36 protein-coding genes are annotated in these 40,979 nt (G+C 59.6%); 10 read left to right on the top strand and 26 right to left on the bottom strand.

Going from position 1 to position 40,979, the window contains the following annotated elements:
• Window positions 1–46: 46 nt before the first annotated feature.
• The 11 genes from ABF859_RS12340 to ABF859_RS12290 all read right to left on the bottom strand — a co-directional run bounded on the left by ABF859_RS12340 (window position 47) and on the right by ABF859_RS12290 (window position 8,422).
• Complete coding sequence (locus ABF859_RS12340) at window positions 47–898, bottom strand: ATP-dependent helicase (RefSeq protein WP_415528059.1); 852 nt, start codon at window positions 896–898, stop codon at window positions 47–49.
• A complete protein-coding gene (locus ABF859_RS12335; protein WP_099213708.1) occupies window positions 895–1,566 on the bottom strand; it encodes a hypothetical protein in 672 nt (223 codons plus the stop codon). The genes ABF859_RS12340 and ABF859_RS12335 overlap by 4 nt, the downstream gene beginning before the upstream one ends.
• Window positions 1,563–2,543, bottom strand: coding sequence for a DUF3991 domain-containing protein (locus ABF859_RS12330; protein WP_415528058.1), 981 nt, complete (start codon window positions 2,541–2,543; stop codon window positions 1,563–1,565). Before ABF859_RS12330 ends, ABF859_RS12335 begins: the two co-directional genes overlap by 4 nt.
• Window positions 2,544–3,283: 740 nt before the next feature.
• Window positions 3,284–3,505: a hypothetical protein gene (locus ABF859_RS12325; protein ID WP_077804160.1), complete on the bottom strand. Its 222-nt coding sequence runs from the start codon at window positions 3,503–3,505 to the stop codon at window positions 3,284–3,286.
• Window positions 3,506–3,597: 92 nt separating this feature from the next.
• Window positions 3,598–3,948 carry a single-stranded DNA-binding protein gene (gene ssb, locus ABF859_RS12320; RefSeq protein ID WP_346004507.1) on the bottom strand — a complete coding sequence of 117 codons (351 nt, stop codon included), beginning with the start codon at window positions 3,946–3,948 and terminating at the stop codon, window positions 3,598–3,600.
• Between the two features lie 26 nt (window positions 3,949–3,974).
• Window positions 3,975–4,496, bottom strand: a complete 522-nt coding sequence (locus ABF859_RS12315; RefSeq protein WP_415528057.1) for a hypothetical protein — start codon at window positions 4,494–4,496, stop codon at window positions 3,975–3,977.
• Complete coding sequence (locus ABF859_RS12310; RefSeq protein ID WP_415528056.1) at window positions 4,493–4,843, bottom strand: hypothetical protein; 351 nt, start codon at window positions 4,841–4,843, stop codon at window positions 4,493–4,495. Before ABF859_RS12310 ends, ABF859_RS12315 begins: the two co-directional genes overlap by 4 nt.
• Before the next feature lie 32 nt (window positions 4,844–4,875).
• On the bottom strand, window positions 4,876–5,004 hold the full coding sequence (locus ABF859_RS12305; protein WP_272929801.1) for a hypothetical protein: 129 nt from the start codon (window positions 5,002–5,004) through the stop codon (window positions 4,876–4,878).
• Between the two features lie 195 nt (window positions 5,005–5,199).
• A complete protein-coding gene (locus ABF859_RS12300; RefSeq protein ID WP_415528055.1) occupies window positions 5,200–5,607 on the bottom strand; it encodes a hypothetical protein in 408 nt (135 codons plus the stop codon).
• Between the two features lie 72 nt (window positions 5,608–5,679).
• Window positions 5,680–6,360: an LPD29 domain-containing protein gene (locus ABF859_RS12295; RefSeq protein WP_202259041.1), complete on the bottom strand. Its 681-nt coding sequence runs from the start codon at window positions 6,358–6,360 to the stop codon at window positions 5,680–5,682.
• A gap of 193 nt (window positions 6,361–6,553) precedes the next feature.
• Entirely contained in the window at window positions 6,554–8,422 is a 1,869-nt protein-coding gene (locus ABF859_RS12290; RefSeq protein WP_415528054.1) for a ParB/RepB/Spo0J family partition protein, read from the bottom strand.
• A 281-nt stretch (window positions 8,423–8,703) separates the two neighbouring features.
• Between ABF859_RS12290 and ABF859_RS12285 the strand changes: the two genes are divergently transcribed.
• Window positions 8,704–9,096: a hypothetical protein gene (locus ABF859_RS12285; RefSeq protein ID WP_415528053.1), complete on the top strand. Its 393-nt coding sequence runs from the start codon at window positions 8,704–8,706 to the stop codon at window positions 9,094–9,096.
• 107 nt (window positions 9,097–9,203) lie between these two features.
• Here the strand turns inward: ABF859_RS12285 and ABF859_RS12280 are convergent, their stop codons facing one another.
• The 7 genes from ABF859_RS12280 to ABF859_RS12250 all read right to left on the bottom strand — a co-directional run bounded on the left by ABF859_RS12280 (window position 9,204) and on the right by ABF859_RS12250 (window position 17,671).
• On the bottom strand, window positions 9,204–14,333 hold the full coding sequence (locus tag ABF859_RS12280) for a DEAD/DEAH box helicase family protein (RefSeq protein ID WP_415528052.1): 5,130 nt from the start codon (window positions 14,331–14,333) through the stop codon (window positions 9,204–9,206).
• A gap of 114 nt (window positions 14,334–14,447) precedes the next feature.
• Entirely contained in the window at window positions 14,448–14,708 is a 261-nt protein-coding gene (locus tag ABF859_RS12275) for a hypothetical protein (protein WP_194268069.1), read from the bottom strand.
• A gap of 199 nt (window positions 14,709–14,907) precedes the next feature.
• The gene (locus ABF859_RS12270; protein WP_346006380.1) at window positions 14,908–15,879 is read right to left on the bottom strand and encodes a phosphoadenosine phosphosulfate reductase family protein; all 972 of its coding nucleotides are present in this window, start codon (window positions 15,877–15,879) and stop codon (window positions 14,908–14,910) included.
• Complete coding sequence (locus ABF859_RS12265) at window positions 15,876–16,253, bottom strand: hypothetical protein (RefSeq protein WP_253490369.1); 378 nt, start codon at window positions 16,251–16,253, stop codon at window positions 15,876–15,878. Before ABF859_RS12265 ends, ABF859_RS12270 begins: the two co-directional genes overlap by 4 nt.
• 54 nt (window positions 16,254–16,307) lie before the next feature.
• Window positions 16,308–16,466, bottom strand: coding sequence for a hypothetical protein (locus tag ABF859_RS12260; protein WP_346006379.1), 159 nt, complete (start codon window positions 16,464–16,466; stop codon window positions 16,308–16,310).
• Between the two features lie 192 nt (window positions 16,467–16,658).
• Window positions 16,659–17,012, bottom strand: a complete 354-nt coding sequence (locus ABF859_RS12255; protein ID WP_211501609.1) for a hypothetical protein — start codon at window positions 17,010–17,012, stop codon at window positions 16,659–16,661.
• Window positions 17,009–17,671, bottom strand: coding sequence for a ParA family protein (locus ABF859_RS12250; protein ID WP_211501608.1), 663 nt, complete (start codon window positions 17,669–17,671; stop codon window positions 17,009–17,011). Before ABF859_RS12250 ends, ABF859_RS12255 begins: the two co-directional genes overlap by 4 nt.
• Before the next feature lie 260 nt (window positions 17,672–17,931).
• Between ABF859_RS12250 and ABF859_RS12245 the strand changes: the two genes are divergently transcribed.
• The 7 genes from ABF859_RS12245 (at window position 17,932) to ABF859_RS12215 (ending at window position 29,993) form a co-directional block, all read left to right on the top strand.
• Window positions 17,932–18,723: a hypothetical protein gene (locus tag ABF859_RS12245; protein WP_346006378.1), complete on the top strand. Its 792-nt coding sequence runs from the start codon at window positions 17,932–17,934 to the stop codon at window positions 18,721–18,723.
• A 218-nt stretch (window positions 18,724–18,941) separates the two neighbouring features.
• Window positions 18,942–20,297, top strand: a complete 1,356-nt coding sequence (locus tag ABF859_RS12240; protein WP_415528051.1) for a DNA polymerase Y family protein — start codon at window positions 18,942–18,944, stop codon at window positions 20,295–20,297.
• Entirely contained in the window at window positions 20,297–20,530 is a 234-nt protein-coding gene (locus ABF859_RS12235; protein WP_099213480.1) for a hypothetical protein, read from the top strand. The genes ABF859_RS12240 and ABF859_RS12235 overlap by 1 nt, the downstream gene beginning before the upstream one ends.
• Window positions 20,531–20,533: 3 nt before the next feature.
• Window positions 20,534–23,674 (top strand): error-prone DNA polymerase, encoded by a 3,141-nt coding sequence (locus tag ABF859_RS12230; RefSeq protein ID WP_346006375.1) that lies wholly within the window; start codon window positions 20,534–20,536, stop codon window positions 23,672–23,674.
• 314 nt (window positions 23,675–23,988) lie between these two features.
• Window positions 23,989–26,691, top strand: a complete 2,703-nt coding sequence (locus ABF859_RS12225) for a class I SAM-dependent DNA methyltransferase (protein ID WP_346006374.1) — start codon at window positions 23,989–23,991, stop codon at window positions 26,689–26,691.
• A gap of 3 nt (window positions 26,692–26,694) precedes the next feature.
• On the top strand, window positions 26,695–28,788 hold the full coding sequence (locus ABF859_RS12220; RefSeq protein WP_346006373.1) for a DEAD/DEAH box helicase: 2,094 nt from the start codon (window positions 26,695–26,697) through the stop codon (window positions 28,786–28,788).
• Window positions 28,788–29,993, top strand: coding sequence for a GIY-YIG nuclease family protein (locus ABF859_RS12215; protein ID WP_346006372.1), 1,206 nt, complete (start codon window positions 28,788–28,790; stop codon window positions 29,991–29,993). The genes ABF859_RS12220 and ABF859_RS12215 overlap by 1 nt, the downstream gene beginning before the upstream one ends.
• A gap of 207 nt (window positions 29,994–30,200) precedes the next feature.
• Here ABF859_RS12215 and ABF859_RS12210 read toward each other — a convergent pair whose 3' ends face one another.
• From ABF859_RS12210 to ABF859_RS12180, 7 genes are all read right to left on the bottom strand, one after another.
• The gene (locus ABF859_RS12210; RefSeq protein ID WP_415528050.1) at window positions 30,201–31,511 is read right to left on the bottom strand and encodes an MFS transporter; all 1,311 of its coding nucleotides are present in this window, start codon (window positions 31,509–31,511) and stop codon (window positions 30,201–30,203) included.
• Between the two features lie 40 nt (window positions 31,512–31,551).
• Window positions 31,552–34,626, bottom strand: coding sequence for an efflux RND transporter permease subunit (locus ABF859_RS12205; RefSeq protein ID WP_415528049.1), 3,075 nt, complete (start codon window positions 34,624–34,626; stop codon window positions 31,552–31,554).
• A gap of 5 nt (window positions 34,627–34,631) precedes the next feature.
• A complete protein-coding gene (locus tag ABF859_RS12200; protein ID WP_336763666.1) occupies window positions 34,632–35,801 on the bottom strand; it encodes an efflux RND transporter periplasmic adaptor subunit in 1,170 nt (389 codons plus the stop codon).
• The gene (locus ABF859_RS12195; protein ID WP_336763664.1) at window positions 35,798–37,012 is read right to left on the bottom strand and encodes a TolC family protein; all 1,215 of its coding nucleotides are present in this window, start codon (window positions 37,010–37,012) and stop codon (window positions 35,798–35,800) included. Before ABF859_RS12195 ends, ABF859_RS12200 begins: the two co-directional genes overlap by 4 nt.
• A gap of 70 nt (window positions 37,013–37,082) precedes the next feature.
• Entirely contained in the window at window positions 37,083–37,349 is a 267-nt protein-coding gene (locus ABF859_RS12190) for a metal-sensing transcriptional repressor (RefSeq protein ID WP_062106603.1), read from the bottom strand.
• Between the two features lie 201 nt (window positions 37,350–37,550).
• Window positions 37,551–37,940: a PIN domain-containing protein gene (locus tag ABF859_RS12185; protein WP_099213474.1), complete on the bottom strand. Its 390-nt coding sequence runs from the start codon at window positions 37,938–37,940 to the stop codon at window positions 37,551–37,553.
• Window positions 37,940–38,206, bottom strand: coding sequence for an AbrB/MazE/SpoVT family DNA-binding domain-containing protein (locus ABF859_RS12180; protein WP_099213473.1), 267 nt, complete (start codon window positions 38,204–38,206; stop codon window positions 37,940–37,942). The genes ABF859_RS12185 and ABF859_RS12180 overlap by 1 nt, the downstream gene beginning before the upstream one ends.
• Before the next feature lie 208 nt (window positions 38,207–38,414).
• On the opposite strand from ABF859_RS12180, the gene ABF859_RS12175 reads away from it, so the two are divergent.
• On the top strand, window positions 38,415–39,008 hold the full coding sequence (locus tag ABF859_RS12175) for a recombinase family protein (protein ID WP_415528048.1): 594 nt from the start codon (window positions 38,415–38,417) through the stop codon (window positions 39,006–39,008).
• A 115-nt stretch (window positions 39,009–39,123) separates the two neighbouring features.
• Window positions 39,124–40,392 carry a cation:proton antiporter gene (locus ABF859_RS12170; protein WP_415528047.1) on the top strand — a complete coding sequence of 423 codons (1,269 nt, stop codon included), beginning with the start codon at window positions 39,124–39,126 and terminating at the stop codon, window positions 40,390–40,392.
• On the opposite strand, the gene ABF859_RS12165 is transcribed toward ABF859_RS12170, so the two are convergent.
• The coding region (locus ABF859_RS12165; protein WP_415528046.1) for a chloride channel protein at window positions 40,381–40,979 on the bottom strand (599 nt) is incomplete at its 5' end. The two genes, ABF859_RS12170 and ABF859_RS12165, sit on opposite strands and share 12 nt — an antisense overlap.

Here is a 40,979-nt window from a genome sequence, read left to right as displayed (position 1 = left end):
TTCTTGCTGCTACGGCATCACTCTAAATCAATGCATTCCAATTAACTTATAAAATTGACTGCGAATCATCGCCTACGGCAAAGAGTTCTCGTGAGTATTCAGACATATAGGTGAGCCACAGCATCTGTGCACGGTTCACGTCCTGAAACTCATCGGCCATTACGGATGTGAAGCGCTGCGACCACCTATCACGATAGGATCGGTCGTTCATCAGCGCAAGCGTTGGCCACATCAGCAGATCGGAAAAATCGGCGGCATTCTGCTCGCGCAGGGTCGCCTGATAGATCTGGTACAGACGAACGGCGAACTCCCAACCTTCGACATCGACCATCTGTCGGGCGGCACGGCGGCGCTCGATCAGCCCGCGCACCCAGGCCGGTGCGGCCTCAGGCGTCACGAGGTTTTCTTTCATGTGCCCGATCCGCTCGCCCATCTTCTTGACCTGCCGGACGTCACACTTCTTGCCTGTGTCCGGTTCGGGCACAGTGTCGGGGTCCATGGCCTTCATGAGACGGCGGATCAGCGCTGTCGCATCGTCCGCGTCGCGGATATCGAAACCGGGGTGTAACTGTGCCACCTCGGGCTCGGCCCGAAGCTGTCGCGCGCCGAGGCCATGAAACGTACCAAGCCAGAACGGAGCCTGTCCCTCGCCCAGGACGCTCGTGATGCGCTCACGCATTTCCTGCGCGGCCTTGTTGGTGAAGGTCACGCACAGGATCTGGGACGGCCGCATCCCATACATCTGGATCCGGCACGCCACACCGGCCGTCAGGGTCTTGGTCTTTCCCGTTCCGGCTCCGGCCAGCACGAGAACCCGGCCAAGCGCCATGGCGGCCTCACGCTGCACAGGGGTCAGTGGCTCCAGAACCGGAGCGAGGGTCTGCGGATAAGAGGTCATGCGGGCACCTGCTCGACGGGATAGACTTCAGACGCCACGGGATCCTCGACGGGAACGATATTGTTGCTGTCGGTAAAGAGGGTCAGCGGATGATAGAGGTTAAAGCCCTCATGGGGACCATCCCATCGTCCGGCAATCACGAGAGCCAGCGCGCGGTTCAGGCCGCTACCCAGCCACACAAGCTGATGCGGAACCGGCATTTCAGGCGCTTCAGGATCCGTACAGCCGAGACGGCGCGCATGATCCATCCAGATCGCCGAGGCCTTTTCATGGCCCAGCATATTAAAGGTCAGGCCGGTCTTGATAACGATATGGTCGATATGCTGGCGGGCCGTGGATCGGGTGTCGTTATACATCATGACGTCCTCAAAAGCCTTGGGGCAGGCTGACAGGGTGAGCGTTGGGAGTTCAGGTCCGTTCAGACGGACGATCGTCGATTTTCGGGTGAAGACGATCAGCTCGCCGTCGCGGTCCCAGGCGTCGTTCAGGCGATCACCGCCGATGACGACCCCCTGCACCAGTCCTTCGGGCGTGTGCGCCTCACAGAAGACTTCGGGGGCCGAGGTTCTCAGACCAGTTCTCTTCCAAACCCTGATGGCCTCTGCGTCCTGCCGCCACAGGATCAGTGTGACGGCCTGCCAGCTCAGACGGGATTTGCTCTGCTTCATGCCGCCACGTCCTGACGGGCGCGGCGCTGCAGAACAGCGTTCCAGTCCTTGTCTTCGCCTTTGGGTGAGTACCGCAGGGGCTTGAGTCCGGCTTCGCGGATCATGGGCGCATAGATCTCTTCGTACCGGTCGCCCTGGGCATCGCCGTCCACGACGATCATGACGCGGCCACCAGCCTCAATCGTGCCAAGAAGAGCACGGAACTCCTCCATCGCTTCAGGGCTCATGCCGCCTCCGGTCGAGACGTACAGGCTGGGGTCTGCGAAGAACGGATCCATGGCCGCATAGGACAGCACGTCGATGGCGGACTCACCGATGACCAGACGGACGGGCTTCACTCCTTTTTCGCCAGCCCTCATCCGAAAGAGCATTTTGCCACCGCCGCCCGAGGAGAAGCCGCGATATTCCGGCCCGCGCATTTCCATGCCCGTCAGCTCGCCCGCATTGTTGTGATGGGCGAACCAGGCCGTGCCCTTCATACCTTCCCGCAGGAGACCCTGCTGGTTCGCGAGATGAAGAATGCGTTCCGGCAAAGCCCGGTCGCGGGTCAGATAGGTCCAGGCAGCCGACCCCGGCTGGGGAGCCTGACGGTTCTTCCACATATAGTTCGGATCGCGTGCGGGTTTGCGCTCTTTCGGCTCTGCGACGTACTCGGCCCCGCTCGGCGTAAGGCCCAGCATTCCACGGAGTTCCACGCGCGCGTTGCCAAGGGACATCCCGGGATTGAGAAAGCGGACCAGGTCGATGACCGAGCCTTTGACGATCGAAGACGAATTGTGCGGATCCCACCAGCCCTTGCCACCGTGGGTCACGATGATGCTCTCGCCTTTCACGCGACGAAAGCGCATGTGACGGGCGGAACTTTCGGAGCGGACGAACCTGTAACCGGCCTGCTCCAGAACAACGATGCAACTGATCTCGTCACGAAACTTCTGGAGTTCGTCGTTCATCTGCTGGGGCGTGTTCTGGTAAGCCATGGCGGAATATCCTCCCGAACGTCCGTTACTTTCGATCTGTGAAAAGTATAGTAAATTACCGCGATAATATCCAATGAATACAACAGAATAACGCGGAATATATTTACTTGATTGAGTGAAATAGTTCTTGCGTCCAGAACGACAAAAACCAGTTTTTCTTGTTCGTCCTGCGGGGGTTTCGGGGGCAGCGCAGCCCCCGGTGTTGCCGCTGAAAGGAGATGTGTGGAGACGTTTTTCTCGTCCCGTCCTGCCAGGAACACGACAGTTGCGGGCCGAGGGTGTCAGGACCGGAAGACTGCGGATCGGCAAAAGCGGGTTGCGGGCAGCGCGGGACAACGTCCTGCGATGAACGCGGCCCTCTTTTGACGAAAGACGCGGTCTGGAGCCCGAAGGGTTGTCTTGAGACCCTCGGACCGTGACTGTCACACTGATCGCATGACGGCGAGGTCGGAACACAGCTCCGTGCCACCCCGCAAGGGGTGGTTGAAGCGGCAACGTCTGATGGTTCGGCATGAACGGATCCTTCAAGAAGTGTCCCCAGTCTGCCCGTGCCATCTGCGACTAACGCCCTCTGCCTCAGTTTTTTTTCGAAGACCCTGTGTCGGCCATCCCGTCTTCCTCTTTCGTCTGCCCTTTCTGTCGCTCCAGCTCCGCCAGTGTGCGTCTCACGGCCTGTGAGAACCGCGTTTTTCCTTCCCAGAAACGGCGTGAATACGCGCGGCGGTCCACCGTCGCCGTCCTCATGCCACACCTTCCGGACGATCGAGGCTGTCCAGGAGCTTCTCCTGCGAGCGGCGGCGCAGCGTCGCGGCCTTGCGGCGGAAACCGGCCGTCAGCCGCGATGGCAGCATGACGGACTGATCCCTGTCTTCGAGAAAGACGGCCTCTGCCATCAGGCGGGCGCTCAGGGCGCGCGCCTGACTGCGGGGAACTGTGAGGGGTGCGGGTGTGGAATAGAACATAAAGCCTCCTGAGACCCGCCTCCGTCAGGAAGCAGGTATAAAAAGACCGGCTCCAGGGCCGGTTTGCATGTGGGTTTCAAAGAGAGAGGGGGTCAGCGTCCGGGATCGAAGAGGATCTTCACATCCCCGTCCTGCGCACTCACCACGATCTCGGGCTCGGGCGGCCCCTGATCCGTGCGGGCGCGGACTTCGTAAGAGCCGCGCACGAACACGAGCTGGCCCTTGCGGGCGCGTTGTTCGAGAAGATCGGTCAGAAAGTCATTGTGGCAGACGACCCTGTGCCACACGGTCTGCGGGACGCGGCGACCCGTCGTTGTGTCGGTGCGCTGGCTGTCGGTTGCCAGACGGAAGAGGGCCACACGGTGTCCGTCCTGCCCGGTGCGGATCTCCGGATCGGCACCAAGGTTGCCAATGACGATGGCAAGGCTGAAGGTCTGAGCCATTGTTCTGTCCTTTTCGCTTGCCCGTGTCAGAAAAGCTCGGCCTGCACGGGCGCGGCAGGGGGAGACTGATGTGTGGCTGGCAGGGCGATCCGGAAGCGGTCCGCCAGACGCGCCAGATCGGCCCGGTCGCGTGCCTCCTGCTCTGCGGCAAGGGCGCGCGTGTAGGCCTCGATCAGGCCGCTGCCGATGAGGCGGTTGCGAATGTCGCGTTCGACGTCCGACCAGGTCCAGGCGGGATCGCCATAACAGCCGTACAGGACGATGCCGCGCAGGAAGCCCAGACGTGCCTGTGTCGTGGAGAACTGCGCGCCCCAGAAGCCGTGGATGTCGTAATGGGCGATATGCCCGAACATCTGGCTCAGGCGATTGTAGAGCGTGCGGTTCCAGGCGCTCTGCGGAAACCCGCGTGCGATGAATGACAGCAGCGCGTTTCCGATCTTCGCCTTCTCGGCCGCGTCGCTGAACTGCGTTGCGGTGAGGCCCTGAGGCTGGATCGGCGGCCGTCGCAGCGCGGGACACGCGAGGGACGCTGGTTCCGGCCCGTTCATGAGCGCACCTCATGGGCGAGCATCGCCTCGACCTGAGTAAGGTAGGCTTTGAACGGTGTGTCTTCAGGGATGACCCTGATCCAGTGTTCGGTGCCGAGGGATCCTGTCCAGCGGGCCTCGCTGAACCCTTCGGGATGATCGCCCACGCGCTCGGGTGTAACAGACACAAGGAAGGAGGCCTCCGGGTAATCATCGTGCAGGCGCGTGCCGTACTCGGCAACGGCTGCCCGGATCCCTGCAAGGTCAGCCACCTCGATCCGCGTCTTTTTGTAACGGGCCGGAGATGAACAGGAGATTAAGCTCCCGTGAGAGGCCGCAGGAATTGCGGCGAGCGTGTATGTCGGCATGGTGATCTCCACAGCGCCTGATCTCGGGGGTCTCAAAGGAAGGAGGGGAGCACCACCACCAGAACGATGAAGATTGCGAAGAGCACGATGCCTGCCACGAACTCGGCCAGTTCGAGCCATTCTGTGCGGTTGCGGGGACGCAGATCGGAAATGTCGGCCATGTCATTCTCCTTTTTTCTTCCATGACCCTTTCCGGCGACCGCAGCGGGGACTGGCTGGCAAAGGCGCTGCAACGCAGCGGGATCGGACGACCCGCAGCGCAGCGAGGACACGGCCGACCCACCCTTTGCCAGACAGGCTCCGGTGTGGTGCCTGCCCTCCCTTTTTCCCCTTCCCCCTTTTTCTTTTCCCGTCTCCTACTGCGCGAGGTTGGCGACCTGTCGCGCCAGACGGGCACAGAGCGCGCGCGTCACAGGATCGTCCTCGTCCACGATGGCCCCGGTCAGAACAGGCAGAAGGCGGCGCGCTTCAGGGGCGGAGAGATCCAGATGCCAGCACGCACCGATCTGCGTGGCCACAGCGTCCGGCTGATCGACCGGGCGAACGGACACCGAGACTTCGTTTCCGTCCACGTCGTCAGGTTCGAGAACGGTCTTCTGACCGTCCGGCAGGTGAACAGGGCGCAGCCCGCTCTCATTCGCCTCGTCGGCCGTCGCGTCCAGCACGAGCTGACCGGCTGCCTCGGCGGTCTCGGCCTCGACCTGAAAATTGACGCGGTCGGAGAGAAGCTGGCGCTCGCTGAGCGTCACAATAAAAACAGGCATGTCGGGCTCCAGAAATGAAAAAGGCCGCCCCGGAACGGGCGGCCTTGAAGGGCGGACGAAAAAAGAAAAGGCTCAGTCGCTCACAAATTCGGAGCTGCCGAACACGTCCTGCCAGGGGCTGTTACTCGTCAGGTGGCAGTCGGACTGCCAGTCGTAATATCCGGACTTGAACCGCGAGGTGATGGCCTGGAGGGTTTCGGTCGCCGTCTCGTCCAGATCCTCCTCGGTCTGCACGGTCACACTGCCGTAGTCGCGTTTGCGGACGGAAAACTTGACCTTCGGGAAAGCCTTCTTCAGCATTCGGCGGATGTTTTTGGCGGCCAGCGTGCCGCTGCTGTCATCGCCCTGCTCCAGATGGGCATAGTCCGGATTGACGCGGAGCGCTGCGACCTCGGCGGCATGTTCCGCTTTGGCGCGCGCCTCAGCCGCGACCTTCTCGGCCTCAACCTCTTCGGCATGAGTGCGGAGAAAGGCAATCTCCTCGGGACTGGCCAGTCCCTTGTCGGCGTCGATCCGCCATTGGACACCGCGCAGAATGGCCTCGGGCAGACGACGGGAGATCGAGCCACAGGCAAAGACAATGTCATAGGACGCGCTCCCGCCCGACACGATGGCCCCGCCACGCGACAGGGACCGCACGGTGGTCGGGCTGGCCTCGCCGTAAACGGCCATGACGATCCCGGCTCCCCGGCTGTAGAGATGGGTGTAAACGCGGGTGCCGACCTGAACGGGAACGAGAGAGGGGACGAACATCGTCTGATCCTTTTCCTTTGGATTTTCGTGATGTCTTCTCCAGCGTCAGCGCGGGACGGCCGGGTCAAAAGCGGCGCGTGCGCCGGCACCGGAGGCGGCGAAGCCGGTGAGGAGCCACCTTTTGACCCGGACGGAGCGCGATGGCAGCGCCCCTCCCCCCCTTTCCTTTTCTTTTCTTTTCCCTCTCCCGGCTTCAGGCCGCGAGCACGATTTCGAGATGGTCACGCATGAACTGCATGGCCTCATTGTGCGCCGTCTGCTCGGGCGCGGTCTCGGGCGTTTCGGGAGGGAAAGGCTCTTCGGAGGCAGACTCCGTCACCGACACGACAGGGCCGCTTGAAAGGTCGGCCTCATCATCGGCTGCTTCCTCGAAATCATCTTCAGGCATCTCCTCCAGGTCCTCATCGTTCATCACGCTTTCCAGCTCCCGGATCTTCGCCTGTTTTTTCTTCTGCTTCTGCGTCCAGACGTCCTGCGCCTGCGCAAACGACGCGACCTCGGGCAACCAGTGGCCTTCCCCGACATGGTTCATCAGGGCCGCACGCATCTCCTTGCCCGTATTCTGCGGGGCAAGTCCTTCGGCCTGCACGGCTTTGGTGATGCCCGGCTTGCTGTAGCATTTGAGGAACGCCTCAAAGGCCATGCTCGGCATCTTCTGGTCGGCACCGAACAGAACGCCCACGAGCTGCGCGGGCAGACCGCTGCCGCTGTGCATCGACACATCGCAGTTCAGGATGCTTTGCAGGACGGTGACGGCATGGCGGCGGATCAGCTTTTCGTCACGGACAAGGCTGCCTTCGGGAAAGAGGTCAGCCATCGCGAGCGTGCGCGCGGTTGGTTCTGACCAGTTGTTTCCGCTGGCATCGCCATGCACCCGGACGTTCTCGGCTTCCAGCGCCAGCAGAAGAGCAGCGATCAGATCCCATGGGTCGGCTGTCTCGGACACCTCACCAAGCGCCTCACGCAAAGCGACGGTGCGGATCTCGCCGATCATCTTGTGGCCGGTCCCGGAGACGTCCGGTCGCTCTCTCGGGGCCTCTGGCGTGGCAGAGCCGCCCGAGTGGTTAACCTTCGCGGCGCTGTAAGGACGGCAGCGTTCTTCCACGATCTTCAGGGTTCGGGGATTGAGGCCATAACCGATGACCTCACCCTCCTGTGTCGCCATCCAGGTGCCCATGGTGATGAAGCCCTCCGGCGCGCGGGCATATCCGTATTCGTCCGAGGTCAGGACAATGGAGTTTTCGGGCCGCTCATTGTCCAGCCAGTCCTGCTGTGCGGCCGCGTAAGCCGTAGCATCGAGCGTATAGCGGCTGTCTGTATCGGCTTCGGCAAACAGATCCTCCATCCAGACGATGTTATGCTTGCGGGCAAGATCGTCGCCGAACCGGGCGTTGCGGGCGTACCATTCCTTCTGTTCGAGGTTCCGGGCAAGCGCGCCCCAGGCCACGGTGTCTTCCGGATCTTCGGCCTTTACCCGGTACTCGGCCGGATCCTCGTCGTCTTCGACGCTTTCGGAAAACATTTCCGCCCACGCGTTGCGCTGCTCGTCCAGTGAGGCCTGCGCGATAATTTTGCGCTGCCGCTCGTCAGGGCCTCGGCCGAGGGCGATGGCATCAAGAATAGGCGGGTGCAGCTTCGCCAGCAGACTGAGACGCTTGAGATAGCTCGGCGTGACCATCAGGGCGGCACAGACCTGCGGATCTGTATAGCCAAGCTGCTCACGCAGGCGGGTGACGCTGTGCCACTGTTCCGGCTCCGTCATGTCCAGACGAACGAAGTTCTCGCTGACGGCAGCCAGGGCATCGAGGTCTTCGCTCTGATCGCCAACATACACGTCGATCTCGGTTAGACCGGCATAGATGGCGCCTTCCGTCCGACGGTGGCCTGCCACGATCATCAGGCGTCCGTCCTCCAGTTCCCGGACGGCCGGGGGATGGAGGATGCCAATCGCCTTGATATTCAGGGCGAGTTTGCGCAGTTCCTCCAGACTTCCGATGGAAGAACGCGGATTGTTCGGATTGGGCACAAGGGTTTTCGGATCGACACGGCGAAGCTCGGCCATGGGACGCTCTTTCTATAATTTTTCAGATGTCCCTCCCGCGTCACGGGCCAGCCAGCCGCGCAAGGCCGCGCGAAGCGCGCCCGGCCTGAGCCTTGCGCGGCTGGCTGGTTCGTGACAGCCCCGCCTTTCCTCTTTTTCCTTTTACAATCCTCGGATTGCTCCTCATGTCATTCGCGCTTCCACACGAGCACCGTTACTAATCAGAATAGTTCTTCGGATTGTATTCATCTCGGAACACACCTACCTTGATAGATCACCGATATTTAAGGGGACCGAATACAATGAATTATGATGAAGCAATGGAAATTTTATCCACATCGTCTCGTTCTGATTGGGTTATTGACGAGACTCTCGGAACATTCACATTCAAGTGCGATCTACTTCTCAATATCAAGCGTGTTGAGGAAGACGAAAGACGCGAGTTTCCTGAAGTGTGGACAAAGCGATTTGCCGACAAAAGTGCATACAAGACGCACTATGACGTACTCTACGGAGCGTCCATTCTGGTAAGAAAAATGCTTGTAAGCGTTGATGGCGGAAGAGCAGTTCTTCCCTTACCGGAGTCTGCAACTAATTTAGTTGTCACCGAAGCAGATCTTAACTTCGCTCGAATTATCGACGAACCGTCGGCCGTCAATGAGTATTTCGATCGTTCAGAAATGAAGGTAGTCTAACTTTTACACTTGATTTAGAAAGCTGCGAATAATTCCCGCACTGGTACAAACTCAATACTCTACTCCTCGCCCTCGCTGTGTCCATTTCGGACACAGCGAGGGCAGGATCAGGCGGTCTCTACGATGACGGCCTGATCTTCCAGCGCGGCCTTTGCTTCAGCCTTTTCCGCCTCCTCGCGGCGCTCCGTATCGGCTGCGAGATCTGCTTCAAGGGCCGCCATGGCCTCGCGCTTCTCCTGCAACAGCGCCGCCTCCGGAAACGCCAGCCCCACACGGGCGCGGTATCCGGGGAGCTTGCGCTCTGCTTCCTCCACCTGACGGCGCGCGTCCGCCAGTTCCGCCTCGAACCGCAACAGCGCGTTCTCGATGCGGCTGACCAGCCCGACCGGGCTTGTCTCGCGGTCGAAGTCCATGCCGAGGATCCGCCCGTCCAGCACAAGGCCGAGGGTTGCGTCCCACGTCTCCTCCCCGTCAAAGCGGGTGCGCCAGGTCTCGCACAGGATCTCGAAGCCGCCGACCGTGCCAAGGGTCCACTTGCCTTTCTCCCCGGACTTCGCCGCAAGGCGGGCCTGCGAGAGAAGCCACTGACCGGCCTTCTCACGCTCGGTCATCTCCCGGTCCTTGCACACCAGCCGGAACGCTTCACCGCGCGTCGGCTCGCGCCGTGCGATGTCGTTCTGAAGACGCGGGATCACGGCCTGCGCCGTCTCACGGTCACGCTCGGCACGGTCGATGGCACGGCGGACGTTATACTGATCGTCGTGATGCGCGGCCTGCAATCGCTCCAGGCGGGCCAGCTCGGCCTCCAGTCCGGCCTTCTGCATCAGGCGTTCATCACCCGACGCAAGCGCCTTCGCCATGGCGAACTGGTTGGCCTCCGCCCCCACATCCTCCAGACGGCGGATCGTCCGGTCTCCGGACATGGCAAGGCAGATGAACTTCTGCTTGCGCTCCAGCATCTGCCAGTTCGTCGCATCCACCGATCCTTTCAGGGCGTAGGCGTAAAGCTGGATCACCGGGTTCTGATTGCCCTGCCGTTCGATCCGGCCCTCGCGCTGGATGATGTCCGAGACCAGCCAGGGCACATCGAGATGATGCAGGGCAATCAGGCGCTGCTGCGCGTTCACCCCCGTTCCCATGGTCGCGGACGATCCGATCAGGATGCGCTTGCGCCCGGAGTTCATGTCGCGGAAGAGCGCCTGCTTGGCCGTGCTCTTCTTGTAGTGCTGCATGAAGGCGATCTCGTCGCGCGGCACGCCCATGCGGATCAGTTCGTCGCGGATCCAGCGATAAGCCGAGAACCCGCGTGTCTCCAGGGCGGATTCCGTGCCCAGATCCGAGAAGATCATCTGCGTGGCACCCGGCAGCTCGTACTCCCGTCCCGTCTCAGGGTCGGTGTAGCGATTGGCGGACGTGTCCTGCCAGATCTGGAAGACCTTGCGGATCATGACGTTCAGCTTGTTGCTGTTGTCATTATCCGCCCAGTTCCTCACGAAACGCAGGTCGATGGCAGCGTGCCGGGCGTCAGTGATGACGGACAGCAGGATGTCGTCACCCTTCTGGGGCTTGCCCGTGCGCTCTTCAATCGTCTTGATCCGCTCGGCAAGCGTCTTCTGATACTCGCGGAAGGCGTCCCCGCTATCGGCCACGACAATCTCACGTCTGCCGCCCGCCACCTCTGGCAGTTTGACGTAGCGTCGCAGGTCGTCCTGCTGCACCACGTCGGCAAAGTCGCGATACATCGCCATCAGGTCGGCAACATTCACGAACTCGGAGAACCGCGTGACAGGCTTGTAAAGACCGCTCGGCTGAAGCTCCAGTTCCGTGCGGGTCTCGCCAAAACTTGCGGCCCAGGCGTCGAACTCGTGCAGGCCACGCTCGACAAGGGCTGGCAGGTCCATGAACCGCTGGATCGAGAACATCTCGCCCAAGGTGTTGGTAATCGGCGAGCCTGACGCCATCACCAGCACGCGCTCGGGATTACGCTTGGCGAGGTAGCGCGTTTTCACGAACAGATCCCAGGCGCGCTGGCTGCCGTTCGGGTCGATCCCCTTCAGATCGGACTGGTTCGTGCCGAAAGACAGTTTGCGGAACTGCTGCGCCTCGTCCACGAGGATCTGGTCCACCCCGATCTCGCCAAGATGCACCATGTCATCCTTGCGGCTGGACAGGGCCTTCAGCTTGGCTTCCATTCCCTCCTTCAGGCGCTCGATGCGCTTGCGCGACAGTCGGTCATCGCGGCTCACATTCTCCAGAAGGCTTTCATAGGACGCGATCTGGTCCTCGACCATCTCCTGCTCAAAGGCGCTCTCGACTGGCACGAACTTGAAGGCATCATGGGTGATGACAATGGCGTCCCAGTTGCCTGTGGCCGCCCGGGCCAGGAACCGCTGGCGCTTGTCCTTCACGAAGTTCGTCTCGTCCGCCACGAGGATCTGGGCGTTCGGGTAGAGCATCATGAACTCACGCGCCATCTGCGCAAGGCAGTGTCCGGGCACCACGATCATGCCCTTGGAAATCAGGCCGAGGCGCTTTTGTTCCATCACGGCCGCGCACATCGAGAACGTCTTTCCGGACCCCACCGCATGAGCCATGTAGGTGCTGCCCTTGGCGATGATCCGCCAGATCACCCGCTTCTGATGGTCGCGCAGGCTGATCGCCGTGCTGGCTCCCGGCAGCTTCAGGTGAGAGCCGTCGAACGTGCGCGGGACAAGGTTGTTGAACGCATCGTTATACAGCCGCACCAGACGCTCGGCGCGGTCGGTGTCCTGCCAGACCCATGTCTCGAACGCGGTCTTGATTGCGGCCAGCTTCTCCTTGGCCGCCTCGGTCTCCTTCGTGTTCAGCTCACGGTGTTCGCCATTTTCGTCGCGCCAGGTGTCCCAGATTTTCGGGCTGGCCTGATTGAGCGCATCGTCCAGCAGATCCCCGGCATGACGGCGCTGCGTCCCCCAGACCGAGGTGGCCTCGGCCTTGCCGGAAAACCCGCTCTTGTCCACGCTCCAGGTCGCCACCTCCAGCGTGTGGTGAATGGTCGTGCGAACCCCCATGACCTCTGCAACAAAGGCCTCAACATCCGGCACCGGGATCCATGGGGCTCCCAGACGGGCCGTAATGTCGGACGGGCACAGGTCTTCGGGCTGCACCTCTTCAAGGGCGGCGACGTTGCGCAGATAGCGTCGGTCGCGCTCGGCAGCCTCCCGGGCCTGCGCCAGCTTGGTGCGGACCGCGCCTGACAGGGCTTCGTCTGCCGTCACCCAGACCTCACGGCCGCCTGTGCTGCGGATCGGGTCGAGATAGACCGAGGATCCGAGTTCGGCGAGCACCTCATCACCGGGGCGGCCCAGAAGCTCCGCCATGCGCTCGACGTCCACGCCACCCGTTTCATGCAGGGAAACCGCAAGCGCGTCATGGGCGCCGTGAACCTCGGGCTCGGACGGGGCCTGGATGACGCGCTCACTGAAGATCGGTCCCGGACGGCCGGTCTGGCTCTTCTCGTCATACTCCTCGATCGAGCTGACCAGCCACACATCCGGATCGTCATAGAACGGCTGAAGGTTCGGGCGGCGCTGTGTGGATTTCTCCTCTCCCGTCTCTTCATCCACCCGTGTCGTGGTGTTCGTCAGGTTGATCGGCCCGAACTGACGGCTGAACGCCTGATACGCGCGCTTGAGATCCGCCTGATGGGCACTGTAGGGCAGGTTCTCCACCTGGGCGCGCAGCACCAGACGGGCCGCGTCCCTCACAGGAATCAGACCCTTGATGATGGCCGCGTGCTTCTGAAAGATTCCTTCCTTCTGCTCGCCTTTCTTCACCTTCACCAGCACGGTTTCGCCGTCGATGATCTGGTGCAGCACGCCTTTGTGCAGCAGATAACTGCCCTCTTTCAGCAGGGCACCGTCTGCGGCTGTTCCGACCTCGGCGGCATGATTGTGCTGCACCGTCGCAACATCGAGCGTCTGCGGGGCCGGGAAGCGGGCCAGCGAAGAAAGACGGCCGAGGGCGAGCGGCAGGGCCTCGTCCAGCATCTGGAGCGGGTTGGCCTTGCAGGTGTATTCCGGGCCGAACTGACCGCTCGTCCAGTCGTGCCGACCGAGAACCTGCTGGCCGTTCTCCGCGAAATAGCGGTTGATCCGCAGCGGGCCTTCGCCCTGATCGGTGTCCTCCAGCGCCGCCACGTCCAGCCATGTCGCATCGCCTGCATCCTCTCCCGGTGCGCGACGGCGGAACACGAGCACGTCCACCACGACATCCGTTCCGGCATCGTCGCGCATGGCCCCGGCTGGCAGACGTGCGCCACCCACGAAATCGGCCGTCTCGAAGATCGTGCGCCGCGCGCCGGCATCGGACTTGTCCATCGTCCACCGCGACGTCACGAACATCGCCACGGCTCCGGGACGCAGACGGGAGATGGACCGGGCGATGAAATAATCATGCAGGGACAGGCCAAGGCGTCCCAGCTCGTCCGTGCCCCGGACCGTACGGTTGCTGAACGGCGGGTTGCCGATCACCAGATCGTAGCGTTCCGCCAGCTTGGCTGTCGTAAAATCTTCAGCGCGGACCCACTGGTTCGGAAACAGCTTGCGCGTGATGCGGGCTGTCAGCGGGTCGTTCTCGATCGCGGTCCAGGCGGTTTTCGGAGCGAGCTTCGGGGGCACGCTCGCCATGAAAAGCCCGGTGCCACAGCCCGGTTCCAGCGCACGGCCGCCCCGGAACCCCATCTGGGCCACCAGATCCCACATCGCATGAACGATCAGTTCGGGCGTGTAGTGGGCGTACTGCGTGGCCCGTGCCAGACCCGCTCGCTCCTGCTGGCTGGTCAGGGCTTCAAGCTGGCTGCCGATCTCTTCCCACCCGGACCGGAAGGTCTCTCCGGCACGCGGAAACAGGCTGTTGGCCAGCTCTCCGGCCCCGAACCCCGTAAAGCGGGCGAGCACGGCCTGCTCGTCAGCGCTGGCGTTGCGGTCTTCTGCTTCCAGCGTGGCCAGAAGGCGGATCGCTGCCAGATTGTCGCGGGCACGCTCTTTCCAGCCCTGGGCGAGGCCACGCGTTCCGCTCAGGACGAAATCCACCTTCGGCAGGACGGCAGGGATCGGAGCAGGGGCCTGTGTCGCCTGTCGAACCGCAGCGGCGGCTTCCTCAAGGGCGCGGTCTCCGGGAAGATCACCCCAGTAAAGATTGGACTGGCTGCCGCCGAGTGCTGAGGTATCGAAAAAGCTCAGTTGGGACATGGACATGGAAAAACTCCGGACAAGCGGCAGCGCCCGGTGCTGCGCGGAGGCAGACCGGGGGGCCGGAAAACAGGATCAGTTCGGGGAGAGAGGCGTCAGGCCTCCCGGATCAGCGCGGGGTCAGAGGGGACCAAAGCGCAGGCGGATCTGCTCGCGCTCGTTCTCGGAGAGGCGGGCCAGCGCCTCACGGTGGTAGGTGGAACCCTCGCCTGCCTTCCGCGCCACGCGCCACCAGGCCTGAGGATCGCTGCAATGCAGACCCACCAGATGCGTCTCGTCATTGTCGGGTCCGCAGCCTTCGAGGATCGTCCAGCCCTCTTCGTGGGCCTGTTTCAGATCGAAGGCGTGCGCCTGTGCGGGGCGTTCGAGGGTGTCTGACATTGTCTTTATTTCCTTTCCTGACCCTCTCCGGCGAGCGCAGGACAGTGCGGCCTGCCAGAGCGACGCACAGCGTCGGGACCGCCCGGCCCGCAGCGCAGCGAGGACACGGACGGACCCACCTCTTGCAGGGCGGGCTGGCCTGTGCTGCCCCCCTCCCCTCTTCTTCTTTTTTCAACCTTCTGTTTTTTCTTCTTTTTTTTCAGGTTGGCCCCCCGCCCTGCCCGAACGCTCCGGCCGGGGTCTCCCAGGCTGGTGTGAAGACAGTCGGGATCGGACGCGCCGAGAGGCACGCGCGGGCCAGCTCGGGCGCTGCCACGGCGGCGGCATACGGCCTGCCCTGCTCGGCGAGCTGCTCCAGCGACACGGTGCGCTTGATCGTGCAGCCAAACTGCTGCTCGTACTGCACGAGGCGTTCAAAGCGGGCCGGATCGAGCCAGCGGATCGTTGCAAACTGCCGCGCATCGCCAAAAATACAGGTGGCACAGGACAGTCTGGAGAAGCCGATGCGGTAGGGCAGCGCCGGCATCACCTTCCAGCGTTTCAGGCTGTCCCAGACCTGCGCCTCGCTCCACTGGTGGACGGGCCGCCAGTGATCGACATGACGGCGACGTCGCGTGCCATGCCGCGTATCCGTGCGGTGCGGCTCAAAGGCGGCATAGCGGGCACGGTTTGGGCTTTCTTCGGCACGCTCGCCCGTTACGAACAGGGTGCGGCGGTTCAGGAAGCGGTCCTGGCCGCGTAGGGAGCGATCGGCGACGTCAATCTTGGTGACGCTGGAGCACCATCGGGTCGTCAGGCTGGCGGAGACCTGGGGAAAGCGCAGGCGCGTCCCGTTCGGCCCCTGCCCGCCTGCGCGGATCAGACCCTCAGGGCTTTCGAAAAGAACAGGGGCTGTCGGTGCGTCCTTGCGGAGCATCTCCCGCTCGAAGCCGCCCTCGCGCCAGGAGCGATAGAGCGGCAGGCCGAAGTCCCGCGCCAGCGCGCTCACATAGGGCGAGGTGGAGGGCCAGTCCATGAAGGACGGCCCCTGCCCGTCCACCTCGTGGTGCCACAGTTCCAGGCGGTCCTCCGGGGCACCGGCTTCAAGGAGGGCAAAAAGGCAGGCGAGGCCGTCCTTGCCGCCCGAGATGGCCACGATGATACTGTCATACGACGTCAGATCCGGCGTCATGACACGAACCTGCTGACCGGGGCACCTGTCCGGACAGAGCGGCACATCAGGGCACTGGCGATCGGAGCATCCCGCAGGAGAAGCGGCTTGACGTGCCGGTTGTCCCAGCTCAGGCCCTCGCAGCGTGAGAGGAGTCCAAGCTGGGTTGCCGCCTCATCCCGGCACGCACACACCCGCTCATTGCCCCCCGCACTGCGACGGCAGGGCTCATGCGCCGGCGCGTTGCAGCCCGTACACGGGATTGTCAGGGCCGGATCACCGCCAGCCCAGTGCTCATTGCATTTGCGGCAGGAGACGGGCTCCTGTGTATCGGTCCACCGCATGGGCGGCCGACCGCGTGGTGTTGGGACGTAAGGAAGGTAATGACGGCGCATGATGCTCGATCCATTTCTGGTTTTTGAACATCGTCGCGTCCGGCTGGGGGCTGTTCAGACTGCAACAGTGCCGCGCAGCGGCAGGATCAACGCGGCCCGCAGCCACGCGCAGACGGCGTAGCCGGCGAGCATGGCGAGGACACGCGTTGACCCACCTGTTGCGGGCTGGGCGGCTTCCAGCCAGCCCTTTCCCCCTTCCTTGTTTCTTCTCATTTGATGTTTTTAGTTACATGTATTTAATTACATGTACATAAGCACATGTAATTAAATACATACGTTCTCGGCCATCCTCACAGTCGCTCACGCGCTCCCGGGTAGTATTCGCCGCGTGACAGAAATCACTCACGAGCCTTCAATCGTATATAGGTACATGTAATTTTTAACATGTACCTATAGTTTAGAAACTCAGCGTCGTCGCCTTTTACGCTTGTCTTCGACCAGATCGGTTTCCCTCACTTCGTACCCAACTTCAGCGAGGGCCTTCAAAACGAGATATTGCTTTGTGACTTTGGCTTCCGCAGCTTTTAGCGATAGCTGTCGGTCAACATACTCTGGGATAACCATCCGCAAGGATGTCATCGCGGGATCGGGATCATCTAATGATGTCTGGGCGCCCCATTTTGTCCCCAATGCACGACTGTTTTCTGAGACGTTGCGGTCTTCGACACTCTGCGGGGCTTTGAGATCACGTAGATTAGGTCGTTTAGCGGGACGAGCCATCAGCGCATCGGTGATGGGGGGCAGAGGCGTTTTTGTCATCTGGCACTCTCCGCAAGAGCTGATAGCTTCTCAAGAAGCTCCTCTGCTATAGCCTCTACATTCTGGGCCGCCGGAGATGCACCTGCGTTTTCAACCGGGCTCGTTCCGGTGATGTGCATTTCTCTGAAAGCAGCTCTTTCCAGCATTGCAGCTTTAAAGACTGGTACGTTTTGCTGCTCAACACTCTCCCGAACGTGTTTTGCTGCTCTCGATTCAAATCCAGGTAGCACCCGGCTCCAGATAAGAGCGCGAGGAATAGCGCTTCGTGCCAGATCCTCTGCATCGTCAATCTGCGCGATAGTTTTGAACGCGTCGCGCACATCGGGAAGGCTGGCCTGGCATGGCACAAGCACGAAATTGGAACGCTGCAAAGCCTTCAAGGCTAGAGTAGATGATCCACCAGGCAGATCTATGATCGTCAGGTCACTCTCGCTCTCCGCCGTTCTTACCTCAGCCAAGATGTTATGCTCGTCTATGGACGGCCTGACGGTGAGATCCTGCATCCCATTTTTCGCCCCAAACTCGCTAGCGTGCTGATTTAAGTCACAGTCTAGAAGGCGGACCTTGTACCCCTTTTGAGCAAGGGCAGTCGACAGAATGATCGACAAGGTGGTCTTCCCACATCCGCCCTTAGCCGAAGCTATAGATAAAACAGCCATAGAAATACCTCACGACAGAACCAGCATTTACAAAGTTACATGTAGTGAATGACATGTTGTTTGTTACATGTCAATTATTACATGTTATGGCGTACATGTACATATACACATGTACAGGCGTAGAATTGCTTGTTAAATATTTTTCAGGTTTTTCAGAGGCTTATAAAAATATCTCTAACTACCTTCATTTCTGCCATCAAAATTTAGGTTGCTTCGCGCGCCCCTTTGTTCTCTTTATGTTCTCATTAAGGAGAACAAAGATGACAACGGACGCCGTGGCGCGACTGCGCGAGCAGGTCCGACGCCTGGAGCGTCGAAGCCTTCCTCATTCCCATACTGACACGCTGCCTACCGGGCATTCTGCCGTCGATGACCATCTCGGCGGTGGCCTCAAAACGGGTAGCCTGCATGACTTTCTGATCTCCGATCCTCTGGAGACGGGGGCCAGTCTCGCCATGCTGCTGCCCATCCTGAAAGAGGGCAGGGGGCCGGTCTTCTGGATCAGCGACACACCTGCCGAACTGAACGCCTGCGGGCTGCATCAGTCCGGTGTTCCACTGGACCATCTGGTCTGCATTGAAACGGACCCGGCCAGCCTGCTCGCTGTCGCAGAAGACGTGTTGCGCGGACCAGAACGCGCATTGGCCGTGATCGCAGGAAGCCACGTCCCAACCCTCAAAGAAATCCGTCGCCTCAATCTGGCCGTAGAGGCGAGTGGCAACACGGGCTTCTTCCTGCGTTCGGCCCCCCTCACACGCGCTCCCGGGAAAGATCCCTGCGCGTGCGCCACGCGCTGGCGGATCCTCTCTCATCCCTCAGCGCCACGATTTTTTCCGGGACTGGCCATGCCGCTTCCCGGTTCCCGACGCCTTTCTGCCGCGCTGCTGCGGGTGAGGGGAGGCCGCCCTGCTCACTGGATCCTCAACTGCACCGATCATGCGCCGCTTTCTCGCTCTCTGGATGCCCTTCTGGCGCACCGAGCGCCTTCAGCTCTCCCGCCCGGAAGACTTCCCGCCCGACAGGCCGCTCGTTGTGCACGCGCTGGCACATAACCGCCACACCGTCACTGGTGTGCGTGCCGGGGGGGGGGGCCCCGGGCGGGCCCCCCGCCAGGCGCGGGGCCCCGGCCCCCCCCGGGGGGGGGGTGGTTGGGGCCCCCCCGCACCCCTCCCCCCCCCCCCGGCCGCGCGTGGCCCCCGCGGGCCCAAAACCCCCCCCCCCGCCCCGGGGGGCCCGCCGGCGGCCCCGCCCCGCGGCCCGCACACCCGGAATGCCGCTGGCACAGGCCCGCTCCCTGGTTCCGGATCTTCTGACCGCAGAAGAGGACGCCGAGGCACAGAGGGTCGCGCTGACCAATCTGTGCTCATGGTTGATCTGGCTGTCGCCGCTGCCCGCGTTCGATGCTCCGGACAGCCTCTACAGCGATACCACCGGATGCGCCCATCTTTACGGGGGTGAGACGGCCATGCTGGATCTCGTCAGGGAACGCCTGAAGGCGAGGGGGCATTCCTGCTCCGTGGCGCTGAGCGATACGGCCGCTGCCTCACGCGCCCTGGCCCGCTCGGCGATCGACCGGATCTGTCTCGTGCCTCCCGGTCAGCAGAAACAGGCGCTGCAGCCGTTGCCCTGTTCAGCGCTTCCTTTGCCGGAACAGACGCTATCCCGCCTTAGCCGTCTCGGACTAAACACGATCGGCGCGCTGGCGGACCTCCCGCGCGCACCTCTAGCCAAGCGTTTTGGGGCAGAGCTTCTGACCTGTCTCGATGAGGCTCTGGGACGGCAGGTCCGCCCGCTCAGCGTGTTTCAACCTGTGGACCGGATCTCCCTGACCCGCTCTCTGGTCGAGCCGATCAGCACGCCGGAGGCCATTGCTACAGTGATTGCAGCCCTTGTGCCGGTTGTTTGCGAAAGGCTGATGGCACGCGGGGAGGGGGCACGGCAGCTCGACTTTCTCTGTGTTCGCGTGGACGGATCCATCCAGGCCGTCCGCGTGGGGACGTCCGATCCCACGGCTGACATCACGCGTCTGACGCGCCTGCTGAAGGACCAGATCCCGCAGATCGCGCCAGAGTTTGGAATTGAAACCGTCATCCTGACCGTGAGCGCGAACGAACCGCTGGAAGCCGGGCCCGAGCGGTCTGTCTTGCCAGACGAAGCAGGATCCTCTGAAACGGGCCTCCCGGCCTCTCTGATCGACCGGTTACTGAATCGTCCGGGCGTTGTTTCGGTTCACCAGCTCGCGCCCCGGTTTTCCGCCTGGCCGGAAGACGGGCAGGCTCGCGTTTCTCCAGGCGACATGGCAAAACCGCCTTTCGCGGGCCAGATGCTCTGGGCGCGGCCGAACACTTTGTTCGATCTGCCCGTCCGGGTGCAGGTGACTGCCCTGCTTCCGGACGGTGCGCCCCGCCAGTTCGTCCTGAAACGTCAGACGCATCGCATTGCTGCAGCCGATGGCCCTGAACGTCTGCTTGGCGAGTGGTGGCACACGGCTGAAGCCTACGGCGCGATCCGCGATTACTGGCAGGTCGAGACCACGACCGGCCTGCGCCTGTGGCTGTTTCGCAAAGGCGACGGAAGTCACGGCTGGTCCGGTTCAGGTGACTGGTTTCTACAGGGGATGTTCTAATGGACCCCCGCGATGACCTGATCCCGGCCAGCACTTCGGACGTGGCCGAAGTCCTGATGCACGCGTTGTGCTATGACGGACGCAGGCGGACGCATGACGCCGCCGAGCTGATGGCCCGTCTGGTGGCCGAACGGCTTGTCGCCTATCTGGAACGCTCGGGCTTCGTGGTCATGCGCGCGCCGACCAGCAACGCGCCTGACAGCAGCCGACATCCCCATCCCCACCGCCGCTAGGCCATGAGGGCGCCTTACGTCGAATTGCAGGTCACGTCTTCGTTTTCATTCCTGCGCTCGGGCAGCCAGCCGGATGAGCTGGTTTTCCAGGCGAAATCCCTGGGCTATGACACGATCGGTCTGACCGACTGGAACACTGTAGCCGGGGTGATCCGCGCTCATCTGGCGGCGCGTGAGGCCGGTCTTCGTCTTCTGCCCGGATGCCGTCTGGCTCTACGCGATGGCAGCGCGCTCCTGGCCTATCCCCGCAACCGGGCGGGCTGGGCAGGTCTCTGCCAGCTTTTGACGCTTGGTCATCACCGGGGCGAACGGGATGTTTTCCTTCTGGGCTGGGAGGATCTCGTCGCCGCGGCCCCGGACCTCGCCCTGATCCTGTTACCTCCCGAGGATCTGGCAGCGCTTCCCGGGCACGTTCAGAGCCTGCTGGATCTGCCCGGACACAGGGCAAACGAAAAAGGAACCCGGTTTCTCGCGCTGACGATGCTCCGGCAGCCGAGAGATCGGGCGCGGCTTCACGCGCTTGCGGCTCTCTGCAAAGTCCAGGGACTGGCCTGCATTGTGACGGGAGACGTTCTTTACCACGATGCGCGCCGGCACGTCCTTCAGGACGTGGTCACAGCCATCCGGGAAGGCTGCACGATCGATGCTCTCGGCAACCGCCGTCATATCCACGCCGATCGTCATCTGAAAGCCCCGGAAGAGCAGGCCCGCCTGTTCGCCGCCTTTCCGGACGCTCTGGCCAACACGCGGCGGATTGCCGAGGCCTGCGCCTTCAGTCTCGATGACCTGACGTATCAGTATCCGACCGAAACCGAGAGGACGGGCGAAAGCGCACAGGAGACCCTGACACGCCTGGTCCAGGCTGCACTGCCGCGTCGCTACCCGGCCGGGGCGCCGCCTGAGGTCGAGACGCAGATTGCCCACGAGCTGAGGCTGATCGGCTCTCTGTCCTACGCACCGTACTTCCTGACCGTAAACACGATCGTGCGTCATGCCCGCTCGCTTGGGATTGTCTGTCAGGGACGGGGATCTGCCGCGAACTCGGCCGTCTGCTATGTTTTGGGCATCACGAGTATTGATCCGGTTCGCTCGGGCCTGCTGTTCGAGCGGTTCATCTCGGCCGAACGGCAGGAACCGCCCGATATCGACGTCGATTTCGAGAGTGACCGCCGAGAGGAAGTTATCCAGTGGATCTACCGGCATTATGGTCGTCATCGCGCGGCCCTGTGTGCAACCGTGCAGCGCTATCAGCCCAAAGGGGCGTTGCGCGAGGTCGGCAAGGTGCTGGGCCTGCCGGAGGATCTGACCGGCCAGCTTTCCAAACATATTGCCTCGTCCTTGCCGGATCCGGACCTGTGCAAGGCGCGCGCTGCCAACCTTGGCCTGAACCTGAAGGACAGACGCCTCAGCCTGACGTTTCATCTCGCCCGCCAGCTTCTCGGCTTCCCGCGCCAGCTTGGGACGCATCCGGGCGGATTTGTGCTGACCGAGGATCGCCTGGACGAACTTGTTCCCCTGCTGCCGACCGCCATGGACGGACGTCAGATTATTGTCTGGGACAAAGACGATATTGACGTGCTGCGCTTCATGAAGGTGGACGTTCTGGGTCTGGGAATGCTCGGCTGTCTGCGTCGCGGGTTCGAGCTGCTGCACACCGTGTATCAGACCCGCATGGACTTGGCTTCGATCCCGGCCGAGGATCCGCAGACCTATCGCATGATCCAGAAAGCCAACACGCTCGGGACATTCCAGATTGAAAGCCGGGCGCAGATGTCGATGCTGCCGCGCATGAAGCCCAGGACTTTCTATGATCTGGTGATACAGGTCGCGATTGTCCGGCCCGGGCCAATCCAAGGAGATATGGTTCATCCCTATCTCCGCAGGAGAGAGAAACTGGAGCCTGTCACCTATCCGTCCGAGACCCTGCGCGGGATCCTTGGGAAAACTTTGGGCGTGCCGCTGTTCCAGGAACAGGCAATGCAGGTGGCGATCCATTGCGCGGCCTTTACGCCAGGCGAGGCGGATCAGCTCCGCCGTGCGATGGCGACGTTCAAAATGACCGGGGGGGTGTCGCCGTTCCGGGACAAACTGGTGAGCGGGATGCTGGCCAACGGGTATGAACAGGAGTTTGCAGAGCAGACCTTCGCGCAGCTCGAAGGGTTTGGCAGCTACGGCTTTCCCGAAAGCCACGCTGCTTCGTTTGCACTGATTGCTTACGCCTCGGCCTGGATGAAATGTCATCATCCGGATGTGTTCTGTGCCGCCCTGCTGAACAGTCAGCCCATGGGGTTTTATGCGCCCTCGCAGATTGTTCAGGACGCACAACGCCATGGCGTCGAGATCCGGCCGATCTGTATCAATGCTTCACGATGGGATTGCACCCTGGAGCGCGGCCGAAACGGACGGTACGCGGCGGTCCGGCTGGGGTTCAGGATGGTGCGCGAGCTGGCGAACGGACACGGGGCGGCCCTGATCGCGGCCCGAATGCCGGATTATGAGAGTATTGATGACGTCTGGCGGCGTGCGGATGTGCCGGTCTCGGCCCTGGAATGTCTCGCGGAAGCGGATGCGTTTCGAGTGTTTGGTCAGATGCGCCGTGCTGCTCTCTGGTCGATCAAGGGGCTTGCGGACACGGCACTGCCGTTGTTCGAAGCGGCGGATCGCGGGCGGAACTTTCCACTGCCGGAAGTAATCGAGCCTGACATTGTCCTACCGCAGATGTCAGAGCGGGCGTCGGTGCATGAGGATTACCGGGCCACGGGCCTCAGTCTGACAGGTCATCCCGTCGCGTTTCTGAGGGAGGGACTGCGAAAAGAAGGGGGCGTTCGTTGTGGGGATCTTCCGTATCTACGGGATGGACGCCGGATCCAGCTCACCGGACTGGTGTTGATGCGGCAGAAGCCAGGGACGGCAAACGGCACCATGTTCGTCACGATCGAGGACGAAACCGGCACGGCCAATCTGATTGTCTGGAAGGATTTGCAGGAAAAATACCGCCGCCCCCTTCTCGCGTCCCGTCTTCTGGCCTGCAAGGGTAGGCTTCAGAAGGAAGGCGATGTGATTCATGTCGTTGTGCTCAGCCTGGAAGACCGCACGCCGTTGCTTCAGGGATCGGAGCTGTTGAAGGCACGGGACTTTCGGTAGGGGACAACACCGGATCGGCCGATTTTATTTTAAGAATGAAAACATTGTTGTTGGTGCTGAACCTGTGGCGTTGTGGGCAGAGCCGCGCCCTGTGGTCAGCCTGCAGGGCTGTCCATCATGACGCGAGCGGCCGTGAAACGGCTGTCCATAAGTCCATGGGCGGCTCATGCCGGTATAGCCAAAAGCAGTGATACACAAACATAGGCATCCTTCTCCGGACGTCCCGGCCTTACCTTGTCATATGTGACACACGGTTGCAGTAATATCGCCAGTTGTTTGATCCTGCTGAACTCTGCTGCACACCAAGGCCCGACATGAACCCGACTGAAATCTACGATGCCCTCTCCAAGATCGCAGAGGTGTCCTTTGATGCAGAAGAATTTCCCTTCTCGTTTGCTGAAGCGACAGATGCCTCACAGGCGGCAATTTCAAAACTTCGTAACGGGTCGACCAATAAATCTGACCTTCCGGGCGGGGTCTTGTTCGGCAAGAGATTTCATTATGCCCCCGCCCCAGCCGGGAAGAGCGACACTACTCTTGAGCAGTTGAGAGCTTCGAAGAAAACCAAATCCTCCAAACCCGCCATTTTGCTCGCAACAGATGGTGAGATGATTGCGGCGGAGCATACCCCCTCGGGCGAAACACTTCATTGCGCCTTCAAAGAGTTGGGGGATCAGTTCGGCTTCTTCCTCCCCGCTGCGGGCAAAGAGCGGTATCGCGCCGTTGAGGAAAACCCGATCGATGTGAAGGCGACTGGGAAACTTGCCAAGCTTTATGACGCGTTAATCAGGGCAAACCCCGACTGGGGAACAGAGGCACGTCGTCATGAGATGAACCAACTCATGATGCGACTGATCTTCTGTATGTTTGCCGAAGACGTCGGCATCTTTCCAGAGCAGCAATTTTCCCGCCTAATTTTCACCTATGCAGGTGATAAAGGTGAGGAAGCCCATAAGGCCATTATTGCTGCCTTCCGGGCGATGAATCTTCCCAAGAATCAGCGAACGGCTCTTCCCGCATGGACCGGAGAGTTAGACTATGTGAATGGCGGTCTGTTCGCTGGCGCCATTGATGCACCAAAATTCGATACTGCTGCCTACCGTTATCTGCGTGAGGCCTGCAGGCTGGATTGGGGTGAGATCAATCCGGATATTTTCGGTTCGATGATCCAGTCCGTTGCGGACCCCAAGCAACGCTCTGAACTGGGAATGCATTACACCTCAGTTCCAAATATCATGAAGGTTATAGGGCCGCTTTTTCTCGATGATCTAGACGTGGAGATCCATAAAGGCTGGGACCGTGCTCGCGCACTTCAGCAAACACTGGGTCGTATGTCGCACATCCGTGTGTTTGACCCCGCCTGCGGATCGGGGAACTTCCTTGTTGTGTCTTATCGAGAACTCCGGGCACGCGAGACGCGTATCATGCAGCGTCTGGAGGAGCTTGATGGTCGCAATGCCATGGGTACAAGCGAGATGTTCTCGCGCATTAAAATTGATCATTTCTACGGAATTGAGATCTCGGATTTCGCAGCCGAGACGGCGAAACTTGCGCTGTTCATCGCTGAATATCAGGCCAATGCGAATTTTAAGACGGTTTTCGGACGTTGTCCTGCGGCCCTGCCCTTGCGGGATGCTGCCCGCATTCACAGAGACAACGCCCTAGAGCTTGATTGGGAAGCTGTATGCGCGCCTCCCAATAAGGACGAAGAAGTTTTTATTGTTGGGAATCCCCCATTTCTGGGAAAAGCGCAGCAGGATTTCAAGCAAAAGGCTAGCATGGACCACGTTTTCTTAGGAAAGGTGAAGTCCTTTCGTGCATTCGACTTTGTTGCGGCGTGGTTTTTTAAGGCGGCTAATTATCTGCGGGGACGCAACATACAGGCAGCGTTGGTTTCAACCAACTCGATTTGCCAAGGTGCATCAGCGGCAAATCTCTGGCCAGAAATCCTCACCGGAGGCGTCGAAATTGGATTTGCGCACCGGTCCTTTAAATGGCGGAATAATGCTGCGGGAAACGCTGCTGTGGTTTGTGTGATTGTTGGACTGCGGAATACATCGAAAGCGGCAAAGCGTATTTTCGAAGGTGATGTTTCACAAACATCTTCAAACATCAACAGCTATTTAATAGATGAACAGAATATATTCATCTCGCCTTCAAATGATAATTTGTTTTCTTTGCCTAAAATGACCTTTGGCTGCATGCCTTATGACGCGGGAAATCTCCTATTACTTCCTGATCAGAAACAGGAAATTATTCATAACTCCCCCCAATCAAAAAAATTTATTCGTAAATTTATGGGTTCTCAAGAAGTGGTGAAGGGTTTCGAAAGATATTGTCTTTGGATATCCAATGAGGATTTACCTGAAGCGCTGCAAATTACGGATATAGCACAGCGCGTTTCTGCAACTAGAGACGCTCGTTTAAACATGAAAGATAAAGGCGGCATTGAACTAGCTGAACGCCCTCATCAGTTCCGTGAACATATCGCTCCCCAAAACCACGCCATCCTCGTCCCCCGCGTTACTTCAGAGCGCCGCCCGTACCTTCCAGTGGAACGAGTGGGAGCTGACGTGATTTCATCGGACCTCAATCAGGTCCTCTACGACGCTCCTGAATGGTGCATCGCGCTCATTGCGTCCCGTCTTCATCTCGTCTGGATCGGCACGGTCTGCGGCAAATTGAAATCCGATTTCCGCTATTCGAACACGCTTGGTTGGAACACTTTCCCAGTCCCGAAATTCACGGACGAGCAGTTGGAAGCCCTCTCGGCTTCAGCGCGCCGCATCCTGAAATGCCGCTACTCCCATTACCCCAAAACGATCGCGGATTTGTACGATCCGGACAAAATGCCTGACGACCTTCGCGCCGTGCACAAGGAAAACGATGACTTGCTGGAGAGCATGTATATCGGTCGTCCCTTCCGCAACGACACGGAACGCCTGGAAACACTCTTCAAGCTCTATGCGGCCAAGATCAAAACGCTAGAAACTGCCAGCAAAAAGAAAAAGGCCTGACCCATGGTTGAGATGCTCAACGTCACCTATGGCACGTCAACAGCCAAGACGAATGCATTAGGCCAACGCCCGATGCAGGCCCGCACCTACGATGCTCGTGCAGCGCAGTTTCTCCTTCTCAAAGCCCCCCCGGCTGCGGGTAAAAGCCGCGCACTCATGTTCGTGGCACTTGATAAACTACTACATCAGGGGCTGGAGAAGGTGATCGTTTGCGTTCCCGAAACGTCAATCGGTGGCTCTTTTCGCTCTACCAACCTGATGAGCTACGGCTTTGAGGCAAATTGGGAGGTTGAGCCGCGCTGGAACCTCTGCCTGACGGGCGACGACGCGAGCAAAGAAAAGGTCAAGGCGTTCCAAGCCTTTCTGCAAAGCGACGCAAAGGTTTTGGTCTGCACCCACGCGACATTCCGCTTCGGCGTTGATGCTGTCATCGAGGCCAGTGGTATCGAAGCGTTTGATCGGTGCTTCATTGCGATAGACGAGTTCCATCACGTCTCGGCATCGGACAACAATCGCCTCGGCGTTATTCTGCGGAACCTGATTACCCGTGACGCATGCCATATCATGGCAATGACGGGCAGCTACTTCCGTGGGGATTCAGATCCGGTTCTCCGGGAGGAAGACGAAGACCGCTTCACCAAAATTACCTACAGCTATTACGAGCAGTTAGAGAGCTACACCTTCCTCAAAGCCCTCGGCATCAATTACGAGTTCTATAAAGGGAACTACATCAACGGCCTTGAAGGGGTTCTGAACCCCAATCAAAAGACGATTATCCATATCCCGCATCGCGGCTCATCTGAGGCATTTGATGACAAATACAACGAGGTGGGTCGGATCCTTGATTTCTTGGGAAAGCATGAAGGTCGAGACCTTGAGACCGGCTTTGATTTGGTCCGCACAGCAGAAGGACGGCTTCTGAAGATTGCTGATCTGGTAGATGATGGTCCCGGCCGCAACAATGTGAAGACTGCTCTATCTCATGAGATTAGAAGAGCGGATGGTAAGCGTGATGATGACGCTGACAGAGCCAAAGTCGATATCATCATCGCCCTTGGCATGGCCAAGGAAGGCTTTGACTGGGTGTGGTGTGAACACGCTCTGACCATCGGCTACCGCTCATCTCTGACTGAGATCGTGCAGATCATCGGTCGTGCGACGCGTGATGCGCCCGGCAAGCCGCGTGCCTTGTTTACAAACCTTGTCGCTGAGCCAGGGGTTGAAACGGGCGTGGTCACTGATGCTGTGAATGATATGCTGAAAGCGATCTCGGGCTCACTGCTGATGGAGCAGGTCCTCGCTCCGAACCTGAAATTCTACCGTCGGGAAGATGGCGATGTTCGTGCACCGATTGGCACGGATGACGAAGGTAATGTCACCATCGGGATTAAAGGCCTCATGGAGCCACCCACAGACCGTGCGCGGGCGATTTGTGAAAAGGACATGAACGATCTGATGGCGACGGCCTATCAGGAAATGGATCGCCGTGTGCTTTCACCGGAGACCGCCCCTGAAGTCGCAACGCAAATGGTTCTGACGGATATCATCGAAAGACGTTACGAGACGTTGGACACAGAAGAGGCTGAATCTGTTCGACAGCATCTGGCTGCGCATATGAACGTCCTGACATTGGCCCGCAAGCAAGTCGAGCAGGATATTACGGGCGCGCAATCCGTGCTTGGTGCTCCACCAACCGAAGGTGCCCCCACGACAGGCGAAGCGAACGATGGTGGTGAGGAGACACCTGACAGTGCTCCGAACACTCTGCTGGCCATGGTGAAGAAATTTATCAATGTTCGGGACATCGATATTGAGTTGATTGATAGCATCAACGTCTTTCAGGAACGCTTCGAAGTCGCGTCTAAGTCCTTGAATGCTGAGATCCTCGCGCATGTGCAATCCGCCATGGTCGCCTTGCGGGTGAATATGAGTGGAGACGAAGCACGGACTTTATGGCCGCGCATTAAAGCATTTCGCGCGACAGAAGGCCGCGAGCCCAATGTGAACTCCGCTAACACACTGGAGAAACGCATGGCCGAAGCGCTTGCCTGGCTGAAAGCCGAAAAAACCAAGCGTCTACGCGAGGCAGCACAATAATGGTGCGCCCCTCTCTGGATGACATCTACAGCGAACACGACGAGTTTGGTCTTCTGGATCTCAAACAACGTGGTACCCGAAGTGGAAACACCACAGATCGTGGCGTCGCGGTGTTGCTGGACGTTACCCGTTTTGTCGAGCAGAACGGCCGCTTGCCGGACCCAGAGGCACTTGCCCATGACGAGATGAAGCTGGCGATGACTTGGGGCGCGGTAAAGACTTCACCGACAGAAAAAATGAGAGCAGCCGATAGCTTAGGTCTTCTCGACGAAAAGCCGGTCGCCCCGCCTCGTTCGTGGAAGGACGAGGTTCCTCAGGCGGCCATCCCGGAAAGTCTCGATGATATCTTTGATGATGACGAACTGGAGGTTGATCCCTCACTCGTCACCTTCCAACACACAACCCCCTCAAGCGAACGGGCGATACCCGATCATCGCGCTGAGTTTGTACCCTGCCGGGATTTTGAGAAATTTCGTGAGCGCTTTGAAGCCGTACAGCGTGCTCTTGAGACGGGAGAGCGAAAAGTAAGAGCGGTGAAGAAATGGGCCATTATTGAGCCCATAGAAGGGGATTTTTTCATCCGGAACGGTTTGCTCGCCATGATTGCTGAGAAGTCTGAGATGACCTCTCGCGGCGGCTCTCGGGATCACCGGTTACGGGTCATCTTCTCTAACGGGACAGAGAGCGATCCCTTAATGTCTTCCTTCCGGAAGTCGCTATCCGAAGACAAGACTGCGCGCACCGTGCAGAAGGTGGGTCTTGGTCCGGTTGATCCAGAATGGGAGAGTGATCAACTCGAACTGTCTGGCACAATCTATGTCGCCCGGTCGCGCTCAGAGGATCCTGCCATTCGAGAGCAGCGGATGATCTTACACAAAATTGGTGTGACCAGTCAGGATGTCGCCCGCCGTGTAGCTGATGCCCGTAACGATCCAACATTTCTACTAGCTCCAGTGGATATCGTCGCCACATACAGCCTCAAGAACCTCTCCCGCCATAAAGTTGAGGATCTTCTGCATCGCTTTTTTATATCCGCACGCCCTGCCGAATTATTCGTCGTGGATCGTCTTGGAAAGAAGATCTCGCCAAAAGAGTGGTTTTATGTGCTGCCAGAACACGTTGGCCAAGCCGTTAAACTGATCGAGGACGGGCAGCTACATCTCTTCCACTACGATGTGGCGACGCAGAAAATCGTACCGAACTGAGGCGTGGAGCGATGACACGAATTCTAACGGTGCTCACCCCACGCGTACGTAAAATGCACTTTCGTGTGCGTTGTATAAATCTTCACATTAAATGCCCCAGTTTCTCATCACGGTATCTGGCCGCCCGCGTGGTGTCTCTCAGGCAGCTCTGGGGGGGAAAGCGGAAAGTCTGCTTTGCGGCGAAAGTTTTTATACTGGGTGCTCAATTTACGTTTTACGTGGCCATTTTGCGTGCTGGTCGTCGATTACGTAGGAATGCGCGTGTTGGCCATTTTCCAAATCTTTAAGATGTGGATTATCCTCAGAGGAAGAGACGTGTCCGTGTATCAAGGTGTCAGGATCCTGTCTGGGCCAGACGAGTAAAGCTATAACGACGCCCGCTGCTGTCAGTAAACAAAGCAGGAGTGCGGAGACAGGTAATCCATACGCGGCACCAACACGCCCCGCGAGGGGGTAGGCGATAAGCCAGCAAACATGTGAAAGAGCGAACTGGGCAGCAAATAGCGCAGGTCGATCTTCGGCATGAGCGGAACGACGAAGTAGTCGCCCGGTCGGCGTTTGAGCACTGGAATAGCCTATTCCCAGTAATATCCAGAGCGGCAAAAGCCAGTTGTAGGTGGGGAGGAAGATGGCGAGGCCTGAGCCGACTACAAGCAAACCTGCGCCGCCGAGCATGACGGTGCGATCAGCTATACGGTCCAGAATGCGCGGCAGACCGAACGCTGCCAGCATCGAGCCGCCCCCGAAGCAGGCAAGTGCCAGAGCTGTAGCACGCTGATTCAACCCAAAGTGTCCCTGGACATACACGACTGTGTTCACCAGAACGATTGAGGCTGCCGCTGCCACAGCAAGATCGATCGCGAGCAGGCCACGCAGGCGCGGCGTCGCAAGATAAAGTTTCATGCCACGTGTCGTACGCTCATAAATGCTGCGCGGTTTGGCTGGCTTCGGGCTGGGCAAGGCGACTGAGACAACAAGAGCTGCAGAACACAAAAATCCGATCGCAGTGCCGACGAACAGAAGGTTGAATGACACCAGCGTCAGAAGTGCTGCCGCCAGAAGCGGGCTGACGACACTCTCCATGTCATAAGCGACACGAGAGAGGGAAAGAGCATCTGTGTAATCATGTTCATCGGGCAGGATATCGGGGATCGTCGCCTGAAAGGTCGGTGTGAAAGCGGCTGATGCTGATTGTAGAATAAAGATCAGAGCATAGATTTCCCAGACCGTGCTCACGAACGGAAGGTAGGCGGCGACAGCACAGCGTATAAGGTCGAGTGATACCAGCATGACCCGTCGCGGCAGGCGTTCGGTGAACGCGGCGGCGACCGGCGCCACGCCAACATAGGCAAGCATTTTGATGGCCAGTGCTGTACCCAGCACGGCGCCAGCGTTCTCACCCGCCACGCGAAATGCGAGAAGACCCAGAGCCACAGTCGCAAGCCCGGTACCGATCAGAGCTATAACCTGAGCCGCGAATAGATGTCGGTAACTACGGTGCCGAAGAATGTTCAGCATGACACTCTTTCCTCCCTTGGATTGCAGTCTGTTGGTCTCATCAAGGCGCACTGCCTGTGGAAGATTTGCGGCCGAAAGCCAGCGCATAGAGTGAGGGGAGAACCAGCAACGTGAGAATGGTAGAGGAGACGAGGCCACCGATCACGACGGTCGCCAATGGCCGCTCCACTTCCGCTCCGGCACTTCCGGAAAAGGCCATCGGGAAAAAGCCTAAACTTGCGACTGATGCAGTGGCGATGACGGGACGTAATCGCACGCGGGCCGCTTCGAAGGCCGCTTTGGCCGCAGTCATGCCCTCACCCCGGTAGATCCGGATCTGCGACATCAATACAACGCCGTTCAGGATCGCGACGCCAAACAGCGCGATAAAGCCGATCCCCGCTGCGATGCTGAACGGCATGCCGCGCAGGACCAGCGCCAGAATGCCTCCTGTTGCTGCAACCGGCAGGTTGACGAAGACCAGCGCGGCGGCACCGACCGATGACAAGGCGGCAACCAAAAGCCCGAAGATCAGCGCAAGCGCGATTGGCAGGACGACCGCAAGCCGCCGGGACGCTGATTCCAGGTTACGGAACTGTCCAGCCCAACTCATGCGGTATCCGGGCGGGAGATGTACCTGTCGTGCTACGACCTTCCGGGCTTCGGCGACGAAACTGGCGACGTCCCGACCGCGTATATTGGCCTGGACGATGATTCGCCGCCGCAGACTGTCACGGTCGATACGTGAGGTTCCATCCAGAACCGAAATGTGCGTGACATCTCCCAGAAGAACCCAGCCTGTGCCGTCGGCGCGACGCACCTGTATTCGGCCAATCCGGTCCATTGAGCGAACAGCATCCCGTGCGAAACGCACCTGCGTCGGGACAATGGCTTCGTCCAGCGTGACGGTGGTGCCAATTCTCCCCCCTACGGCCTCGACTGTCTGGAGAATGTCGGGAACCGCGACGCCAAGACGCGCCGCAGCGTCCCGGTCAACATCGACATGCATGTAGGGAACAGTGCCTTCGCCAACTGACGTCACGTCGGCCGCACCCCGCACGCTCTCCAAGGCTGTCACCGTTTCGTCCGCCAGATGTGACAAGGTCGCCAGGTCATCGCCGTAGATCGAAATGGCAAGCTGGGTCCGTACGCCTGACAGCAAATCGTCCATGCGCATCTGGATGGGTTGAGTCCATGAATATTCGGCATCAGGCAGACGTTCAGCCAGAGCCGCACTCATCTTATCGACCAGTCCTGCTTCGGTGCGCGCTGTTGTCCACTGCGCGCGTGGCTTGAGAAAAATGAAAGTGTCGGTTTCCCCTGTCCCCATCGGGTCGGTGGGGATCGCCGAGGTGCCGGTATTGCTGACGACCGTAGCCACATCGGGGAAGCTCTTGAGAATACGTTCCTGCTCCGTTACGCCTCGGATGACGGTATCCAAAGATGCACTAGGCAGGCGCAACGAGGTCACCAGCAGCGCCCCTTCATCAAGCTGCGGTACAAATTCTCCACCCAGTCGCATTGCCAGCAAGACCGCGACGGCAAACGTGCCTGCCGTGACTGCGATCAGCAGACGACCGTGATGCTCGCTCCAGGCCAGGGCAGGTTCGTAATGGCGGCGAACGAAGCGTACGAACCGCGTTTCGCGCTCTTCTCCCCCGAACCGGATCATCAGTGCAGCCAGGGTTGGTATGCAGACGATGCAGTAGAGAAGCGATGCCAGCAGGGCCATGATGACAGTCTGCGCCATCGGCCGGAACATCTTGCCTTCAATCCCTTCGAGCGTAAGGATCGGCAGGTAGACCAGAATGATAATAAGGATCGAGAAACTGACCGGACGGATGACGCTGGTCAGCGCACTTCCAGCCAGATCCTTGAAGGTGCGCTGGTCGTTTGCCTGGCCACGTGTTGTGAGAAGATGCTCAACTACCACAAGGGAGCTGTCCACGATCATGCCGAAATCGATCGCACCCAGACTGAGCAGATTTGCCGAAACGCCAAACCAGCGCATGCCCGCCATGGCAAAAATCAGGGCCGCGGGAATGACCGAAGCGATGACGAGTGCCGCGCGCCAGTCGCCCAGCACCACGATCAACACGACAATGACGAGTGCGGCCCCGAGCGCCAGGTTTTCCTTGACGGTTCCGATCGTCTCTGACGTTAGCGTCGCACGCGTATAGAACGGGTCCAGCGTTACGCCCGGGGGCAGTGATTGTTGGATACCTGGAAGCGCGGCGTTGATCGCCGCCAGCGTTGCATTCGAACTGGCGCCATTCTGCATCAGAACCACGCCGTTGACGATCTCTCCCTCTCCGTCACGCGTGACAGCCCCCAGGCGCGTGCGCGCGCCGATACCCACAGTTCCCATGTCACGGACACGAATGACGTGGCCGTTGTGCCCCATCTTGACTGGAATGGCACTCAAGGTCTCCAGCCCCGCGACGCGGGCGCGAGCAACGATAACCTGTTGCTCGTCATGGTGGGCGATCCACCCGCCGCCCGAGGAGGCGTTGTTGGTATCGATCGCCTGCATGATATCATGGACAGACACACCGAAAGCGACCATCCGAGACGGATCGAGTGTCAGCTCGAAGGTCTCCTCGGCGCCACCATTGACGTTGACATCCACCACACCGTTCACCAGGCGCAGTTGTGGCACCACACTCCAGGTCATCAGGCGGTTGAGGTCGGTCAACGAATAGCCAGCACCTTTGATCTGGATTTGCATGATCTCGCCCATACCAGTGGCGAGCGGTCCCATGGAGATGGCGATCCCCGGAACGGATATGGCCTCCCTCGCTGCGGCAAGGCGCTGGCTGACACGCGTGCGATCGAGATCGATGTCGGTTGAATCAGCAAATTGAAGATAGACAGCGGAAACGCCTGTACGCGAAATGGAGCGAAGATCCACCACTCCAGGTATCCCCGTAAGGCTGGATTCCAGCGGAAAAGTAATCAGCCTCTCCACTTCTTCCGTCGCGAGGCCTGGAGCGGTAACTGAGACCATGACCTGCTGCGGCGAGATATCCGGGACGGGTTCTACCGGAAGGCCGGGGATCGTCATCAGTCCGCCGATCAGTAGCGCCGCGACAAGGCCGAGCAACATGAAGGCATTTTTTTGGATGAATTCCAGCATGGGTCTTAGCCGCCGCTCTGATCGGCAAGGAGTGCTGTGCCCTTGAGAGCGAAGCTGCCCGCGCCAACCACCTGCTCGCCGGCATGCAGGTCGCTTTCTATGACCGCCTGATCGTCCGTCGCCAGAAGGATGCGTATTTCATGAGCTTGGAACGCGCCTTTTCCGTCAGGCACATAGACGATGCTATGTCCGGCAATATCCTGGATGGCTGTGGTTGGCACGATAAGTCCCGATACACCATGCGTCGTCTCGATCTGTGCGTCGAGCATCTCTCCAGGGCGCAGGGGGATAGTATGATTTTCCACGACGCTGACCACACGTAATAACCCGGTTGCCGGGTCGGCCATGCCGTCGATCGTACTGATCGTCGTAACCAGCGGCGCAACGTTTGCGTTTCCGGACGGACGGACGGTGACGCGGCCTCCGACGGCTAGCATGGCAGCATCCTGCGGTCGGATCTGTGCCACGATCCACACCGTCGACAGATCCGTCACGACCGCGACTGTCTCGCCTGCTGTAACATCTGCTGCAACCGCCGTGGCAAGGCTCTGCACCACACCGTTAACAGGAGAAATCAGCCGCGAATCCTCGCCATGGCCGATGGTCTCCGTCACGGACGTGAATTCCTCGTGCAGGCGATGTTCGATCGTTCCGATGTCGGCCTGACGAGCCGCGAGGGCAGCTTCGGCCTGCTGCCTTGCTGCAAGACGCCGCTGCACCTCGCCGGTCGACACGGTACTACCGTCCAGGGCACGTCCGCGCTGATAGGCTTTGGTGGCTTCGGTTAAGGCCGCTCGCGCAGAGGCTAGCGCGGCGCGGGCCTGATCCTGCTGGAGGTAGAGTTCGTGAAGGGTATGATCCGTGTAGGTGATCATGACCTGCCCCTGACGGACCTGCTGGCCGGGCGTGATCGACACGTCAGTGACCTTACCGCTTCCAGCAGGCCGAATGGCGACGGATCGCGCCGTGTTGCTGGTCACCGAAGCCATCGCCGGTATACTGGCCTGCAGTGTGCCGGATACGACCTGAATGATGGAGAGTTTTTCGCTGGCCTGCGCGGCCGCGTCCAGATGCACGGAGCGCATCCAGATGGCCGTTTCGGCCCGACCGGGAGCTAGCGTGACGACAGACGTGCCCATCAGCAAGGCTGCGGTCAGAAGATATCTGGTTTTCAAGGAAGCGTTCCTGTCGAAATACCGGTTCGGATGATGGCGCCGTGCCAGGATACTTCCGCCTGATTGAGCGCGAGTAGAGACCGCCACGCGTCGGTTCGGGCGCGCAAGGCTTCGATCAGCGGGGTCTCACCCAAGGTCCAGGAGTGCTCGATGGCGTCGGCACGCCGCATCGTCTGCGCGGCGCTCGTACGAGCCTGAAGAAGGGCTTCCTGCGTTCCGGCGAGGCTCGCCATGACCTGGGCGAGTTCGTCATGCACGGCCCTTCGGGCCTGAATTTCAGCGCGCGTTGAGGCTGCCAAACGATCACGCGCGGCCGAGATCTGCGGGGTATGCGTCACATCGCTTGGTAGGGGAATGCGGAAGTTGACCCCGACCTGCGTCGCCCACGGGCTGCCGTACTGTCCCTGATCGATTGCATCAACGCCGATTTCCGGGTTCGGCATGAAACTGGCGCGTGCCAGGCGCATCTGTTCCTGCGCGGCGATGACCTCTCGATGCGCTGATTGCACGCGGGGATCCTGCTCCTCGATCTTGCGCGTGTCACCGAGGGGAACCCGGTCGAGCCATCGCGGATCGGCAGCCATCAGATCTGGCACACCTGGGACGCCCAGAAGCGTTTGAAGGCGGGAACGGGCACTGGCCAACTCGGTGTTCGCCTTCGCGACCTCGCCGCGTGCGTCAGCGAGTTGCGCCGTCACCGCCTGCAATTCCACCGTGCCCACCTCACCATGTCCATGGGCACGTGCTGTCAACTCGGCGATATGCTCGAACGAGCGCACGATCGCATGTCCTGCAATGACCCGACGTTCAGAGAGGATGACGGCACCCGTTTGTTCGAGAACACGAACCGCGACAGCCATCCGCTCGACATCGACGCGCGACAACACCGTCTTGGAATCAGCTTGCGCCACGCGCTCTGTCGCGCTGCCCTGGCCGGGGAGCCAGAGCGGCACGGACACGCCGCCTTGCCAGGTGATGTAGCCGAGATTGGTGCCTGCGGCGCGGTCGTCATAATAACTGCCGGTCAGGACGGGGCCACCCGCGAACCAGGACCGCGCCGCCGCAGCGCGCGCGTCCGCCGACTGGGTATTCGTCACCAGTTCGCGGCGAACCGGATCGTTTTCCCATGCCGCGACCAGCGCAGCATGAAACGGAATGACCGTGTTGTCAGCCGCGAGAGAGACAGGGGGCCGCAGGAGAGCGGCGCCCACGCAGGACAGGACACAAATCCTGCCGCCCCACGATCCAGGATAAAACCGCGAGGAGATCATGCTCGATTGCTCAAAAATATTTGGTGAGGAAGGAAAATTCTTGCATCGCGTCTTCACGGGTCATTTTCCCGTCCGCGATGGCGTCGATGATGCAGTGCTCAAGATGATCCTGAACCAGCAGTCGCTTGGCACCTCGGATCGTACTTTCGATCGCTTCGAGTTGCTGCGCCAGGTCTGAACATGACCGCCCGGCATCCATCATCTCCATGACTTTTGCGAGGTGCCCGTGCGCCTGTTTCAGGCGGCGCTTGATGAGAGGGTGAGTTTCATGTGCCATGCCTTTTCCCTACCCTATAGGGGAGGGTATGTGTCAATCAAAAATATGCTAATGTCTGGTCGGCTCTACGGAGAGTCATTTGGGCGTTTGAATGTCCGAGATGAAGGCGAAACCGGAAGATCCGCTTATTTCGAGCGGCTCCTTCTGGGGGGCAAGCAGCCGTGGAACAGAAAACCTGCATAGGGTTTACACTGCGTACGACTATCGAATGAGAACCACCTCAACTCCGATTGCGTCCGCAATTTCAGCCCATGCCCGATCGGCCGTGACCGCGGGGAGACCCATTTTTTTGGCTAGCGCCAGACAGGCACGGTCTCCGTGACTGAGACCAACCCGCTTGGTCGCATCGCGCATCAATCCGGCCGCGAGAGCCAGGTTCTGATCAAGAGGCCGCACGTCTAGGCGCAAAGCTGAGATAAGTTCGGATATTCCTTCGGCCGGGACGCCTTTATCAACAGCTTTAGAAACGATCTCCTGCAGGTTGATTGCGGAGATGGCTGCATCGCGCAGCCAGTACCGAGCTTCTTCAGCCCCTGTTTCCTCATTCAGGTCCGCAAAGACAGCGGATGTGTCGATGACGCAAATCGGCATCAGCGCTTCACCCCATCGTCATGGCTGTCGAGCGCATTTTCAGCGCGTCGCTCAGCAATGACTTCGTCCGCAATCGAGGTGCCGGCCGGGACATATTTTCGGAACAGTGCCCTGGCCCGATCAAGCGAGGCATCAGGCGTCATTAAGCGAACTTGCCCATCTACGATCTCCGCCATGAGCTGGCCGCCTTTTTCGACGCCAAGCGACTTACGCAAGCCAACCGGCAGAACAAGTCGACCATTCGGCATAACGTTGACACGAATCATGTAACTGATCTCCCGTTCTAAAAGGTTGCAATCTTGGTTTGAGTCATTTTCCGTGTTTAGGTCATTTTTATTGTTGGTGCCATAAAATTCGGGTGTCCGAAAACGATCGTTTTCAGACAGGGAAAAAGCACCCTGTCCGTAAATTACCTTTACAGTGTTACGGACATGGTAGATATTTCGGACATCCTATTCGGACGAATTGAACCTTATGCCACGCACTTTTGCCTATGTCCGCGTTTCAACCGTCGAACAGACGACCGAGAACCAGATTCAGGAAATCGAAGCTGCCGGTTTTCAGGTTGAGCCTCGTCGGGTTGTTACCGAAACGATTTCCGGGAGTACCTCTATCGCGCAGCGACGTGGCTTTGCCCGTCTCATGGATCGGCTGGTGGCTGGAGATGTTCTGATCGTGACCAAGCTTGATCGTCTTGGTCGCAATGCCACGGATGTCAGCACCACGGTTAAAATGCTGGGGGCCATGGGAGTGAAGGTTTACTGTCTCGCACTTGGCGGTGCTGATTTGACCAGTTCTTCCGGCACAATGACGATGCAGGTTCTGAATGCTGTCGCACAGTTCGAGCGGGATCTACTGATTGAGCGCACGCAGTCTGGTCTCAAGCGGGCAAAGTCAGAAGGGAAGACCCTGGGGCGGCCTTCCACACTGTCAGAAGGTGAGAAGCAAGGCGTCCTCAAGGACCTGGCGGAGGGTATGAGCGTTTCTGCACTTGCCAGAAAATTCTCCACAAGTCGGCAGACGATTATGCGGGTTCGGAGCGAGAGCTTTCCATCCGGAGCGGTCTAGCAGTAGGTCCGCTTACGCCTCATCTCCGCCGTTCCAAGACCTGTCATGCTTTCCCGATAGCGGACATTACCGGTTTCCCTTGACGTCAGGCCCGGAAGTGTCCAGCGGTGGCGGCATGGATACCATCAGCCTTCTTGCTCTGCTTCTGACCCTTTCGGCAGGCTTCAGCATTCTCAATCATCAGACACTGCGTATTCCTGTCACGATTGGTGTTCTGATTTTCTCGTTGCTGACGTCGCTTGTGGTCATGATCCTGAACCTGTTGCTTCCGGCCTGCGACCTTCAGGCTTTTCCACGATCAGTGCTTGGAGCCATCAATCTCCCTGCGGCCCTTCTGAATGGTGCATTGTCGCTCCTGCTGTTTGCCGGGGCCATGCAGGTCAATGTCGGACATCTGAGGGCAAAGCTGATGTCTGTGGCAACCCTCTCCATTCTGGGAACCATTCTGGCTGTAGCGTTTCTTGCGGTCGCCGCGTGGTCCGTTTTTCCTCTGCTGGGACACGCGGTTCCCTTTACATGGTGCATTGTGCTCGGTGCCATTCTCGCACCTACGGACCCGGTTTCAGTCGTGGGAATGCTAAAACGTCTGGGTCTGCCGGGACCGCTTCAGGCTGTTTTTGCAGGTGAAAGCCTGTTCAACGATGGCGTGGGTGTTGTTATTTTCGGTGTCACGATCGGACTGGCAACCGGAGGAAGTCACGAAGTGAGTGCCTCCGAGATTGTGCTGAGTTTCTGCCGGGAGGCCATCGGTGGCGGTCTGTTGGGCGCATTGACCGGGTGGATTGCCTTGCGAGTGCTTAAAGGGCAGCGGGATCCTCATATCGATCTGCTGACATCGCTGGCCCTGGCCACTGGCACCTTCAGCATTGCCAATCAGCTTGGAATGTCAGGAGCGATTGCTGTTGTCGTAGCCGGTCTCAGCTTTGGAACAAGCTATAGCCATTCCATTTTCGACGACGCGTCTCGCAAAGACCTCGACGTTGCGTGGACCCTTATTGACGAGGTGCTAAACGTCCTGTTGTTCATGCTGATCGGCTTTGAAATCCTGGAAATTAAGCCGCATTTATTTGCAGTTCTGGCGACGCTTGCCATTATCCCTCTGTCCATTGCTGTACGGGCCCTGAGCGTACTCCTTTCGACGCTTCCGGCCCATCTCAGGCAATGGGAACGAGGCCGCGTCCTTGGTATCCTGACATGGGGTGGCCTCCGTGGAGGCATCTCGGTCTCTCTGGCGCTTGGACTGCCAGCCGGAGACTTACGCGAATTGCTGTTGCCGGTTTGTTACGGCGTGGTGGTATTCACGATTATCGCACAAGGACTCACGATGGAATGGGTCGTCCGGAGACTGTTCCCCACCACCCGACTCTCAAGCTTAGATCGGTAACTTCTCCTCAGAGGCAGCTTCCTGTTTCGCAGGCATGGGCTTGAGTCGTGCGGCGGGTTTGTCCATTGTTTCCAGAAATCTGTCGGCCAAGGCGGTATAAAGAGGTTGAGGGCAGACAATCCGGGAGACACCAAACGCGAGAAAGGCTGTTGCCAGAAGTGCAAGCGTCACCTGCTGGTTATCGCAGATTTCCATGACGATAATCGTTGCTGTTAACGGCGATTGAGCAACACCACAGAAATAGGCGACCGTCCCCAACAGCACGACGGCACCGGGGGTCGTATGCGGAAGAAACTGTTCGATCCATCCGCCGATGCCCGCTCCGATTGCAAGAGAGGGTGCGAACATTCCACCTGGAATTCCCGAGCAGTACGAGACCAGCATCGAGAGATACTTCAGGATAAAGAACGAGGCCGGGTAGTGGTCGGTCCCTGCAAAAATTGCCTGAGCCTGCACATAGCCCGTCCCGTAAGTATTCCCTTTGGAGATCAGTCCAATCACGGCGGTCAGCAGGCCGCACAATGCCGAGAACATGATCGGACGCTGTTTGGCCAGTCGGCCGACAGAGCCAGGTAAGCCTCTGGACG

This window comes from Gluconobacter sp. (genome assembly GCF_047722525.1).
Taxonomy (GTDB): domain Bacteria; phylum Pseudomonadota; class Alphaproteobacteria; order Acetobacterales; family Acetobacteraceae; genus Gluconobacter.
Note: the sequence above shows the minus strand (reverse complement) of the source record. Positions and strands in the feature narration are given on the sequence as shown.

What these genes read in the sequence shown, in the direction of transcription:
- ABF859_RS12255 (WP_211501609.1), bottom strand. Translation starts at nt 17,012, where the DNA reads ATGACAAAAACGCCTCTGCCCCCCATCACCGATGCGCTGATGGCTCGT.
- ABF859_RS12175 (WP_415528048.1), top strand. Translation starts at nt 38,415, where the DNA reads ATGCCACGCACTTTTGCCTATGTCCGCGTTTCAACCGTCGAACAGACG.
- ABF859_RS12180 (WP_099213473.1), bottom strand. Translation starts at nt 38,206, where the DNA reads ATGATTCGTGTCAACGTTATGCCGAATGGTCGACTTGTTCTGCCGGTT.
- ssb (WP_346004507.1), bottom strand. Translation starts at nt 3,948, where the DNA reads ATGGCTCAGACCTTCAGCCTTGCCATCGTCATTGGCAACCTTGGTGCC.
- ABF859_RS12305 (WP_272929801.1), bottom strand. Translation starts at nt 5,004, where the DNA reads ATGGCCGACATTTCCGATCTGCGTCCCCGCAACCGCACAGAATGGCTC.
- ABF859_RS12290 (WP_415528054.1), bottom strand. Translation starts at nt 8,422, where the DNA reads ATGGCCGAGCTTCGCCGTGTCGATCCGAAAACCCTTGTGCCCAATCCG.
- ABF859_RS12310 (WP_415528056.1), bottom strand. Translation starts at nt 4,843, where the DNA reads ATGCCGACATACACGCTCGCCGCAATTCCTGCGGCCTCTCACGGGAGC.
- ABF859_RS12210 (WP_415528050.1), bottom strand. Translation starts at nt 31,511, where the DNA reads ATGCTGAACATTCTTCGGCACCGTAGTTACCGACATCTATTCGCGGCT.
- ABF859_RS12265 (WP_253490369.1), bottom strand. Translation starts at nt 16,253, where the DNA reads ATGCGCCGTCATTACCTTCCTTACGTCCCAACACCACGCGGTCGGCCG.
- ABF859_RS12170 (WP_415528047.1), top strand. Translation starts at nt 39,124, where the DNA reads ATGGATACCATCAGCCTTCTTGCTCTGCTTCTGACCCTTTCGGCAGGC.
- ABF859_RS12340 (WP_415528059.1), bottom strand. Translation starts at nt 898, where the DNA reads ATGACCTCTTATCCGCAGACCCTCGCTCCGGTTCTGGAGCCACTGACC.
- ABF859_RS12220 (WP_346006373.1), top strand. Translation starts at nt 26,695, where the DNA reads ATGGTTGAGATGCTCAACGTCACCTATGGCACGTCAACAGCCAAGACG.
- ABF859_RS12275 (WP_194268069.1), bottom strand. Translation starts at nt 14,708, where the DNA reads ATGTCAGACACCCTCGAACGCCCCGCACAGGCGCACGCCTTCGATCTG.
- ABF859_RS12330 (WP_415528058.1), bottom strand. Translation starts at nt 2,543, where the DNA reads ATGGCTTACCAGAACACGCCCCAGCAGATGAACGACGAACTCCAGAAG.
- ABF859_RS12270 (WP_346006380.1), bottom strand. Translation starts at nt 15,879, where the DNA reads ATGACGCCGGATCTGACGTCGTATGACAGTATCATCGTGGCCATCTCG.
- ABF859_RS12215 (WP_346006372.1), top strand. Translation starts at nt 28,788, where the DNA reads ATGGTGCGCCCCTCTCTGGATGACATCTACAGCGAACACGACGAGTTT.
- ABF859_RS12295 (WP_202259041.1), bottom strand. Translation starts at nt 6,360, where the DNA reads ATGTTCGTCCCCTCTCTCGTTCCCGTTCAGGTCGGCACCCGCGTTTAC.
- ABF859_RS12235 (WP_099213480.1), top strand. Translation starts at nt 20,297, where the DNA reads ATGGACCCCCGCGATGACCTGATCCCGGCCAGCACTTCGGACGTGGCC.
- ABF859_RS12205 (WP_415528049.1), bottom strand. Translation starts at nt 34,626, where the DNA reads ATGCTGGAATTCATCCAAAAAAATGCCTTCATGTTGCTCGGCCTTGTC.
- ABF859_RS12185 (WP_099213474.1), bottom strand. Translation starts at nt 37,940, where the DNA reads ATGCCGATTTGCGTCATCGACACATCCGCTGTCTTTGCGGACCTGAAT.
- ABF859_RS12190 (WP_062106603.1), bottom strand. Translation starts at nt 37,349, where the DNA reads ATGGCACATGAAACTCACCCTCTCATCAAGCGCCGCCTGAAACAGGCG.
- ABF859_RS12245 (WP_346006378.1), top strand. Translation starts at nt 17,932, where the DNA reads ATGACAACGGACGCCGTGGCGCGACTGCGCGAGCAGGTCCGACGCCTG.
- ABF859_RS12300 (WP_415528055.1), bottom strand. Translation starts at nt 5,607, where the DNA reads ATGCCTGTTTTTATTGTGACGCTCAGCGAGCGCCAGCTTCTCTCCGAC.
- ABF859_RS12335 (WP_099213708.1), bottom strand. Translation starts at nt 1,566, where the DNA reads ATGAAGCAGAGCAAATCCCGTCTGAGCTGGCAGGCCGTCACACTGATC.
- ABF859_RS12240 (WP_415528051.1), top strand. Translation starts at nt 18,942, where the DNA reads ATGCCGCTGGCACAGGCCCGCTCCCTGGTTCCGGATCTTCTGACCGCA.
- ABF859_RS12285 (WP_415528053.1), top strand. Translation starts at nt 8,704, where the DNA reads ATGAATTATGATGAAGCAATGGAAATTTTATCCACATCGTCTCGTTCT.
- ABF859_RS12315 (WP_415528057.1), bottom strand. Translation starts at nt 4,496, where the DNA reads ATGAACGGGCCGGAACCAGCGTCCCTCGCGTGTCCCGCGCTGCGACGG.
- ABF859_RS12280 (WP_415528052.1), bottom strand. Translation starts at nt 14,333, where the DNA reads ATGTCCATGTCCCAACTGAGCTTTTTCGATACCTCAGCACTCGGCGGC.
- ABF859_RS12230 (WP_346006375.1), top strand. Translation starts at nt 20,534, where the DNA reads ATGAGGGCGCCTTACGTCGAATTGCAGGTCACGTCTTCGTTTTCATTC.
- ABF859_RS12225 (WP_346006374.1), top strand. Translation starts at nt 23,989, where the DNA reads ATGAACCCGACTGAAATCTACGATGCCCTCTCCAAGATCGCAGAGGTG.
- ABF859_RS12250 (WP_211501608.1), bottom strand. Translation starts at nt 17,671, where the DNA reads ATGGCTGTTTTATCTATAGCTTCGGCTAAGGGCGGATGTGGGAAGACC.
- ABF859_RS12325 (WP_077804160.1), bottom strand. Translation starts at nt 3,505, where the DNA reads ATGTTCTATTCCACACCCGCACCCCTCACAGTTCCCCGCAGTCAGGCG.
- ABF859_RS12260 (WP_346006379.1), bottom strand. Translation starts at nt 16,466, where the DNA reads ATGAGAAGAAACAAGGAAGGGGGAAAGGGCTGGCTGGAAGCCGCCCAG.